The sequence below is a fragment of the Gordonia rubripertincta genome (assembly GCF_038024875.1).
In the GTDB taxonomy this organism is placed as follows: domain Bacteria; phylum Actinomycetota; class Actinomycetes; order Mycobacteriales; family Mycobacteriaceae; genus Gordonia; species Gordonia rubripertincta.
Genome location: NZ_CP136136.1, coordinates 1,208,793 through 1,265,953, shown reverse-complemented (window position 1 = coordinate 1,265,953; position 57,161 = coordinate 1,208,793). Strand labels below are relative to the sequence as shown.

Sequence of the window (57,161 nt, the reverse complement as noted above, 5' to 3'; positions counted from 1 at the left end):
CGCGTCGACCGGTGCCTTGCCGTCGGTGCCGCGGTCGCTGTTGTTGGTGAGAGCGCAGTACACCTTGCCGGTCGTGGGGCTGGGCTCGATGTCCTCCGGGCGGTCCATCTTGGTGGCGCCGACGGCGTCGGCCGCCTGGCGCGTGAACACCGCGACCTCTGCCGGCGACATCCCGGGCACATGCGAGCGCGCCGATCCGTCGGCGTTGCTGGTCAACAGCGGCTTCCACGACCCCTTCCCGGCGAACCGGCCCGACGCAGGCGGTTCACCGGAGCCGTCCGGGGTGTCCCCGGTGAAGGTCGCCACGTAGAGCGTGCCCTCGTCGAGGATGCGAATGTTGTGTTCGCGTGCGGTCTTCGAAAGTCCGCTCTTGATCTTGCGGGACGACACGAACTTATAGATGTATTCGAACTTCTCGTCGTCGCCGCTGTAGGCGACGACGGTGCCCCGATCCGGACCGTTCTCCACGACGTGGATGTTGGCCGACTCGTGCTTGCACCGCCCCAGCGAACTGTGTTTGACGGGAACGGCTTTCGGGTCGTGCGGATCGACCTCGACGACGTACCCGAATCGGTTGGCCTCGTTGGGTTCGACGGCGAGATCGAAACGCTTGTCGTACCGGCCCCACTGGTGCTCGTCGTCATCGTCGGCGAAGGAGTAGCGGTCGAGGCGTTCGGCCGCCCTGGGGTCGGTGACCTTGCTCGCGTTGGCGAAGTAGTTGTTGAAGTTCTCCTCTCCGGAGAGCATCGTGCCCCACGGCGTAAGGCCACCGGAGCAGTTGGCGAAAGTGCCCAGGATCGTGGTGCCGGCCGGATCCGCTGCGGTCCGGACGAACTCGCTGCCGGCGGCCGGGCCGGTCAGCCGGAACGGGCTCGACGCTGTTAGTCGTCGATTGCGCTCTCCGACCCTCGGTGTCAGTGCTCCGGTGCCGGGCCTCGCGACGACTTCGACGACGGCGATACCGACCGCGGCCATCGCGATCCGCGCCTGCTGCTCGGTCGGTGCGCCCTCCCGGTAACCGGCGAACATGAACGGTTCGGTGGGATACTCGAGGTTGGCGACGAGGTAGAAGTGCCCGGGGACGCCGTCGACGGGGATGAGTCCGGCGAAGTCGTTGTTGAAGCCGAACTGTTTGGCCTGCGCTTCGGGGGACTGGCCGGCGAAGTCGAAGTCCGGGGCGCCGGGCAGAACGGGGTCGCCCCAGCGGATCACGACCTCCTGCCGATAACCGTCGGGGATCACCACCGCGTCCTCGGTGTTCGCCGGGACGGCGGTGAATTTCATACCCGGCAACGCATCTGTCGCTGCGGTGCCCGTCCGAGACCCGGACCCGGAACCGCCGTCGCCGCAGGCCGCGAGCACGGATGCCGCACCGAACGCCACCGCGGTACCCGCGGAGGTCTTGAGGACGCTTCGGCGCGAGACCGCGGTACGCACGATGTCGCGGAAGTACGCGTTGTCGCTGGTGTTTCCGGGTTCGGATCGGCAGGCGTCACCGCACTTGTACCGACAGGTGACGTGGGCGCGGGACGACCGGCCGGCATCGCGGCCGTCGGAGGTGAACAGCGGCAACTGGATTCGCACCCGCAGGACGCTAGGAGAGCGAAGCAAACCGACGGGTGCTCAGATGTGAACGGAAACCCAACGCCCGGTGGCCTTCGGGGAGCAATGGGTGTCTCGGCCGGCGGAACGGCTCAGAACCGTCCGCCGGTACCGATCCGCCCCGACGATCCGGAGCCGCCGAACGAGCCGGGACTGCGTCCGCCGCTGCTGAATCCGCCGCCGAAGCCACCGGGGTAACCGCCCCGGTATCCGCCTCCGCGGCCGCCGCTGACGGTGCCGCGCAGGAAGCTGTCGACCAGGATGCCGCCGAGAACCGCACCCGCGGTCGATGATCCGCCCGAGCGCGGCCCCTGCGACTGCTGCCAGCTGACGACGTCGCCCTGGGCGGCCATCAGCGCCTGGTCGGCGAGGGCGCCGGACTGGCGTGCGGTGGTAGTCGCCGCTACCGGGTCGGTTCCGGCGGCGTCCTGAGCGGACCGAAGAAGTCGCTGGGCCTCGGCGAGGCGGGTCCGGGCGGTGGACTGGACGGCGCCGCGTCGGGTGCCGATGAAGTCCGCCGCCGCGGTAACCTTCGCGGTCGCCGACTCGAGGGCCGCGGTCAACACCTGTTCGCGGCGCGTCCGTTTGGTAAGAGCGTCCCGTGCGGCGTCGAGCGCGTCGTCGAGATCGGCATCTGCGTCGACCAGTGCGGTGAACGTGCCCAGGGGGTCGGCGTCGAAGCCGGTGCGGGCCGAGTCGAGAGCGGTTCGCGCGGCCGCCGCGGCAGTCGCCAGCGCGGGTCCGCCGTCGGCGGTCAGCGAGGCGGCTTCGGCGAGCTCGCCCTCCACCTCGTCGATCAGCGCCGGCATCCGGGACTGCGCGGCCGCGATGTTCGCGTCGGCGTGATCGATGGCGTCGAGGAGCACGGTGGCCTGCTCGATGGACCCCTCGGCCGAGCGGATCGCCGCGACCGCGGGACCCTGCTGTCCGACCGGTGCCGCACTCGCTGCGCGACCCTGATCGGCGGTCGCCTCGGCGAAATCGATCTGCTGCCGGGCCAGTTCGACGTTCGACAGGACCGAGGCGAGCGTCTGCTCACCGTGCTTCTCGGTCAGCTCGGTGAGCTGCTGCGAGGCCGGGTCGAGACGTGCGCGCAGGCCGATCAGCTGCTGGGTGATCGCGTCGAAGCGGGCGTCGGCGTTGATCAGCAGGTCGCGCATCGCGTCGAAAGCCTCGACCTGGTCGTCGAGCGTGGCGTCGGCCTCGGTGCAGGAGGTGATGATCTCGACGAGCATCCTGCGGCGTTCGTCATCGGTCTCCGGGATGTTGTCGTCGAGTCGCTGGCGGTTGGTGAAGGACTGCGCGAGATCGCGTTTCGCCCGTTCGAGAGCCTTCGTGAACGGTGCGGTCTCGGCGGGACCGAACTCGCCGACGGCCAGCCGCAGTTCTTCTTCGCTGGTGCGGATGGCGTTGTCGAGATCGGTGAGGACTTCGCGCGACCACGGGTCCAGCACGTCGAGCGGCTGTTCTTCGAGCTGGTCGACGGTCAGTTCCTGTTCGCGGAGCGCTTCGACGCTGCTGTCGATCCGACGCTGCTTGCGGCGCCGCGAATACAGGTACGCACCGCCACCGCCGACCACGACCGCTCCGCCGACGACGCCGGCGGTGATGACCCCGGTGTAGCTGGGGTCGAGGGCATTCGCGAGCCCGTTGATCGCGCCCAGGCCGGCCTGCGCCCAGTTGCCCTCGCGGAGCTGCGGGACGACGTCGTTGGTGGCGACGTCATCGAGGGTGGCCTGGTCGAGTCCGCCGATGCTGTCCGGGGCGAACATGCGGTAGGCCCGGTCGTCGGTCGCGACGGCCAGCAGGGCGTCGTGGTCGCCGAGTTCACTGGCGATGGCGGTCTGGTCGGCCCACTGCTCGCTGGTGAGGCCATCGAAGCTGCGGACGTACACGATCCACATCTGGATGTCGTGCTCGTTGTAGAGATCGTCGACGGCGTTCTCGAGCTCGGTCCGCTGCTCCGGCGTGATCACCCCGGCCGAGTCGACGACGTAGGTGGGCAGGCGGGTGGGTGGTTCGGCGGCGGCCGGGCCCGCTCCGACACCCGCCAGCAGCAGGGTCATGCCGAGCGCAAGACCGACGGCGCCGAGGGCTGCCGAGATGCGACGTGTCACGGCGTGCTCCCACCCACCACGAATCGCAGGTTCCCGATGCATGATCACAAATCTAACCAGCCGCCGCATTCGGGTGAGTGTATGTCCGTCCTTGACCTCGATGGGTACCGGCACGTGCTCAGCGTCGAGCGTCGCGCCACCGGCACAGGGCCTCGACGGCGGTGAGGTCGTAGTCGGGGCCCGTCACGCCGACGGTGAGCAGACTGATGCCCTCGTCGGCCAGTGCGTCGGCGCCGCGGAGCATCGTGTCGACGTCGCCGTCGAACTGCACCGCCGACGACCGTTCGATGGTCTCCGGGTCGCGTCCCACCGCAGCGCAGTGCTCGGCGAGCACCTTCGACTTGTGCCGGTACTGCTCGACGTCGTTGAAGCCGTGCCAGGCGTCGGCGTGCTCGGCGATGTAGCGCAGCGTCTTCTTCTCGCCGCTGCCGCCGACGAGGATCGGGATGTCGCGGGTGGGCGCCGGGTTCAGCTTGCCCAGACGCGACTTGATGCGCGGCAGTGCCGCCCCGAAGTCGTCGAGGCGCGAGCCGACGGTGCCGAATTCGTAGCCGTACTCGTCGTAGTCCTTCTGGAACCAGCCGGCGCCGACACCGAGGATGAGGCGTCCGCCGCTGATGTGGTCGACGGTGCGCGCCATGTCGGCCAGCAGCTCCGGATTGCGGTAGGAGTTGCAGGTCACCAGCGCGCCGATCTCCACCCGCGAGGTCTGTTCCGCCCACGCGCCGAGCATCGTCCAGCACTCGAAGTGCTCACCCTCCGGAGCGCCGTAGAGGGGATAGAAGTGATCCCAGTTGAAGGCGACGTCGACGCCCGCATCCTCGGCGCGGCGGACCGCGTCCCGGATCAGGCCGTACTCGGGAGCGTGCTGGGGCTGGATCTGGACACCGATACGAAGAGGGAAGGCCATGGCGACCAGTCTGCCCGCTCACGGCGTCGGCGTCGATGTCTCGGTGGTACCAATGACCCCGTGACACCCCAGGCCCGCCGCACCGTCGCTCTCCGAACTCCGACGCCGCACCTCCTCGAAGTGGTCCACCCATCCCGACGATGTGTTGCCGCTGTTCATCGCGGAGATGGACTACCAGCTCGCACCGGTGGTCGCGGAGGCGATGATCGACCGCATCCGGGCATCCGATGTCGGTTATGCCGGCGACTCGGGCGGCGTGGGAACGGCTTTCGCGGGTTTCGCGCAGCGGCGGTGGAACTGGCAGCTGAGCGCCGACGACGTCACGCTGACCACCGATGTGAGTGTGGTGATCGTCGAAGAGTTGCGGTCGGCGATTCGTCCGGGCGACGGCGTCATCCTGATGCCGCCGGTGTATCCGCCGTTCTTCGAGCTCATCCCGGAGGCGGGCGGAACCGTCGTCGAGGTGCCGCTGCTCGACGATCCCGGGTGGCGGATGGATCTCGACGGCATCGACGCGGCGCTCGCGGCGGGTGCGCGGGCAGTTCTGTTGTGCCACCCGCACAATCCGGTGGGCCTGGTCCACGATGCATCCGACCTGGCGCGGCTGGCCGAGCTCGCGGCGTCGTATGGCGCGACGGTCGTCAGCGACGAGATTCACGCGCCACTGGTGCATCCTGGAGTCGGCTTTGTCCCGTTCCTCGCGGTGAGCGACATCGCGCGTGAGGTGGGCCTCGCTGCGCATTCGGCCAGCAAGGCGTTCAACCTCGCGGGGGCGAAGTGCGCGTTGACGGTGGCCACCTCGGACAGAGGCCGGGGGATCGTCGCACGTCAGCCCGACGAGGTGCAGTACCGGACGTCCATCCTCGGCCGTGCCGCGACGGAAGCCGCCTTCGATCGGGGCGACGACTGGCTCGACGCCACCCTGGACGTCATCGGGGAGAGTCTCGACCTGCTGGAACGGCTTCTGGCCGAACATCTGCCGGGCGTCGGTTATCGACGGCCTCGTGCGTCGTACCTGGCCTGGCTCGACTTCCGCGAGGCCGGACTCGGGGACAACCCGGGGCTGCCGATCCTCGAGCACGGCCGGGTCGCGTTGCATTACGGACCCGCTTTCGGCGCGCAGGGCGCGGGCTTCGCACGGCTGAATGTGGCGTGTTCGCCGGAGGTGCTGACCGAGGCGGTCGAACGGATCGCTCGCATCGTCACCGACCCGCCTGTTCCATAGCCCGAACCCGCGTCTGCCGCGGTGTGCTGATCCGGGTTCGACTGCTATGAATCGGGGATGGACAACGACCGGGCAGCCGAGTGGGACGAGCGATATGGCAATGCCGAGCGGCTGTGGACCGCAGACGTCAATCCCGCACTGATCACCGAGGCCGAAGGCCTGACGCCGACCACCGCGCTCGACGTCGGCTCGGGGGAGGGCGCCGACGCCCGCTGGCTGGCGAAACGCGGCTGGCAGGTGACCGCGGTCGACATCTCACAGGTGGCACTGGATCGGGCACGCGACATCAGCGGCGAACTGCCGATCACGTGGACGCGCGCCGACCTGGTCGTCGACCCGGTCCCCGGGGGCGATTTCGGTCTCGTTGTGTTGCACTACTTTCCGATCCCCGTCGAGGAGATCGACGTGGCGCGAAAGCTCGTCGACGCCGTCGGTCCGGGCGGTGCGCTGCTCGTCGTCGCCCATGCGCCGGAGGGCGTGCGAGCGCACGGGTTCGAGCCGGATGACTACGTCCAGCCGGGCGGTTTCGCCAAACTCCTCGGCGACGGTTGGGAGATCGTCACCGACGAGACGCGTGAGCGGGGAAAGGCCGCAGGCCGCGGTCACCACACTCACGACGTGGTGTTCCGGGCGCGGCGAGCCGGCCGGTAACAGCGCGCAGGTCAGTCGAGGGCGGCGCGTACCGCCTTCGCGGCCTGCTGATGCCCCTTGGCGTTCGGATGTAGCCGCAGCGCACCAACGGGATTCGTGTACGGTTCGACCCACCTCGTCGCCTGGGACTTGCACGAGTCGTGACCGACGCTCGGGCCGTACGTATCGACGAACGCGACGTCGGCCAGCTGGGCCTGGGTCTTCAGCATGGTGTTCAGCTCGACCTCGAGACGGTCGAGAAAGGCGGTGTCCTCTGCCGAGAACGGGTTTCGTCCGGGGCAGTTGCCCTGTTGCGGGTAGACCGCGGGATAGCCGACGACGAGGATCTGCGCGGATGGGGCTCGGTCTTTGATCCCGGCGATGGCGGTGGCGATGTTGCCGGCCGTCAGTTGGATCTCGGCGGAGTACCGACCGAGGGTGCGGGTCTCACAGGGCGCGAGTTGTGAGCTGCCCGAAGCAGTCTGCGAGCAGTCGGCGATGCTGCCTGAGTAGACGTTGCCGTCGTTGTAACCGATCTGCATGGTGACGACATCGGTCGTCGGGCTCAGGCCGTCGAACTGTGGCGGTTGGCCGGCGGTTTGGCTCGTCGTGAGGTGTCGGGTCTGGGCGCCACCGCAACTCATGTCCTTGAGTTGGTAACCCTCCGCCTCGGCGACCAGACGCGGAAAGTTGTTCGTTGACCGTCCACACCCGCTCGGCGATCCCGGAACCGAAGAGGGAATCCCGACGCCCGCCGAGAACGACGCGCCGAGCGCCACGTACTCGGTCGGATCGTCGGCGACCGCAACCGCAGTTGCTCCGGCCACCAGTCCGGCGACGGATGCCAGCGCGAGGACGAGTGTGGCAGATCGACGATGTAGACGCATGGGTCGAGAGTGACCGCCTGTGCACAGAAGTGAACTCAGAGTGACTGGTTCGTGAGGGAACCGAGATCTGCTCGATATCAACGAAATTCGGACATTCGTTGTGTAACAGACGTTGACGCCGAACATGCCACACGACCCACCCTCTTCGGTTTACGGTGGCGTCGGCGCAGGGGGATCAAACCGACAAGCGTGCCTGCGCCTTTCGGGAGGGCCTATGAGGACATCATCGATGCGCGCCCTGTGCGCGATTATGCTGGCGACTGGCGTGGCAGCCGGGGGAATGGCCGGTGCCGGAACAGCATTCGCCGCTCCGGGCGGACTGACACTGCAAGGGGTCTCCAACGGAGACTGCACGGCTACTATCAAAATCACCAACTACACGAATTCCACTTTTTTCCAGCCGGACTGGTGGTTCGAGCAGGAGAACGACCCGGCCATGGTGAACGCGACGAGCATTCCCCCCGAGATGCCGGCCCCGTGGCGCGAGGTGTCGGGTATCCCGTGGCCGATCGCGCGGTGGGTCGGTGACTCGCCGGCGTTGACCTCGGGCCTCGGTCCGGGAGTCCCGAGTTGGGGTAACGGCAATCCGTACAACCGGAACGCGCAACCCGACGGTTTCGTCACCGAGCGAACCATCGACCTCAAGACGGTGACCGGCGCGCCCGAACCGTCGGAGGAGGGAACGAAGACGATCTACTTCCGGATCAAGACCGGACCACAGACCGCTGATCGGTTACCGAACCCGCAGAAACTGGTCGTCGAAGGCTGCCGCAGCTCGAACGGGTCGCTGGACTTCGGATCCCTCGACTTCGGTTCTCTCGGAATCTAGCTGGTAGACCACCGGATCGTCCGCTCATCGAGAACAGATTGCGTTCTGTAACGCCTACCGCGACGCAACGCAATCTGATTATTGAGCGGTCGGACGGATCTACCCGCCGAACAGCAGGTACAGCCCGAGGAAGGTGTAGCAGACCATCGTCACCATCATCGTGAGCTGGCCGGTCAACTGGTGTCGGCGGGGCAGGAGCCGCAGTGAGGCGTCGTGGGCCGCGGCGACGCCCATCATGTGCCCGCCGACCACGAAGAGCACCTTGAGTGTCACGGTGACGGTGGGGTGATCCGACATGATGTACACCGGGTGGGCATCGCTCAGCCACAACAGGTTCCAGCCGCGGCCCAGCGGATCACCGAGCGCCAGGAGTGCCTCCTGACCCTGTTCGACGAGTGATTGCAGGTAGTGGGCGAGGATGTAACCGATCACGATCGGGATGAGTGAGTGCGCCATCAGGCCGGGTAGCCGGCGGCGGAGATCGGGTGACACCCCGCCGACGGCGCGGGCGGCCGACCAGAAGGTCACCGCGACCACGCCGATGAACACCAGCAGGCCGGCGGTCGAGAGCAGGGTCGCGACCGCCTGGCTTCCGTCGGCGCGTCCGTCGACGAACTCCTGCCACAGCGGGATCGCCGAGAAGCTGTCGAAAGCGGTGGAGCCGAGCAAGATTGCCAGGACGGTGACGGTTCCGGGCACGACCGGCAGCGTGGTCAGCGAGTTCATCGGACTGCGCAAGATGACCGCACCGTCGGCGTTCTTCGCGAACGGGGCGAGTCGGGAGGCCACCGTGCTGTACACCGCGAACGGGTCGGCGTTGTCGGTCCACCGCAGTCCACAGACGATGCCGCCGACGAGGGTGATCACGAGGTAGGACAACAGCCAGATCCGCACTGCTGCTACCGAACCCGGTTCTGGCGAGGCGAGTTCCAGCCAGACGAAGGCGAACAGGCCGAAAGCGGCCGGCCACCAGCCCAGACGTCGGGGATAAGCCTTCCGGCCGACAACTCGGGGGCCGAGGACGCGGAGCACGGTTCGGATCGGCGACAGGAGTCGCCAGACCGGACCGATGAGCGCCGACAGGACCGTCAGCCCGACCCACAGCAGCACGTAGAAAGCGCCGGGAAGCGGGTTCTCGTCGGTGTCGGGACCGAACGCGGCGAGCACCAACCAGACGGTCAGCACCAGGGCGGCACCGGCGATCACGCCGCGGACCCAGGAGTTGTCCACCGTGGCCCTCACCCACGACGGCAGTTCGCGCCCGGCGTCGGCCCGCCCGTACCGCGGTGTGCGCCAGGCGAATGCGATCACCGCGAAGGAGATGGTCAGCGCCCAGGCGCCGCCGATCAGCACCGCGGTCAGCGGGACCGGCAGGTACTCTGAACCGCCCAGACCGTGGGCGAGCAGGGTCTCAGTCGGCCTCACGGTCGGGGTCATCGGCCTCGTTCCGGGTGGGTGGGACGGTGTGGTCGGGATCGGTGGGGCCGGCGGAATCCGGACTGTCTTCGTCATCGCCTCGACGACGGTCGTGGATCGCGATCGCGATGATGACGCCCACCAGGATGAACGCGGGGATCACCGCGGGCAGCGCCAGGATCAGGGGATGCGTGGCGAGGTGGAGGACCACCGGCGCCGAAGCGGCGGTGATCATCGCTGCGGTTGCAACTCGGGTTCTCGTGCACCCGAGGTCGTCTCGTGGGAGTTGACCCGACCCGCTCCCCACGACAAGGCCGTGATGAGGAGCAGCGTGCACACCAGCACCACCAGTGAGGCAGCGCCGAAGAGCCAGGACGGGTAGTCGAACGTGCGCTCCCGCTGCAGGATCGAGATCTCCGCGACGAACGGTTTCGTCGATGTCGGTTGCGCGGGTTCGCCTTCCGCGCCGATCGCCGGGTCGGCAGGCAGATACACCGGCACACCGGCCATGGTGGTGCCGTCCTGTACCCGCAGGATCGTCTTCCACGATCCCGACACCGGCATCGGTTCGGTGGAACGGAAGTGGTTGGGGCTGACGCGCTCGAGTCGGTCGATGACGATGCCGCGGTCGTTGTCGGTGCCGCCCTGCCAGGACATCAGCGTCACCCACTCCGGGTCGCCGCTGATCGCATCGGGCGGGTCGAGGTAGACGTCGGCGGTGACGTTCTGGTCGGCCGCGGCGTTGGGCCCGGCCGGGGTCAGGACGACGCGGGCGGTCATGTCCGCCGGTACCGAGACCCGCAGACCGTTCGCGACGGCGCAGCCGACCACCAGCACCGCGAGCACGACGGCGGTGATGCTGATCCACCGTCGCGGCAGGCGTTCACCGACGGAGACGGTGCCGAGCAACCCACCGCACAGACCCATGACCACGCCCACCGGAACGGCCATGGCCAGGGCCTCGCCCCACATACCGGTCACCCACGGGAACGGGTAGGCCGCCGCGATCCACCAGGATTCGATCCAGAGTCCGACGGTGGCGACGCCCAGGCCCGAGACCGCACCGAACAGGGCACGACGCTTGATGAGCGGGGTGAGGGCGAGGAGCTCGATGACCACGGCCGCGCCCAGGTACAGCGGGAACACGTTGATCGGTGCACCGAGCGCCGGCCCGACGACGACAGCGACCACGCCGCGCAGCAGGATCGCGAACACGGCCGCGACCAGCGCACTACCAGGTCCTAGGCTGATCCGGGCGGCGACCAGCGCGAATGCACCCGCGCCGGCGATCATCATCGGTTGCAACACCAGCCGGAACTGCTCGACGCCGAAGTCGTATTCGATCTGGAAGACCGACATGCCGATGACGAGACCGCCGAAGGCGAGGCAGCGCACGACCCATTGCCCGCGTCCGTCCGGCGGGAGGTCCGGGCCCATCGCGGCTCTGCCCTCGCGGTCGAGGATGACGACCGCGATGAGCGACAGTCCCGCGCCGCCGATCAGCATCAGGTGCGTCGGACCCCAGAGGGTGACGTCCTGTCCGAAGATGCGGTGCCAGACGTCGTCCAGCGGGAAGCCGACCAGGGCGTAGAAGCCGCAGCCCGCCAGCAGGATTCCGCCGACCGGCGCATACCAGTGCCGGGTTATCCGGATGGCGGAGGCGCCGGGCTTGTCGAACGGCAGGAAGACCGACAGCATGCCGGAGATGAACAACAGGAACAGGCCCACCAGGATGAAGTAGTGCGCCGGGTTGGCGAGCGGCCCCTCGTCGCGGCCGTCACCGATGTGCAGGCTGACGTCCCAGAGGAAGCCGAACAGGGCGCAGATGATCGTGCTGGTGAACAGGAAGATCGGCAAAGCCGCCCACGGCGGTCGGTTGACACGCCGGGCGGCCCACTCCGAGAGGGTGGTCAGCCAGGTGATCTTCCGCGCCCGGTGCAGATACCCGATCCAGAGGAGTCCGATCGACACCACCGCGGCCACTGCGGACATCAGGAACACCTGGTCGAGCGCCGCGCCTCCGCCCTCGGCGGCGAGATGGAGGTTCGTGACATCGCTTGTTGTCATGAACGAAGTATGCACACTTCATCCATGTCCCGGCAGGGGCTTCGTCAAACCTGCGAGCGCGGAGTACGTCCACGCGTGTCAGCGGCAGACGGCACCCTGCGACGCGGACGTGACCAGCTTCGAGTACTTCGCCAGGACCCCGCGGGTGTACCGCGGCGGCAGGGGAGTGAAGTCCTTGGCGCGGGACTCGAGTTCGGCGTCGTCGACCAGTAGGTCCAGGAGACCGCGTCCGACGTCGAGCCGGATCCGGTCACCGTCGCGGACCAGGGCGATCGGCCCGCCGTCGACTGCCTCGGGCGCGATGTGGCCGACACACAGTCCGGTGGTGCCGCCGGAGAACCGGCCGTCGGTCATCAGCAGCACGTCCTTGCCCAGGCCCGCGCCCTTGATGGCACCGGTGATGGCCAGCATCTCGCGCATGCCCGGCCCGCCCTTGGGGCCCTCGTAGCGGATGACGACGACGTCGCCGGCGGTGATCGTGCCGTCCTCGAGTGCGTCCATTGCCGCCCGCTCCCGGTCGAAAACTCTTGCGGTGCCTTCGAACACGTCGGAGTCGAAGCCGGCTGACTTCACCACGGCACCTTCCGGGGCCAGCGACCCCTTCAGGATGGTGATGCCGCCCGTCGGATGGATGGGCGACTTGGTGGCCCGTAGGACCTGCCCGTCGGGATCCGGCGGCGCGATGTGCGCGAGGTTCTCCGCGACCGTCTTGCCGGTGACCGTCAGGCAGTCGCCGTGCAGCAGACCGGCGTCGAGCAGGGCCTTCATCACCACCGGTACCCCGCCGATGCGGTCCACGTCGGTCATCACGTGCCGTCCGAACGGTTTGACGTCGGCGAGGTGCGGGACGCGCGAGCCGACGCGGATGAAGTCGTCGAGCGACAGTTCGACCTCGGCTTCGTTGGCGATGGCGAGCAGGTGCAGGACCGCATTCGTGGACCCGCCGAACGCCATCACCACGGCGATCGCGTTCTCGAAGGCCTCACGCGTCATGATGTCGCGGGCGGTGATTCCGCGTCGGAGCATCTCGACGACGGCGACGCCGCTCTGCCGCGCGAACTGGTCGCGTCGCTTGTCGGGGGCGGGGGGAGCCGCGCTACCGGGCAGCGACATTCCGAGTGCCTCGGCAGCGCTGGCCATCGTGTTCGCCGTGTACATACCGCCGCAGGCACCCTCGCCGGGGCAGATGGCGCGTTCGATGGTGTCGACGTCCTCGCGGCTCATCAGCCCGCGGGAGCATGCACCCACCGCCTCGAAGGCGTCGATGATGGTGACCTGACGTTCCTTGCCGTCGGACAGCGTGGCGTATCCCGGCAGCGTCGACCCGGCGTAGAGGAACACCGACGCGAGATCGAGCCGGGCGGCGGCCATGAGCATGCCGGGCAGGGACTTGTCGCAGCCGGCGAGCAGGACCGAGCCGTCGAGCCGCTCCGCACTCATCACGGTTTCGACGCTGTCGGCGATCACCTCGCGGGAGACCAGCGAGAAGTGCATGCCCTCGTGGCCCATCGAGATGCCGTCGGACACCGAGATGGTGCCGAACTCGAGCGGGTATCCGCCTCCCTCGTGCACGCCGTCCTTGACGGCCTTGGCCAGACGGTCGAGGGAGAGGTTGCACGGGGTGATCTCGTTCCACGACGACCCGACACCGATCTGGGGCTTCGCCCAGTCGTCGTCGCCCATGCCCACCGCGCGGAGCATGCCGCGCGCGGCGGTCTTCTCGAGACCGTCCGTGACGTCGCGACTGCGAGGTTTGATGTCCACGTCGTTGCCTGTGCTCGTGCGCTCGGTCATGTGGTCCACGGTAGTGGTCGCCGGACGAGATCAGGTTGCGTTTGACCCCGGCGAGAGAGCCGAAACGCAACCTGATCTCGGTGAACAGCGGATGATTCTAGGCGCGCAATTCGCGCTTGAGCAGCTTCCCGCTCTGGTTGCGCGGCAGTTCCTCCACGAACTTCACCAACTTCGGGACCTTGAACGGCGCGAGCCGCTGCTTGACGTGGTCGATCAGCTCGGCCTCGGTGACGACGGCCTCGGCGCGCCGGACGACGACCGCGGTGATCGCCTCGATCCACTTGTCGTCCGGGGTGCCGATGACGGCGACCTCGGCCACCGCGTCGTGGGTGTAGATCGCATCCTCGACCTCACGCGAGGCGACGAGGATGCCGCCGGTGTTGATGACGTCCTTGATGCGGTCGACGACGGTGACGTAACCCTCCTCGTCGCGGGTGACGAGGTCGCCGGAGTGGAACCAGCCGTCGCGGAAGGCCTCTTCGGTGGCGGTCGGGTTGTCCCAGTAGCCCTGGCACAGCTGCGGCGAGCGATACAGGATCTCGCCGGGTTCACCGACCGGCACGTCGTTGCCGTCGGCGTCGACGACGCGGGTCTCGACGAAGAACACCGGACGGCCGCACGAGGCGGGTCGGGCGTCGTGCTCCTCGGGGCGGAGAACCGTTGCCAGCGGGCCGATCTCGGACTGGCCGAAGCAGTTGTAGAAGCCGAGGTCGGGGTAACGCTCGCGGAGGCGCTGCAGGACGGTGACCGGCATGATCGACGCGCCGTACTGCGCCTTCCGCAGCGACGACAGGTCGCGGGTCTCGAGGTCGGGGTGCGCGGCCAGCGGCACCCAGACCGTCGGTGCCAGGAACAGCGAACCGATCTTGTACTCCTCGACGAGACGCAGGATCTCCGGGATGTCGGGTGCCGGCATCAGCCGGACCGTGGCGCCGACGGCGAGGTACGGAACCATGAAGACGTGCATGCCCGCCGAGTGGTACAGCGGCATGCAGATGAGCGGATTGTCATCGGCGTCGAGATCCAGCGCGATGATCGACGAGGTGTACTCGTGGATCAGCGCGCGGTGGGTCATCATGGCGCCCTTGGGTTTCGACGTGGTGCCCGAGGTGTAGAGGAACTGCACCAGGTCGGTGTCCTCCACCGATACATCCAGCGCGGGAACGTCACCCGAGGTCGCGACGGCGAACAACGAGTCATCGGCGTCGCGCAGGGGGAGCACGAACTCGGCCGGCACGACGTCGATGACGGCGTCGAGGTTCTCGGCGAGAGCAGGGTCGACGAGAACGGCCCGGGCGCAGGACTGCTCGAGCAGGTAGCTCAGTTCACCGGCGCGCAGAGCGTAGTTGATCGGCACGTGGACGAGCCCGGCACGCGCTGCGGCGAGGTAGCCGATCACGTAGGCGTGTGAGTTGGTGCCGTAACCGGCCACGCGATCTCCCTTGGCCAGGCCGAGGGAGAGGAGGTGCGCGGCGGCGCGCGTCACGGCGTCGTCGAGCTCGCGGTAGGTGAGGGTGTCGTCGCCGAAGTGTAGGGCGACGCGGTCGGGGAATCTCGCGGCAGCGCGGCGCAGCACTCCGTCGACGGTGTTCGAGGTGGGGGTCATCACCTCATCAGGATGACGGTCGAGGGGGGTCGTGATGTAAGCACCCCCTGCCGCGTCCGGCACCTGCCCAGGGCGTCTGTCAGAGTCGAAGGACAGCACGAATCGGAGATCGACGCGATGGAGATGTGGCCATGGGAAAAGACCGAGATCGGGATACCGGCGGTCGCGCCCGACAGGCTCGGCCGCGTGACGAACTCGGTCGCCCGCTGCCGTACGGTGCGACGGGCGTCGAGCCGGTGCCCGAGGAGCCGTTGCCACCGCACGAGACGATCGCATTCGCGCGGCGGCTGCTCGAGGACGGCCGGCCGTTCTCCGCGCACGAGGTGTTCGAGACGCGATGGAAGTCCTGCCCGGTCGAGGAACGTCCCCTGTGGCAGGGGCTTGCCCAGCTCTGCGTGGCGCTGACGCATCATCGACGCGGAAATGCTGTCGGTGCCCGACGCCTCCACGATCGGGCCGCCGCGCGACTCGTCGAGTACGAGAACTCGGGCGGAGTGAGGTACGAGATGGATCTGAAGGCCATCCGCGACTGCGTGCTCGACGAGATCGAGGAGTCCGAACCGACCTGAGGTGGCCCGTCCGAGTGTCGTCGCAGCGAGGGCCGGGTTGTCGGACACGTATGCGAACATATGTTCTATGCGGATCGAGCGGCGGGAACGGCAGGAGGCGACGATCCTGCACGCCGATCTCGACTCCTTCTACGCATCGGTGGAGCAGCGCGACGACCCATCCCTGTGTGGACGCCCGGTGCTGGTCGGCGGCGGGGTCGTGCTCGCCGCCAGCTACGAGGCCAAGGCCAGGGGAGTGCGGTCACCCATGCCCGGACACGAGGCGCGGGCCCTCTGTCCGGACGCCGTGGTGGTCCGTCCCCGGTTCGACGCCTACATGGAGGCCAGCCGCGACGTCTTCGACATCTTCCACGACACCACTCCCATCGTCGAAGGGATCTCGGTCGACGAGGCGTTCCTCGACGTCGGTGGTCTGGGGCGGATCAGCGGAACCCCGCACGACATCGCCTCGACGATCCGGACGCGCGTGCGCGACGAGGTCGGGCTGCCCATCACCGTGGGCGGCGCGCGCAGCAAGTTCCTGGCGAAGGTGGCCAGTGCCGTCGGCAAGCCCGACGGTCTGCTGATCGTCTCACCCGGCACCGAACTCGCCTTTCTCCATCCGCTGCCGGTGCGTCGGTTGTGGGGCGTCGGGCCGGTGACGGAGGCCAAGCTGCACGACGCGGGGGTCGAGACGGTGGGTCAGCTCGCTGAGATGGGTGAGCGGTCGCTGAGCGCGGTCGTCGGATCGGGGGCGGGACGCCACCTCTTCGCGCTCTCGCTCGCTCAGGATCCGCGCCGCGTCGAAACCGGCAAGCGACGGTCGTCGATCGGTTCCCAACGTGCGCTCGGGCGTCGACCCAAGTCCGAGGCCGACCTCGAGGCGACCATCGTGGCGATCGTCGAACGTCTGGGAAAGCGACTACGCACCGCCGAACGGGTCTGTCGCACAGTCATTCTCCGACTCCGCTTCGACGACTTCACCCGTGCGACCCGCTCGCGCACCCTTCTCGAGGCGACCGATCGCACCGACCTCATCATGGCGTCCGCGCGAGGGCTCCTCGCCGATGCCATGCCGATCATCCGCGAGCGCGGCTGCACCCTGGTCGGGTTGTCGCTGACCAACCTCGACGACCACGACAACATCCAGCTGACGCTCCCGTTCGACACGGACCATGCCGAGCAGCTCGACGCCACGATGGACCTGTTGCGCGACCGGTTCGGCCGGGACTCCGTCACACGTGCCGTGCTGATCGGCCATCATCACGGCGACGACGCACCGATGCTCCCCGACTAGGGATTGCGTAGCGACAATGCGCGCTATGTCCCCGGGTTCTCGACGAATCGAAGGGGAGCGAAAAGCGCAAAACGATACTTATGCGCTCAAGCGTGACTGTGTCGACTTCTGCCCCAACACTTCTGATGTGGCCACCGAAATGTGGTCGTCCTCACATCCACATCAGAATCGAGCTAGACAATGTTGGTAGCACTCGGCCTCGGAATGGTGGCCACCTTCATGGTCCTGATCATCACCAAACGGGCCACGCCCGTGGTGGCGCTGATCCTCGTCCCGGTCGCGTTCGGCCTGTTCGCGGGTGCCGGCCTCGACATCAGCGACATGATCACCGACGGCATCAAGGATCTCGCACCCACTGCGGCGATGCTGTTCTTCGCGATCATCTTCTTCGGGATCATGATCGACGTCGGCCTCTTCGACCCGGTGGTCCGGTTGGTCATCCGCGCCGTGCGCGACGACCCGGCCCGGCTCGTCGTCGGGACCGCCGTCCTCGCGATGGTCGTCTCGCTCGACGGTGACGGTTCGACGACCTTCATCATCACCACCGCCGCGCTGCTGCCGTTGTACGTGAAACTCGGTGTGAGCCCGGTTGTTCTGACCGTTGTCGCCGGTCTCGCCAACGGCACCATGAACATCCTCCCGTGGGGTGGCCCCACCGCCCGCGCCGCGAGTGCGCTCAACATCGACACCAACGACGTCTTCGTCCCGATGATCCCTGCACTCGCCGCCGCGCTGGTCGTCGTACTTCTCTTCGCCTACCACCTCGGAGTCCTCGAACGCCGACGCATCGGCACCCTCGAGATGAAGGAATCGCTGCTGGCTCCGCGTGAAGAGGTGCTGGGCGCCGCAGGCACCGGCTCCACGATTCCGCCGACGCCGCCGCGGCGCACTACCGGCGGTTCGTCGGAGATCGATTCGACGACAACGGGTTCCGACGACGACGAGACCCGCGATCGCGACCAGTCGTTCTCCAGCATCCTCGACCCCAATCGGGATACCCTGCGCCCCAAGCTGTTATGGGTCAACGCCGGACTCACCGTCGCGTTGCTGGCGATCCTCGGCGCCGACATCCTCGCCATCCCCGTGCTGTTCATGGTCTTCGCCGGCATCGCCCTCGCCGTCAACTTCCCGCACGTCAGGCAGCAGCAGGCGGCCATCACCCGGCACAGCTCGAGCATCGTGTCGGTGGTCGCCATGGTGCTCGCCGCCGCGGTGCTGACCGGCGTCTTCAACGGCACCGGCATGGTCGATGCCATCGCCCACTGGCTCTCCGACGGCATCCCCGCCTGGATGGGGCCGCACATGGCCATCGTCATCGGCGTCCTGTCGATCCCGTTCACCTTCCTGATGAGCAACGACGCCTTCTACTACGGCGTGCTGCCGGTCCTGTCCGAGACCGCGACCCGCTACGGCATCGACCCCACCGAGATGGCCCGCGCGTCCATCACCGGTCAGACGGTCCACATGCAGAGTCCGCTGGTCCCGGCGATCCTGCTTCTCGTCGCGCTGGCGGGAGTCACCCTCGCCGACCATCACAAGAAGGTTCTGTGGCGGGCCACGGTGGTCTCCCTGGTCATGCTCGGTGCGGGCGTGCTCGTCGGAGCCATCCCGTTCTGAGCGGATCGATGTCGGTGGCGGCGCTGGAATCAGCGCCGCCACTAGGCTGACGTCATGCGTTTACGGACGCAGGTGCTGCTGTTGCAGCTCGCTGTCCTCGCGGTCAGCCTCGCGGTCGGGTTCGGTCTCGTCATCGCCGGGGCCGACGACCGTGTCCGCGACGAGTACGCCCAGCGAGCCCTCGCCATCGCCCGGTCGGTGGCTGCCGACACCGACGTCCGCGTGGCGGTGGCCGCCCAACAGGGTCGAGGCGTCGACGCGGGCGAGCTCGTCGACGGCCCGCTGCAACGCCAGGCGGCCGCGGTCCGGGCTCGGACCGGCGCATTGTTCGTCGTCATCGGCAACGATCAGGGAATTCGCCTCGCCCACCCCGAGGTCGCGGAACTGGCCAAACCGGTGTCGACCGACCCGTCGAAGGCGCTGGCCGGTTCCGACGACGTCGCGACCGATCGTGGCACGCTCGGCGAGTCGGTCCGGGCGAAGGTCCCGATCTTCGACCCCGGCGGTCGCATCGTGGGCTTCGTCAGCGTCGGCGTCTCGACGGAACGGCTGGCCAGAGAGACCCGGAGTGACATCGTCGCCACGACGCTCCTCGCGCTGACCGCACTGGGCATAGGCGCGCTCGGTTCGGTCATGCTGGCCCGGCGCTGGCGCAAGCTCACCCTCGGCCTGGAATCCGACGAACTCGCCGAGCTCGTCCGCGAACAGGGTGCTGTCCTGCACGCGATGGCCGACGGCGTGCTGGCCGTCGACGCCGACGGGATCGTCCGGGTCGTCAACGACAAGGCCCGCGCGCTCCTCGACATCGACCCCCCTGCGGGTACCGCGGCCGCCGACCTCGGCCTCACCCCGCGTGTCGCCGCAGTCCTGGACTCACCCACCGACGAACCCCTCGCCGCCACGGTCGGCGACCGCGTCGTCCTCGTCAGCTCCCACCGGGTGCACGCCGACGGTCGCGACCTCGGCATGGTCCTCTCGGTCATCGACCGCACCGACGTCGAGGCCCTCAGCCGCGAGGTCGACTCGATCCGATCGATGGGCGCCGCCCTCCGCGCGCAGCGGCACGAAACCGCGAACCGCATGCATGTCCTCGCCGGACTACTTCGACACGGTCACGCGGACGAAGCGCTCGCCTACCTCGAAGAACTGTCCGGGACCGGCCCCGACGGGGCCATGCTCGACGGACTCGACAACGTCCGCGAACCACACCTCCATGCCTTCCTCGACGCGAAAGCCGCCCACGCGCGCGAACGCCGCGTGACGCTCCGCCTCGGTGACCAGACCTGGCTGCAAGGCACACTCACCGAACCCGTCGTCGCGACCACCGTCGTCGGCAACCTCATCGACAATGCACTCGAGGCAGCAAGCGGGCAGGCCGATGGGATCGTCGAGGTCGAGGTGATCGCCGACGGCGACACCCTGTTCGTATCGGTCGGCGATTCCGGTCCGGGCATCTCCTTCGACGACCCCGACGAGGTCTTCGCCGAAGGAACCACCACCAAACCGGGCGACCACGTGCCCGGCGGCCGGGGAATGGGGCTGGCCCTCGCCCGACAGGTCGCGCGCCGGATCGGGGGAGACCTGTGGGTTGCCGACCCCGGTGGCGAACGGTCGCCGACACCGGAGCATGATCCGCCTGGCGCACTCTTCGTCGCCCGGCTTCCGGGCGTCATCGCGCCCGTGGAGTCCGCCGAGGGAGTGAGCAGCAATGAGTGAGGATCTGGGGGTCCTCATCGTCGACGACGATTTCCGGGTTGCCGCACTGCATTCGACGATCGTCGACGCCGTGCGCGGCTTCAGCGTCCGGGCACGAGTCGGCAGTGTCGCCGAGGCGCGCCGGGCATTCATCGATCATCCCGACATCGACCTCGCACTCCTCGACGTCTACCTCCCGGACGGATCCGGCATCGACCTGGTCGCCGAACTCGACTGCGACTGTTTCATCGTCGGCGCCGAGACCGACGCGGCCGCCGTCCGGACCGCGATGCGCGCCGGTGCGCTGGCCTACCTGATCAAGCCCTTCGACGACGCCGACCTCGCTCGTCGTCTCGCCGGCTACGCGCAGTACCGGCGCGTCCTCAGCGGCGAGAACGTCGACCAGCATGCGGTCGACGCCGCGCTGTCCGCCCTGCGCTTCGGCACCCGCGCGGTGGAGCGGTCGGAATCCGGGTCGCCGACGGAGCAACGCATCCTCGACCTCTTCGTCGATCCCGACACCGCGCTGTTCGCCGACGACGTGTCGCGGGCGGTCGGGATCGCCGTACCGACGGCTCGTCGGCATCTGGCCAATCTCGTCGCCGCCGGTCGACTGCGGATGTCGCTGCAGTATGGAACCACCGGCCGACCCCGCCAGGAATATCGGCGCCCCAAATCGTGACCAGATAATGCCGCGGGCGGGGTACGCCGCCGACCTCGCGCACTAGAGTGTCAACCCATGACGACGCAAGTAGACGCCACCAATCCCGATCTGGTGACGGTCGGTGTGCCGACGCACTGGTACAACCTCGCCGCCGAGCTCGAGACACCGATTCCCCCGCACCTGCACCCGGGCACCAAGGAGCCGGTGGGCCCCGAGGACCTGGCCGCACTGTTCCCCAGCGGGCTCATCGCGCAGGAGGTCTCCAGCGCGACCTACATCGAGATCCCCGAGCCGGTCCGCGAGATCTACAAGATGTGGCGTCCGTCGCCGCTGATCCGTGCCCGCCGGTTCGAGGAGGCGCTCAACACCAAGGCGCGCATCTACGTCAAGTACGAGGGTGTCAGCCCGGTCGGCAGCCACAAGACCAATTCCGCTGTCGCACAGGCCTACTACAACAGCATCGACGGCGTCACCAAGCTGACGACCGAGACCGGCGCCGGCCAGTGGGGCAGCGCACTCGCCTTCGCCGGCGCGCAGTTCGGGATCGACGTAGAGGTGTGGCAGGTCCGCGCCTCGTACAGCTCGAAGCCGTACCGCGGCTTCCTGATCCGCACCTACGGCGGCACCATCCACCCGAGCCCGTCGGACCTCACCGAATCGGGTCGCGCGATGCTCGCCAAGGATCCGAACACCACCGGCAGCCTCGGCATGGCCGTCAGCGAGGCGGTCGAGGTGGCCGCCTCCGACCCCGACACCCGCTACGCCCTGGGCAGCGTGCTCAACCACGTCGTGCTGCATCAGAGCGTCATCGGCCAGGAGGCCGTCGAGCAGCTCAACGCCGTCGAGGCCGGCGGCGCGGACGTCGTCTTCGGTTGCGCCGGAGGCGGTTCGAATCTCGCCGGTCTCTCGTTCCCGTTCCTCCGGGAGAAGCTGCACGGACGGTCGAACCCGCGCGTGGTCGCCGCCGAGCCCGCTGCCTGCCCGTCGATCACGCAGGGCGAGTACCGCTACGACCACGGGGACGTCGCAGGCCTCACCCCGCTGCTCAAGATGCACACGCTCGGAATGGATTTCGTTCCGGACCCGATCCATGCCGGTGGTCTGCGCTACCACGGCATGGCGCCGGCGCTGAGCCACACCGTGGAGCTCGGACTGGTCGAGGGCGTCGCCATCACGCAGCACGACGCCTTCGCCGCGGGCGTGCAGTTCGCCCGGGCGCAGGGCATCGTCCCGGCCCCGGAGTCCACTCACGCGATCGCGGCCTGTGCTGCCCACGTCGCCGACAGTGACAAGGAAGAGGTCGTGGTCATCGGCCTGTCCGGCCACGGCCAGCTCGATCTGCCCGCCTATGCGGAATTCCTCGACGGCAACTTCTGATCGTGACCCCGGCGATGCGGACGGTCGGTGTCGACCTGTCCGCATCGCCGGCCAAGACCGCGGTCGCGGTCCTCGACTGGTTCGACGACCGGGCCGAGCTGGTGGAACTGGTCGTCGGAGCCGACGACGCCGAGATCCGACGCCTCGTCGACGGAGCGACGCGCATCGGCATCGACTCACCCTTCGGCTGGCCCGATGGCTTCGTGGAATTCCTTGTCGCACATCACCGTGAACATCTGAGTGCCGGCCGCAAGCTCGACGACATAGCGAATCGACGCCCCCTCGCGCTGCGTCGAACCGACCTCTGGATCATCGAAGCCGGACTCGGTCGACCGCTCAGCGTGTCCGCCGATCAGATCGCCCACGTCGCCTTCCGCTGCGCGGGTCTCCTCGCCGACCTGAGCGTCGGGAATCGTGTCGAGGGCTGGGCCGTCGAGGCATATCCCGCCGGGGCGCTGCGGCGTTGGGGGCTCACCTCGCGCGGTTACAAGCGCGCTGCCAACCGCACTGTGCTGACCGAACTCGTCGATGCGCTACGTACGGCCGCGCCGTGGCTGGAGCTCGGTGATCAACACAGCCAGATGCGCAGCGATGACGACGCATTCGACGCCGTCGTCACCGCGCTGATCGCCCGCGCTGCGGAGCTGGGCTTCACGACGCCACCGTCCGCGGACGACCGGCCGGTCGCGTTGCGCGAGGGCTGGATCCACGTCCCGAACTGCGAGCTGCCCGAGCTCATCTCTGCCGGTTGAGTAGGCGGGGAGCCTGCGACGAGCCGTGTCGAAACCACCCTCACCCCAACGGCTTGCGCATCAAGACCCGCGGGAATCCGTTCAGCACCGAATCGGTGTCGGCAACCTTTGTGAAGCCGCCCTTCTCGAACAACCCGCGGGTACCGACATACGCCATGGTGAGATCGACCTTCTCGCCTCGGTTGTCGACCGGGTACCCCTCGATGGCCGGCGCCCCGTTCGACCGGGCGAACTCGACCGCGCCATGGAGGAGAGCATGTGAGATCCCCTTCTTGCGATGACCGGGGCGGACGCGGATGCACCAGACCGACTGGCAGGTCCCCGATAACCGGTCCAGTCGGTCCTAGAGCCAGTTCTTACTTGCGGTCGGTCAGTCGATCTCGCAGCCCACGGGGTGGTGCTGGTGGGTGCATCGGGCAGCGTACTCGGCCGGGGTCTTGTAGCCCAGCGCTGAGTGGCGGTGTCGGTGGTTGTGGTCGTCTTTGAAGTCTTCGATGACCACGCGGGCCTCCAACAGGGTGGGCCAGCAGTTGCGGTTCAAACACTCGTCGCGCAACCGGTTGTTGAACGACTCGATGAACCCGTTGTTCCACGGTGTGCCGGGCGGAATGTAGGAAATCCCCACCGACCCTGCACAGAACGTCTGGAGGGCCTCAGAGATGAACTCAGGGCCGTTGTCCATGCGCAGCACCTTCGGTGGGCCACCCCAGATCGCGAAGGTCTTCTTCAACTCCTCGATCAACCGGTCGGCGGCGATCGAGCGATCCACAATGTTGAGCAGCGACATCCGGGTGTGTTCATCGACCATCGATGCGATCTTGACCTTCTTGCCATCCACGGTCGAGTCGAACTGAAAGTCCAATGCCCACACCACTTTCGGTGCGTCCGCGGTGGCAATCGGCACCGACGACTGGCCGGCCCGTTTACGCCGCGGCGCCCGGCGCACCTGCAATCCTTCTTCCTTCCACAGCCGGTGGACCTTCTTCTTGTTCACGGTGTCGCCTTCGTCGAAACGCAGCCAGGCCCACGCCCGACGGAACCCGTGGCGAGAATTCTGACGGGCGTAGGTTCGTAGCTGCTGGCGCAGGCCAGCATCCGGGTCAGCCGGGGTGTGCGCTTGCGGCAGTTGACGATACGCTGAACGAGCAAGCCCAACTACCCTGCACGCCTTGCGTTCTGACATGTTCATCACGTCTTTGAGCATGTCGATGGCGGCGCGTTTGGCGGTTGGGCTCAGAATTTTCCCTTGGCGATCTCCCGTAGCGCGTCCTTCTCCAACTCGGCATCGGCGAGCAGGCGCTTGAGCCGGCCGTTCTGCTCACGCAGCTCCTTGAGCTCCTTGGCCGCGTCACCGTCCATGCCGCCGTACTGGCGGCGCCAGTTGTACAAGGTGGCTGCCGACACCTCGAGGTCGGCGGCGATCTCCTCGCCGGTCTTGCCCTGCGCCGCCAACTCGTCAGCCCGGCGCAACTTGCGCACAATGTCCTCTGCCGAGTGGCGCTTGCGTCCTGCCATGATCCTCATCGTCCCTTCTCTGCCCTCAACAGGGCAATCAGGACTCTAAAACCAACCGGACCGGTTTACGGGGGACACGCCAGTTGCAGTGGAGCCGTGGCGGAACAGCGAGAGCACCCGGGCCAGCGTGTCGTCGTTTACGACTCACCTACCCCTGCATCGATGGGCAGCGGGGAGATCCCGGTAGCGGAGACGGGGCACACGAAGATGTTCTAGTTTCCGTACTAAAAAGGGTTCTGGTAGCCGCAACCTGGGCAAGTGAGGTATGCATCGGCGTTATCACCGTCTTCCCACGCAGCGGTGAACTCGCTTCCGGGCTTCATGGGGCTATCACAGCCCGTGCACCGACGCTCCACTCGGGGCCCTTGCGCCGACAGCAGACGCTCAATAAGGCTGTCGTCCTCGAGGACGAACTCCACATCACAGGAGACACACCACCAGCCCTGCAACGAGTCGAGGCAGTACGGGCAGTTGTCGAGAGTTGAGAAGTCCACACCTTCAGGGCTGTTGCCGTTCGGCATATCGCGCTGACCGCCCGAACGACCCTGCTTACCCGTGAAGCCTATGAGCTTGTTCACAAAGGACATGGTCCCGATGCTACGGGGGCTAGCCGTACGCAACGCCGACAGGCCTGGGCCAGCTACACCGCCAGCGAGTGGTGGGAAACGCATACTGTGGTGATGCGGCGCTCGGAACTCCAACGCCTTTTGGCGCTGACCAGTCCAGTTGTGGTCATCACCGGTGACACCGGCACTGGCAAGACAGCTCTTCTCCATGCGTATCAGAGCGCACAATCTCGAGACTCGACCGTCGCCCCACCGCCAGTCACGTGTACTTGGGACGGTGGTGCACTCCAGGTTGCAGTGCTCAAGGCCCTTGCCTCCGCACTCAGTGCCTCAACGGTCGACGCGACCATGTGGCGGCATATCCAGATACGACTCGAAAACGCCAGTAGGGAAATGGCTATTGAGACCGGAAAGAGCCTGGCCAAAGCCGTCGCCCAAGAACTGTCGGCGCAGGTCAAAGCGCGGCTGGGTGAACACGCCGGCGAAGGCCTCACCGCATTCGTGAAGGGCCTCCGGCAGGACCCCACCGCTGATATGCGCCGCGACCTGAAGACTCGCAGTGACCAGAACATGGTCAAGTTCTTAGCTAGAGCGTGCGATGAAGTCGCAACCGCGCTCGGTTGTGAGCTGACCGTAGCCATCGACGAATGCCAACGACTACCCGATAACGATCAACGGGCCCTCGCGACCCTCTCTCTCGAACCACCGACCCGGGCGAGATTTGTTCTCGCATGGTCCTCCGCTGCGCACCACCCCCGCGACGGCCTCTCTCGGCTACGTGAAGCTGGCTGCCGCGAAGTGGTTGTCGGTGGCCTCGACAGAGACGGGGTCAACGACATGCTTGCTCGCGGGGGTGTCGACACTACAAATACAGACCGAGTCCTATTCCTTAGCAACGGCTTCCCGCTCATCGTTGAGGGCCTGATCGGTCAACTCCGTAGCGGGGGCACACTCGACGATTACACACCCCCGACCGCATTTGTACTGTCGCTCGATCACGCCCTCGCCCGCCTTACTCCAGACGCCCAGGTTGCCGCACGCCAATTGTCGGTCTTCGAACTGCCGCCTGCGGAAGAGGCCATCCTCGGCTACCTCGCCATCCCTGCAACGCAATGGGGTGTTATGCGCAGCTCGCTCGAACGCGAGAGCATCCTGAGTATCAATCGCGACGGGCGGCTCTGGTTTCATCAAGCACGTAGAGCGCACCTATGGAACACCATCCTCAGCGACGCTGAACGCGCCGAGATCGGCGAACCCGCCTATCAGACACTGCTCTCGCAATACCGCACGCCAGGCGCAGACTGGACGGGATTGATGGTCCCTATCGCGCGGACAGCCCGATACGCCCTCACCAGCCAAACCAACCAACCACTCCTTGCCGAGATTCTTGAACTGGACCAATCGCAACTCGCCGTGATGGCAGCCCTCATAGAACTCGAGACCACCCAGGGCCCAGCTGATATGCAAACGAAATGGACGCTGCCCGATCCAGCACTCATCTACGCCCACAATGTTTTTGGCGCCGACCGCGGTGAGGCCCTAGACGCGTTACCAGCCCTCCTCGAACGCGACTTGATCGAGACAGTCGAAACCACCGGGGTAGAGAACACAGACCCCCCCGTCGCCGTCACACTTGACGCCGACCCCAATGCCGAGTCTCGAATCGTTCTCTACGGCCGTATTCAGGACGTCCTCGGTAAAACCGTGATTCCGCATATCACCGATCGCGTCGTGCGAGAGCAGTACGAAGCGCTTCGGCTCGAATCGACACTCGTAATAACCGAACCCGGGCGAGCCGACGCTGTCAGGCTCGTTGAGCTGGCGAACAGTCATCCCCTCTATCGCGTCAACCTATTGACCGGAGCCGTCTGCCCGATGATGGGTGTGCAGATCGACTACGGAGGTCATCCCATCAGCCTGTCCGCGATCTTCAACACCGATGCCGATCGACAGCTCGCGAAAACTGGGGCTTTGAATATCGATACCGAATCCTACGGGCGTCGAGTGAGAACCACCCGTGTCTTCGAGGACCAATCGACGACGGTCCCCTCGTGGCGGCTCTTGCGAGCTGTGTACTACGCCACGGGGCGCCAAGTGGAGGCCACGCATAACGGAAAGAGGTGGATGCGGAACCCCGGCCCTGCGCTGCCCATACGCGAGTACGCACGACGGAAAGCCGACTTTGTCGACATCCTTCGTAATAGGGTTAGCGACCTCGAACAGGAGATCTACGCGCTCGACGAACCCCGTGGTTACGCAGTGGCGCACGCCGCCGCCGACGGTCACTCCTGGTTCGTTGAACTGCGTGGCACCTCCCGCGTGAGCGTTCTGACCGCAGAGCAGCTCGCTCTACTTCAAGGTGACCACCCCTTCCGTTTCGCCCAGCTAGAGCATCGCCTCGCTCTACGCCCCGGCGAACGCATTCACCACATAACTCGGCGTGTACAACCCGAGGGTTTGGTGGACGATCCGGTGGTCGATCTGCTTGAAGACTTCTCGGCTTATGCACGGACATACAACCGAAATCAACCCCGCTACCGCATCGCGCTTGAGCCCGACCAACTCGCCCAAGCCGTACGCGCAGCCCATCTCCGCGACACATCGCTCGGCAGGACACTCTCCGAACAGCTGACGATCGGCAACATGCGAGGGCACAGACCACAACACGCCCTCCGTGTCGCCGTGCATCCCGGAAACCGGGCCCTACCCGCCGTCGTCGCCTACACAGAGCCAGTTGGAGAACCAACCGACATCCAGGTCAGATTCGCTCGCCGTTCAAGCACCCCCGCCGATGAAAACCAGCTATACACGGAATTGTTCGGGGAGCCTCTTAGCGTGCTTTACGCGGATACCGCTCGATCCGCGATCGCGGGACTGCTTGGATACGAACGCGGTGAAATCGAACTCACTCGCTGAACAGTTGGATGAGGGCACCAGGCGAGTCCCGATGCACCTACTTGATCCAAGATCAGTTTCGTCACTGGTGACGTAATACAATGGCGCACAACACAAGCCGGTAGCGAGACGTGTTGAAGTATGACGAGTAACAGGGGGCGGGCCTAGACAGGCTCAGTCCGTACGTTACGGACTAGAACCCGCCCAGTGTGAGTTCCAGCTGACAACGGACTCGGGAGCCAGGCGGCAACCACTGACGTGGCGCCACTCCAACCCAGGGTAGTGATCTTTGCTTAGCATCGGGGGAACGGTCAGAACCCAAAGGTGCTGACTCGCATCTGTTTTCACTCGTCCTTGTTCATCGCCGATAATTTACGTTATGTCATCACAAGCACTGCACATTGCATCTGATGCATCACGCTGTCCACCATCCGTCGGCATGGACGCAATCACGACAATCACTCCGTGGCAACGACTCTCGGCGATGCCCCACTTGGTGTCCGCGAGCCGTCGGAGGCTCCAGGCTGCGTCGATCGCCGGGTGGCTGCGGTTCGCTGACCTGCTGTCCTTTGCGTCGTGATGCATCGAATGAATCAATGATGCATCTGATGCAACAGTCGATGACCGTCTGCACCCCGACGTAGACACCAGCGTGAGTCAGTTAGGGACAAGCCTGCGGTCGTGTGAAGTATCGAGTGGGTGCGGCGTATTGGTCGGGGGCGCCACGGTCGGCGTCGGCAGTGACGATGTCGAGGTCTGTTTGGGTTAGTAGGCCGGTGATCGTCTGAGTATTCGCACCGACGATCGCCCAGTGGTCGTCAACGTCGGAGGCGATGCACCACGCGTGGTCGGCCGGCCATACGAACGCTGCCGGGTTGTGCCCCGTCTCTCGCACACCCCATTGGCCGAAGTCTGACAGTGGGCCATGTAGGAGGTAGTAGGACCGGTTGGGGATGCGCATTCGGGCGCTCTGCCGCATAACCGCAGAGGTATCCGGCCAGCCTTCCCAGATCGCAAAGTAGCAATCGTCCGGTGTCGTGGTGGCAGTACGCAAGAGCTCGCACAGATGGCCGACTTTAGCCTGGTCAGTGGGTTCGTTCGGATCATCGACGTAATCCTGGCCGTCTGGATCAGGCATGAATCGCAATCGTGCGTAGGTCTCGAAACCCGGAGCGCCGAACCCGGCTAGATCCTGCCACGGCTCATGGGAGTTCACGATCCAGCCAGCAGCTCGAGGAGTCTCGCACGGTCTCAGTACCACGGGTCAATGACACCACAGTCGAGATCGGGAATGTTCGAGCTTCTACACCCGGCCGCTCGCCTTCGCGGAGCTCGAAGCGGTCGGCGGTCCGGTCAGGATCGGCACAGTCCCGCGTCGGCTACCTACGGCGTCTCGCAGTGGTACTCCAGCACATCCAAGACTCGCAACGCTGCCTCAACCGGACCGCAGCCCGTACCCGGGCCGGCCGACTCGTCGACCTCGCGGACAAGATCGCGCCGCATTTCGATGCCGACGGCCCCAAAATCGGACCACCGTCTTGAATGTCGTTGGTTGCGGGCATCATTACTGAATGTCCAGCAGAAGCCGTTCCCGGAAGAAGAAGGCCAGCAGCGACGCCACGGAGTCCCTGCCGCTGGCCCCTGAGCTGTTCTCGGAACTGAACGCTACCTTCTACAGCGGTGATCCGGCCGAGTTTCTAAGGATGCGGATCGAGTCGCTCTCGCTGATGACGCTCCCGACCGAGGAGGTCGGGGCGATGCTGGCCACGCCACGCAAGATCGGATCGCTCGGTTTCGACCCGGTAGGGCCGCCCACCGACGACGTGCGCGAACGCTACATCGCCACTGAAGCGGTGATGATCTTCCACCACGCCGCCGAGATGTTCTTGCGCATGTTCTACGCCCACGTCGAGAAGCCGGACTGCCCGTGGCTGGGCATGTCCTCCTCGACAAACTTCGCTGAGTTCAAAGCCAAGGTCGCCAAGAGCCTGGAGAGCGGGTTCGACGAGGCCGACATCGCTCGGGTCTTCCTCGGGGGCACCGATCCGCGCGACGCATCCATCCGGGCCACCGACGAGGAGTTCACAGCGTGCGTCGACGGGATCAAGCTGCTGCTCGGATACAGCGCGACGCAGTTCCTGGATGAGTCGTTCCTATACAACGCGGCGAAGCACGGGCTGACGACCGTTCGGGTCGACACCGGCGCGATGACCCTGACGAGTGCCGACGGCGACGAGGTGCGCCTGCACGACGGCAGCCTGCTCATCTACATGCACGGCCCGTCCGCTCCCGGCGTCAAAGACGGCCCGAAGCACCACATCAGCATGACCGGCTCTCTCCCGGACCAGGACCTCGCCGTGGCAACCATGATCTACCATGCGATCGCCGATCTGTGGGCGGTGGCCAGGCGTCGCTACACCGCGCAGCCGGGGAAGTTGATCCTCTTCGATCGCGCTACGGTGCAGAGCTGCATCTCCGGCCCCGTCCGCGCCTCGGGGAACATCGCCCGCACAACGGTTATCGAGCTGACGAAGAAGCGCCCCGACGGCACTCTCACCGACATCAGCGTGAACCTGCGCGTCATCCGTACTGCTGCCGTCGAGGAGGGCGAGCGGTCCCCGATGCGCACCGTGGAGCTGCCGGTACGACAGCGCGATCGGCACGTCATCAATCCTTCCCGCAGGTGGCTGCTGCCGTTCTCACCTAAGGCCTCCTCGCGCGTCTAGGGCTGAACGGCTGGCTCCGGCACTACTTTCACCCGCACAGGATGTCGTGCGGGTCGGGGTTACGCACCGATCGCGATCCAACATCTCGGCTGCTGATCTGAATCCTGCCGATGGAAGGCGACCGCAGAGAACTGTCCGGCCGCACAGCTCGCCCGAGGGGAGCGGCCGCTCTCATCGACCTCGATCTCGACGACGCTTCCTAGGACACGCAGTGAACGAATATGCAGTGTTACCAGTATGCAGCTACCAGGACAGCCGATTGGCGGGGCCTTCGATGGCCGTCCCCGCCCAAGGCGATCTGACAGAGGGGGTGCCCGGGCGACCTAGGCGGTTCTCGCGAGGAGTGGGCGAGATCTAAACGCTCTTCCGGATCTCAGTCGCCTCCTTCCTTCGTTGCTCCCCACGAGTCCGTTAGCTGAGCGTGTATAGCGATTGCCCGTTTGCGGCGTATGCAGTTTCGGCGTCTCTGGCGACCAGCGCGGTGACACTGCTGATGGTGCTGCGTTGTTCCCAGTGTGTGCCGTCTGGGCTGCGCCAGACGGTGTTGGCGGTGTCAATGCCCCAGAGCGTGCCATCGGGTGCGGCCGCCAGGAGGGCTAGGGCCGGCGCATCGGGGACGATTGTGAAGGTCTGGGCGTCGTCGGTGCTGTGTTGCAGCCCTGCGGGGGTGGTCGCCCAGACGCCGTGGTCGGTGATCGCAAGTGCTGCTGCGGCCAGGGACGCGCCGGTGGTCCAGCTTGTCCCGTCGTCGGTCGATACGAGCAGGCGGTTGATTCCGTCGAAGCCTACGAGTAGTTGTCCGTTGGTGGCGAGCGCGTGAAAGTCGATTTCGCCGGCCACCGATCTCGGTGTCCATGTCTGCCCGCCATCTTCGCTGGCGACGAGTCCCAGCGGGTTGGGTGCCGAGCTCCGCGGGCTGGGATGGCCGGAGGCGAAGAGCCGATCAGAGCCGGGTACCCCGGTCAGTCCCATGAAGTCGTCGTCGGAGACGCCGACCCGGCTGGTGGTTCCGTCTGCGGTGAGGGCGACTACGCCGGTGTGAGTTCCGGCGAGGATCGTGCCGTCGGCGCGGATGTGCAGGGCGTGAAGGTGGTCGAGTTCTGGGGTCAGTGTTGCGACTATCTCTGGTGAGGTTGCCGACGTCGGTGGGGATGTGGGTTGTTCCTGGGTGGCACAACCGCTCAGCACAGTCAGCGTGGCGATGACTACGACCGCAACAGTGCGGATGGACAGGCTCGAGACAGGCAAGCGGCTAGGACTTTCGTGTGGATAGGGCCGAGTTCGGGCGTGGCGTCTCTGGGGTGGTGTGGGTGATCGGCGATAGCGGCGAGACTGGGTAGAGGGTCACCGTGACCCCCTGGGGGTGTCGTGGTCACGACATCTGGATGGGAGTGGAAGCCTGCGAAGGTTGTTGGCCGCAATGTCTTTGGAGGACGAGGGAGGCAAGGACGGTACCGAGGTGGTGACGCGCCCCGGCGAGGTCGCCGATCGCAGCGAGGTGGCGGACGAGACCGATGTGTGCGGCGAGGTGGCGGCGTCGGTTCGAGGTGACGCTGAAGTGATGGGCGCGGTGGAAGAACTGGTGGGCCGAGTATGGCGTGGGTGCCCGGTAGACGTCGCGCATGGCATGCAGATACTGACGACGGTGGTCGTCCGGGGGCGAGTGCGTCCCCCTCGGGTTCTCGGTCACAGCGCATCCCTCGAACTAGTACGCGCAGGCTGGGTCAACCCGCGTCATCTAACTACTATAGGGCCTAGTAATTGGCGGCGCGGTGGGTGCTGGAGTTGCGGCGTCACGGACGAGCCCCTGGGGCATACTGGCTGGTGGTGCAGGTGGCGGACCGCCGGGAAGGTGTATTGAGCGTGGGTCTCAGCGAGCACGACGGCGGGCGTCGAGGATCGAGGCGAACGATGGGTGAGCATCCATGAGTGCAGCGGTGGTGCTAGTTGTTGCCGCAGGTGTGCTGGGCTGGCTGTGGCCTCGATGGATGGTTCGGGTGCAGGGCCGTATCGATGCTCGTTGGGTGTTGGTGGCCTGGCCGGCCGCGCAGGTCGTGTTTGCGTTGTTGTGGGTGGGAGCTGTTGTGACGCTGGCGGTTCCCGGTCATTTCGGCATCCATTCGTTGTCTGAGGTGGTGTCGTGTCTGCGGGTGTTGTCACACGGCGCATCCCCGCGGGTGGAAGCGATCTCTGGTGGCGTGCTGGCGGTGGTGACCGTGGCAGCGATTGTCCGAGCGGTGACGATCGCGGTGCGATCGGCGGTGCGGATGCGTGGTGCTCGTGAGGAGTATCTTCAGTCGTTGCGGTTGGTGGGCGCCCGCAGTGAGCGCTATCCCGATGTGTGGTGGCTCGCCGACGGGCGGCCGATGGCGTTTTGTCTGCCGGGCAAGGATGCCGGCATTGCCGCCACGACCGGGTTGCAGGCGGCGTTGTCCGGTGAGGAACTCGATGCCGTCGTTGCTCATGAGCGCGCACACCGGCGGCAACGTCATCACACCGTGGTGTTGGCGGCCCGCGCTCTCGGGCGTGCGTTCCCGCTGATTCCGTTGTTCAGCCGCGCGGGCCGTGAGGTCGCCGGCTTGGTCGAGCAAGCCGCCGATGCCCGCGCGGCCCAGCTGGTGGGTGCGCGGGCGGTCTGCTCGGCGTTGGGAACGTTGGCCCGTTCGGGACCTGTAGCGGGCCCGGTGGGTGTGTTGTCGATCAGCGATTCGTCGTCGGTGGGGCCTCGGTTGAGCCGCTTGGACTCCGGTCACCGGTGCCGGTCGCGACGTCATCATGTGGGTGCTGCCGCGGCGGTGGCTGGTGTGGTGGCGGTGCCGACCACGCTAGCGGTGTCCGGTGTCGTCTCGGCGATGGTGATCGCGATGTGTGTGTAGCCGAGACCGACCCGGGCAGGTCCGACCGCTAGGGGTTGTTGAGAAGCTGCTGCATCCTCGCAATTTCGCTCTCCTGATCAGTGACGATCTGACGTGCCAGAGCGATCGCCTCGGGCGATTGGCCGTCTTGAATCTCGGTCTTGGCCATGGCGATGGCGCCGCGATGGTGTTCGATCATCTGCGTCAGGAACAGGCGCGACGCCTCGGCTCCTTGCGCGTCGCGTAGCTGCTGCATCTGTTCTGGCGACATCATGCCCATCATCGACGGCATCGGGGAGGAACCCGGCGCCATCGACGTACCCATGTCCATGTTGTGTCCCTGGCCCTCGAGTGGGGCTCCCCATTGCTTCAGCCACGACTGCATCTGCTCGATCTCAGGCTGCTGAGCGTCTTTGATCTGCTGGGCCAGACTGACGACCTGGGGGTTGATGTTGTCCTTCTCCAACAGGATGTCGCTCATCATGATCGCCTGGGTGTGGTGCGGGATCATCTGCTGGGCGAACGAGATGTCCGCGCTGTTGTGTTCGGCAGAGGCCGCCGCTGACGATTCGGTACTGACCGTGCTGGTACCCATCCCCGACATCGAGGAATGATCCTCAGTCGAGGTGTCCGAACACGCGGCCACCACTGTCAGAACAGCCGCCGCGGCAGCAACGACGACACCGGTTCGTGTGACTCTCATCGATCTCCTCCTCAAGAGTGATACTTCGCCACCGCCCGGCGGCGCTTCGATAACAATTCTACTAACACCGATAGTAGTTAGTCGCCTGCCCGCACCCACAAAACGGGCGGTGAACTGCGCAAACAAAGCCACCAATGCCCGATTAGTTCGCTTCGTAGTGGAGCCGCGTGTGACTGGTGGTGCACAAGTGACTTGTGGTGTGATCTCGCGGGTACACGCATGGCACTCGTGCGTGGGTCTACGACGTCCGCGGGAAAGGTCCGACCGCATGCAGATGGTGTTGACATCGCTACGGGTCAAGGCGGGGCAGCAGTGGGGCCCCAAAGCGCTGGGGGTGGCAGCGGCGGTGTGTGTGGGTGTTGCGCCTGTGATTGCCACCGCACCGGCGGCGGCCTCGACCGATGGACATGTGGCCGGGGAGCTGATCGCGATCGTGCAGGACTCGGTGAAGGCCGCTTTGGGTGGTGCCGCGGCTGCGAATTTGGGGAAGCCGATCACGCAGACGGCGTCCTGCCTGGGCGCTCAGGCCCAGTCGGGCAGCGTCGGCGATGCGGGCAGTGCAGCCGCACTGCAGTGCTTCGGCACGTTTTCGCTCATTGATCCGATAGACGGGTTCCGGATCATCGACGCGTTACCGCTGGCTCGGCTGGTAGCCACCCTGATCGCCGCAATCGTGCCGCACGATCCGAACGAGCCGCATGGCCCCCAGCCGCAGGAACCCGGAACGCCGACACCGCTGCTGCCCGGTAGTGGCGGTGCGGTGGCGCCGACTGCGGGCGAGATCACGTCCACCTTCGGTGACGGACGGGGCCATCAGGGCATTGATATCGGCAATGATCTGGGCGCGCCCATTGTCGCGGTAGCTGACGGGGAGGTCATCACCTCCGGACCTGCCGAGGGGTTCGGGTTGTGGATGCGGATCCGGCACGATGACGGCACGATCACCACCTACGGCCACAACGACGAGAATCTGCTCGAGCAGGGCGCGCGAGTACGGATGGGCCAATCGATCGCCACAGTGGGCAACCGTGGGGTCTCGACCGGCCCGCATCTGCATTTCGAGGTTCTCGACCCGACGGGAGTCAACGTCGATCCGGCACAGTGGCTGGCCGATCGCGGGGTGGTTCTGGCGATGGCCGCTGATGCAGACGCCCGCGCGCCGGGGCCGGTGGTGCCGCAGTGGGTCGGCGAACCACGCCTGTGACGAACCCGGCGTGGTGGGTGGCTCAGGAACGAACGAGGCGAGCGATGGCCGCCGAGGCTTCAGCGATCTTCTCCTGCGCCTCGTCCCCGCCGGCGTGGGCGGCATCGAGCACACAGTGGGTGAGATGGTCGTCGAGCAAACCCAGCGCGACCCCCTCCAGCGCCTTGGTCAGCGCCGAAATCTGGGTCAGGATGTCGATGCAGTACTGCTCCTCGTCGACCATCCGATAGATACCTCGGGATTGCCCCTCGATGCGCTTGAGGCGGGCCAGGTATTTGCCCTTATCGCTGATGTAACCGTGGGAAGAGTGTTCCGAGGCAGAGGATTCTTCCGGGGTGGAGGATTGTCCCGGTGCGGACGCAGCGGTCATGGACTCACCTTCTCAATGGATCTCGGTCGGTTGTGCTGCAGTCCACGCACTGTACTCGCGCCTGGCTGCAGGTCGAGTCGGCGTAACAGTTGCGCGTTGAGTGCGACCACGACCGTCGAGGCTGACATCAGAATCGCTCCGACCGACATCGGCAGGACGAACCCGATGGGCGCGAGAATTCCGGCGGCCAGCGGTACAGAGATCAGGTTGTATCCCGCTGCCCACCACAGGTTCTGCTTCATTTTTCGGTAGCTGGCGTCCGACAGCTCGATGACCGACAGCACCGAGCGGGGGTCGTCGCTGGCGAGGATGACCCCGGCCGAGGCGATCGCGACGTCGGTGCCGGCCCCGATCGCGATGCCCACATCGGCCTGGGCCAGGGCGGGGGCGTCGTTGACGCCGTCGCCCACCATCGCCACCTTGCGGCCTTCGTGCTGCAGTTCGGCCACCTTGCTGGCTTTGTCTTCCGGCCGTACACCGGCGAACACCCGATCGATACCGAGGTCGTGAGCGACGGTGTGCGCCACTGCTTCGGCGTCGCCGGTAATCATCACAACCTCGACCCCGCGGGCGTGCAGCACCTCGACGGCTTGGCGGGATTCCCCGCGCACCTCATCAGCAAGTTTGAGAGCTCCAATCAGCTCAGTGTCGCGGGTGACATGCAGGATGATTGCGCCGTCGGCGCGCCAGCGATCAGCGATGGCCAGTTCCTGATGGCCCTGTTCCTCGAGCATGCGGGGCCCGCCCACCCGCACTGTGGCGCCCTCGACGCGAGCGGTCACACCGACCGCCGGTGACGAGGTGAAGTCGGTGGCCGCCGGCACCGGCCGCGCGCGGTCTCCGGCAGCTGCGACAATCGCTCGCGCCAACGGGTGCTCACTGTCGGCTTCGGCGCTGGCGGCCAGGGCGAGCACGGTGTCCTCATCGACGCCGTCGGCGGCCGCGATCTCGATGACCGTGGGCTCACCCTTGGTCAGGGTTCCGGTCTTGTCGAACAGCACCGCATCCACAGTGCGCATGGCCTCAAGTGCCAACCGGTCTTTAACCAGCACGCCGCCGCGGGCGGCGCGTTCGGTGGCAATGGCCACCACCAGGGGGATAGCCAAGCCGAGTGCGTGCGGGCAGGCGATGACCAGCACGGTGATGGTTCGAATCACCGCCTGGTCGGGTTGGCCGATGACCGTCCACACGATGGCGGTGATGATCGCTGAGCCGAGCGCGAACCAGAACAGCAGCGCTGCAGCGGAATCGGCCAGCCGCTGGGCGCGGGAGGTGGAGTTCTGCGCGTCTGCCACCAGGCGCTGAATCCCGGCCAGCGCCGTGTCATCGCCGGTGGCGGTGATCTGGACCCGCAGCCCCGAGTCGGTGGCCACCGTGCCGGCCACCACCTGATCGCCGATGCCGCGGCGCACCGTGCGCGATTCTCCGGTGACCATGGATTCATCGAGCTCGGCCGAGCCGTCTACGACGCGACCGTCGGCCGGCACGCTGGCCCCCGGGCGCACGATCACCACATCTCCGACCTGCAGCTCACTGGGAGCAACCGTGGTGATCTGGTCGCCATCGACGCGTTCGGCCTCATCGGGCAGCAGCGCGGCCAGCGAGTCCAGGGCCGAGGTCGTCTGGGCCAGCGACCGCATCTCGATCCAATGCCCCAACAGCATGATCACGATGAGCAGCGCCAGTTCCCACCAGAAGTCCAGTTCGTGGTGCAACACACCGATGCTCGCACCCCAGGACGCCACGAAGGCCACCGTGATCGCCAAGGCGATCAACAGCATCATTCCCGGTGCACGCGACCGCAGTTCTGAATAGGCGCCTACCAGGAACGGCCGCCCACCCCAGCAGTACATCACCGTACCCAGCACCGGTGAGACCCACTTCAACACTTCACCATCGGGTAGGTCATAGCCGATGAGCATCGCGAACATGGGCGAAAAGGCCACGACCGGCACAGCCAGGGCCAGCATGATCCAGAACAGCCGCCGGAACTGCCCGGCGTGATCACCATGCCCCCCATGCCCAGCGTGATCATGGTCTGCGCGGGCGCGCTCAGCATGGTGATCGTGGTGGTTGTGTGACGCTGCGGCGAGTTGGCCGTGGTGGCGTTCATCGGCGGCGTCGTGACCGACGTGCTCAGGGGAAGAGTGCTCGTTCATGCCGCTACCTTATACCCCTTGGGGGTATACGTCGAGGGGTTGGTGGGTGGAACTGTGGACGATGAGTGGGGCGGGCTGGTGAAGGCGCGCAGCCGCAGGCTGTTGCTGACGACGAACACGCTGGACAACGCCATGGCGGCCCCGGCCAGCATGGGGTTGAGCAGTCCCAGCGCGGCCAGCGGTATCGCGGCGACGTTGTAGGCGAATGCCCAGAACAGGTTCATTTTGATCGTTTTCAGAGTGGTGCGTGCCAAGGCGATCGCGTCGGCGGCAGCGTTGAGGTCGCCGCGGACCAGGGTGATGTCAGCGGCATGCATGGCGGCGTCGGTGCCGGTGCCCATCGCCAGCCCGAGATCGGCGTGGGCCAGGGCAGCGGCGTCGTTGACGCCGTCGCCGATCATGGCCACAACCTTGCCGTCGGATTGCAGGTCGGTGATGACGGCGGCTTTGTCGGCCGGCAAGACGTTAGCGATGACGGTGTCGATACCGACCTCAGCGGCCACGGCATCGGCGACGGTCTGGTTGTCGCCGGTCAACAGGATGGGCGTCATACCCAGTGCGGCGAGCCGGGCGATGGCGTGTGCGCTGGTGGGTTTGATCGCATCGGCGACCGCCAGGACCGCATGGGCGCGGCCGTCCCAGGCGACGAGTACGGCGGTCTGTCCGGCTTCTTCGGCGGCGGTCTGCGCCTCGTTGAGGTGGGGGTCATCAACGGCGATGTGGTGTTCGGCCAGCAGCGTCGGACGCCCGACGGTGACCACACGTCCCTGGACCAGACCGCGCACGCCTCGACCTTCGAAGTTGCGGAAGTCGTCGACCTGGTCGAGCGGCCCGACTTCGGCGGCTGCACCAGCAGCGATGGCGGCCGCGACGGGGTGCTCGGAGGCATTCTCCACCGCCCCCGCGAGGGCGAGCACGTCTTCGCGAGTGGTGGAGGGAGCAGTGGTGACCTGGACGAGTGTCATCTGTCCCGTGGTGACCGTGCCGGTTTTGTCGAGGACAACGGTGTCGACGGTTCGGGTGGATTCGAGGACTTCGGGGCCTTTGATCACGATGCCGAGTTGGGCTCCGCGGCCGGTACCGACCAGAAGTGCGGTCGGGGTGGCCAGTCCCAGAGCGCAGGGGCAGGCGATGATCAGCACAGCGACCGCGGCGGTGAACGCCGCTTGCAGGGGATAGCCGGCGCCGATCCACGCGCCGAGGACAGCGATGGCGACGGCGATGACCACCGGCACGAAGACACTTGAGATCCGGTCGGCCAGTCGCTGGGCGTGGGCTTTGCCGGTCTGGGCGCGTTCGACCATCGCGGCCATTTGCGCGAGTTGGGTGTCCGCTCCCACGCGGGTCGCCCGCACCCGCAGGTGCCCGCCGGCGTTGACCGTTCCGCCGGTCACGGTGTCGGCGGGGGCGACCTGGACTGGCATCGACTCGCCGGTGACCATGCTGGCATCGACTGCCGAGGTGCCGGACACCACCACACCGTCGCTGGCGATCTTCTCGCCGGGGCGCACATTGAACTCGTCGTCAATGGCGAGCTCGCCGATCGGGATCCGATGCTGGTGGCCGTCCCTGATCACTGTGACGTCTTTGGCGCCCAGCTCCAACAAGGCCCGCAACGCCGCACCGGCGCGCCGTTTGGACCGCTTCTCGAAGTATCGGCCGGCCAGGACGAACATCGTGACCCCCGCGGCTACCTCAAGGTAGATGTTGCCTGCACCGTCAGAAGCGCTGACCGTCAGGGTGAATCCTTTACCGGACTAGGATGGCAGGAGCTCGCCAGCAATGCGTTTGCCGCAATCATCTGCTGACGACCGTCTCCCGAACCGACGCGCCAACGAAGGCGTGACTGCTCTTGTCAGAGCTTGATCTTGACATTGTCACCGCGGCTGATTGCTTCGGCGATGCTGGTCAAAGTCGGCTCGACGAGGGCGGTGCCAAGCTTGCGTTGCAGCGCTCGCTTGACCGTGGCTACGGGCTGGCCTTTGCACTGGCGGTAGACGGCGTCGACCTCCCGCTGCATGTTTCCCGCAACCTGCTTCGCGAGCTTCTTCTCGAAGTTCGGATCCATCGTGAATCCAGCCATGTCGTCCCCCTTGTGGTCACCACTTGAGTGATCACGATCGTATCTGCGGGCACCGACACCAACCCCGCCATCAGCGTCTACCTGACCATCCGCCTGACGAGGTAGCGAGCGTCACGGCCGACTCCCCGTAAAGATGCGGAGGAGAGGCTGCGCTGCCATTCGAGGCCGATGTAGCCGAGTCCGGTGTGGGTGGTGGACAGGCCTTTCCGTTGCCGGGGGCGCCCGTCCTGGTCGAGAGCACCGATACCGGCGAGGTAGGGCAGGTGGGGTGTGTATCCGGTGGCAAGGACGATCGCGTCGACGTCGCTGGAGGTGCCGTCGGGCCATACGGCGGTGTCGCCGTCGAGTCGGGTGAACATCTCGCGGGCAACGGGTTGGGATGCGGCGAGGGCGGCGCGGTAGCGGCCGGTGTCGAAGACCGGCACGGTGGGCGGGTTGGTGATCCGGTGCCCGATGGGGAGGGCGTCGATGCCGGTGATGGTGAACCAGAAGTGCATGTCGCGGCCGAGGGGGCGTTGCGGGGCGAACTTCACCGGTGTGCGGCTGGCGAGGGTGACTGTGGTGGTGTCGGCGAGTTCCGCGGCGATCTGGACCGCGGAGTTGCCGGCGCCGACGACGATGACGTTCTCCCCGGTGTGGTCGGCGGGGGTGCGGTAGGTGCTGGCATGCAGCAGTTTTCCGGTGAACGTGTCTTGTCCTGGCAGTGCCGGGAGGTGGGGTGAGCCGAATCCGCCTGTGGCGGCGACGAGCCGGGGTGCGGTGAAGGCGGTTCCGATGTCGGTGTGGGCGGTGAAGGTGTGGCCGTCGTGGTCGACGGCGTCGACCCGGTGGTTGAGGTGGATGTCGACGTCGAGGCCCTTGGCGTAGCGGCGCAGGTAGTCGACGACTTCGTCGCGGTGCGGGTAGTGGTCGGGGTCGCCGGGGAAGGAAAGCCCGGGTAGGGAGCTGTATTTCGCGGGCGAGAACAGGGTGAGGCTGTCGTAGTAGTGCGGCCAGGATCCGGCGGTGTCGTCGGAGGCTTCGAGGATCGCGGCGGTCAGGCCACGCTGGCGGAGGGAGTGGGCAGTGGCCAGGCCGGACTGGCCGGCGCCCACGATGAGGGCGTCGTAGTGGGACATGTGGGGGTCCTTCGAATCAGGGAGTGGCGTCGACGGTGCGGCGGGGGACGCTGGCGGCCGCGACGAGGGCTGCGAGGAGTGCGATGGCACCGAGGACGAGGTAGGCGTGGGCGTAGCTGCCGGTCCAATTCGACAGGGCGGTGCCGGCCCACGGGGCGAGTGCCATCACGATGACGATGGGGGCGGACATCAGGCCGTTGAGGCGGCCGTAGTGGACGGCGCCCCACCGGTCGGTGATGGCGGTGGCTTGGACGAGGGTGAACAGTCCACGGATCAGTCCGGCGCCGATCGCGACGGTGATCAGGGTCACGACCGTGGTCACGACACCCAGTAGTGCGGTGCTGACGGCGGTCGCGACGAGAACACCTATGGCACGGCTGCGAGCCGAGGTACGGGCCGCGAGGGGCAGGTAGCCGATGCGGCCGAGGAGCTGTCCCGCCCCACTCAGGCCGAGGGTCAAAGCCGCCAGAGACGGGGAGAAGCCTTGTTCGATGAGCAGCGGCACGAGGTTGAACACGCCAGCGAAGGCGGCGAACGCGCCGAGGCTCAAGGCGGCGACGAGGGCGAGGAACGCGGGGCTGCGGGAGGCGTCGCGGTGATCGGCCGCGTCTCCGTGCGCCGGTGCCGGTGGGTGCGGCCAGCGCCCGCGCAGCCCCCACAGGTGGGCGGGGATGGTGATGACGGCGAGGATCGCCGCGAGGATGAGATAGGTGGCGCGCCAGTCGGTTCGCTCGACCAGCGTCGCGGCGAGCGGGGCGAAGACGGTGCTCGCCAGGCCCGCGGCGAGGGTGAGGATCATCAGCGCCTTGACGTAGCTGTCGCCGTACCAGCGGGTCAGCGCCGCGAACGCGGGCGGGTAGAGAACGCCGCCCATCGCGATGCCGGCGAGGATCCAGCCGGCGTAGAACGTCGGCAGGTTGTGTGCGGTCGCGATGAGGAGCAGTGCGGGCACGGCGAGTACGGAGCCGGCGGTCATGATGGCGCGCGGGCCGATGCGGTCGATGATGCGGCCGACGGGGATGCCGGTGAATGCGGCGGCGAGCTGGCCGATCGAGAACGCGGCCATGATCGTCTGTAGGGACCAGCCGGTGTCGTCCGCGATGGACACCGACAGCACGGGGAAGGCGTAGTAGAGGATGCCCCAGCTGGTGATCTCCGTCAGGCACAGGATCGCCAAGACCCGCCGCAGACCAGCCGCGGGAAGGGTGTCGGTCTGCGGCGGGGCCTTGGTGTCCGTCATCGGGCTATCGTGACCCGCCGGGTGCGGTCAGGGTCACCAACTCTGGCTGCGGCGCGCCGCAGCAGCCGCCTTCCGAGGCGTCGGCGTCGGGCTCGTCGAATACCCCTGCGCCGCCGCAGACCCCGGTTTCGGGGAGGATCAGCTCGACGCGGGCGGCGGCCTCGTGGTCACCGGCGATCGCGGCGGCGATGCTGCGGACCTGCTCGTACCCGGTCATGGCCAGGAACGTCGGTGCGCGGCCGTAGCTCTTCATTCCGGCCAGGTAGAAGCCGGGTTCGGGGTGGCTGAGTTCCTCGGCGCCGTGCGGGTAGACGGTGCCGCAGGAGTGCACGTTCGGGTCGATCAGCGGGGCCAGCTCGATCGGGGCCTGCAGGACCGGATCGAGGCCGAGGCGGATCTCCGACAGCCAGGACAGCTCGGGCCGGAAACCGGTGAGCACCACGACACGGTCGACACCGTCGACCCGCTGACCGTTGTCGGAGGTCAGGGCAACCCGGTCCTGATCGGCGGGTTCGACTGCGGCGGTGCGGAACCCGGTGACGACGTTCAGCAGGCCGTCGTCGACGGCCTTCTTCGCCTTCAGGCCCAGGGCGCCGCGGGCGGGCAGCTGGTCGGATTCGCCGCCACCGAATGTGGAGGCGACGTCGCCGCGGCGCAGGATCCAGGTGATCCGGGTGCCGGGTGCTTCCTTCTCGAGCGCGGCGAGGGCAACGATGGCGTTCAGTGCCGAGTGGCCGCCGCCGGCGATCGCGGTGTGCTTGCCCGCGTACTGCGCGCGCACTTCCCGGTCGTCGAGGTCCGGGACGCGGTAGGAGATGACGTCGGCCGCGGCCTTCTCGCCGAGCGCGGGTAGTCCTTCGCCGCCGAGCGGGTTCGGGGTGCCCCAGGTGCCGGAGGCGTCGATGACCGCCTGCGCAAGCACACGTTCCTCGGTGCCGTCGGCGCGGCGGATGTGCACGGACAGCGGTTCGGTGTCGCGGCCGGAGTCGACGACGAGGTCGCGGCCGCGGCGGGCGACGCCGATGACCTCGGTGCCGAACTGCACGGCGTCACCGAGTGCGGCGGCGAGCGGGACGAGGTAGTCGCGGACCCACTCCTGCCCGGTCAGATACGCCTCATCGTCGGGGGCATTCCAGCCGGTCTGGTCGAGCAGGCGGCGGGCGGCGGGGTCGATGACCTCGGCCCAGCGGGAGAACAGTCGCACGTGGTTCCACTCGGCCACGGCAGCTCCTGCGCGGGGGCCCCGCTCGAAGACCAGCGGGGTGAGCTGGCGTTCGCGCAGTTCGGCGGAGGCGGCCAGACCGATGGGTCCGGCACCGATCACGACGACGGGCAAGTCGTTCATCATTCGACCTTTCATCGATGTTCTTCGATCAATGCCCACAGTATCGATGGCCATCGATGAATGTAACCATCGATGCCGATCGATATACTGAGTTCATGGTTACGTCCACTGAGTCCGCCGAGTGCCGTGTCCCGCCGAGTGCAGGTGCCGGGCATCCGTCGGCCGGTTTGGCGGCCGAGGACGCGGCCACCTACGCCGGTTGGTTCGCCTGCCTGGCCGAACCGACCCGTGTCCGGCTTCTCCACGAGGTCGCCAGCACCCCGGCCGGCGTCAGCATCGGGGAGCTGGCCACACGGCTGGGCATCGGCCAGCCGACCATCTCGCACCACGTCCGCAAGCTCGCCGACGTCGGCTTCGTGACCGTCCACAAGGACGGCACCAGCTCCGTCGTGGTGGTCAACCCGGCGTGCTGCACCGGCCTGCCGAGCGCGGCCGACGCAGTCATGGGCCTGCTCACCCAGCGCCCGTGCTGCCCGGACGATCTCCCCGGCGACGTGACCGTTCGACCGATGACCGACGAGGACTGGCCCGCCGTGCGCCGCATCTACAGCGACGCCATCGCCACCGGTCTCACCACCTTCGCCACCGAGGTGCCGCCTCGGAAGACGCTGGACACCCAGTGGCTCCCGGATCACCGGTGGGTCGCCGAGATCGACGGCACCGTCGTCGGCTGGGCCGCCCTAACCCCCGCGTCGCCCCACGAGCACTTCCGCGGGGTCGCAGAAAGCGCGGTCTGTGTCGCCGAAGGCTGGCGCGGCCGCGGCGTCGGCAAGGCCCTGCTCCGAACGCAGGTGATCGCCGCCGACCAGGCCGGCCTGTGGACGCTACAGACCTCGGTCTTCCCGGAGAACCGGGCCGCGATCGCGCTGCACCACTCCGCCGGGTTCCGCACCGTCGGGGTCCGCGAACGCATCGCCCAACTCGGCGGCGAGTGGCGCGACACCGTCCTGCTCGAACGACGATCCGAGACCGAGGCCGCCACCAGCTGCGCGGCGTTCTGACCGTCGTGGACATCGAGCTGCTCTACTTCGACGGCTGCCCCAACTGGCAGATCGCCCGGGACCAGATCGCCGAGGCCCTCGCCGCGACCGGGAACGCCGGAACGCCGATCGTGCTCCGGGCGATCGACACCCAGGACGAGGCAGAACGCGAAGCGTTTCCGGGATCGCCCACCATCCGCATCGACCGGGTCGACGCGTTCGGGCCGACCACCGGGGTGGGACTGACCTGCAGGGTCTACCACACCGCCAACGGCCCCGCCGGAGCACCGACAGTTCCCGACCTCGTCGAGGCGCTCCGCCAGGCGGAGCTGCGGCGACACTGACGTCAGACACTCAGTCCGCGTATGCGGACCGTGCGTTCGAGCATCGTCGAAATGTCGAATTGGCGGAAACCGACCCGATCAGTGACCTCGCGAGTGAGGGCAAAGATGCCCGCTCGTTCCGCCCACAGCGCAGCACTGCACCGAAGGCGACACGAGCGGGTTCACGGCCGAAGCAACATGCGACCTAGCAGCAGCCCGTCATCGGCGTGCACGCGCACATCTCACATGTTCCGTTCGCCATCATTACCTGACAGGTCCACCAGGCCTGCAGATTCGTCAGCCAGTTCTCCATGTCCTCACCTGATCTCCAACCCCCATCTAACATCGTAGTTCATCGGTTATCATCGCCGTATGACGATTGATCGTGCGGATGGTTGCCTGACAGCCGGGAGTACCGGCTCGACCCTCGATGCGGCGGTGGCGTTGTTCCACAGCCTGTCGGACGGGACCCGGTTGGCGATCGTGCGCCGCCTCGCTGCGGGTGAGGCTCGGGTGGCGGATCTGGTCGGCGAGTTGGGGTTGGCGCAGTCGACGGTGTCGGCGCATGTGGCGTGTCTGCGAGACTGCGGGCTGGTGACCGGCCGCCCGCAGGGGCGGCAGGTGTTCTATGCGCTGGCCCGGCCGGAGTTGATGGATCTTCTCGCCTCGGCGGAGACGCTGCTGGCGGCGACCGGGAACGCGGTCGCGTTGTGCCCGAACTACGGCACCGATGCCGAGGAGAAGTCATGAGCGACGCGTGCGGCTGCGGCCACGACGAACCCCGCCCCGAAGGCGAGGAAGAACACGAGCCCGAAAAGCTCTGGCACATCACCGAGATCCGCGCCGCCGCCGCGGCCGGCGTGCTGCTGGTCGCGGCGCTGATCGTTCGCGTGACCGGCGGAGCCGATGCGCTCGCTGTGGGGTTCGAGGCGGCCGCGCTGATCGTGGCGGGTTACACGTTCGTCCCGTCCACGCTCAAGAGGCTGGCCAAGGGCAAGATCGGCGTCGGCACGCTGATGACGATTGCCGCCGTCGGAGCGGTGCTGCTCGGCGAGGTCGGCGAGGCCGCCATGCTCGCGTTCCTGTTCGCGATCAGCGAGGGGCTCGAGGAGTACGCGGTCACCCGCACCCGCCGCGGCCTGCGGGCCCTGTTGTCCCTGGTCCCGGACACCGCCACGGTGCTCCGCGGCGGCCGCGAGGAGACCGTCCCGCCGGCCGAGCTCGCTCTCGGCGAGATCATGATCGTCAAGCCCGGGGAGCGGATCGCGACCGACGGCGTCATCCGCACCGGACGCACCGCCCTGGACACCTCCGCGATCACCGGCGAATCGGTGCCCGTCGAGGCCGGTCCCGGCGACGAGGTGTTCGCCGGGTCGATCAACGGCACCGGAGTCCTCGAGGTCGAGGTCACCGCTGGCGCGCAAGACAACTCGCTGGCCAAGATCGTGCGGATCGTCGAGGCCGAGCAGTCCCGCAAGGGCGAAGCGCAACGCCTGGCCGACAAGATAGCCAAGCCGCTTGTCCCGGCCGTGATGGTCGCGGCCGCGGTCATCGCCGCAGTCGGCAGCCTCGCCGGTGATCCGCGGGTGTGGATCGAACGCGCCCTCGTCGTGCTCGTCGCCGCCTCACCGTGCGCGCTGGCGATTGCCATCCCCGTGACGGTCGTCGCCGCGATCGGCGCCGCGTCCAAGCTCGGCGTCCTGGTCAAGGGCGGTGCCGCCCTCGAAGCACTCGGCCGCATCCGCACCGTCGCGCTGGACAAGACCGGCACTCTCACCCGCAACCAGCCCGTCGTGATCGACGTCGCCGCCGCTAACGGCGCCACCCGCGGCGACGTCCTCGCGGTGGCCGCGGCGTTGGAGGCCCGCAGCGAACACCCGCTGGCCCGAGCGATTCTCGCCGCCGTCGGCCACTACGTGCCCGCCGACGATGTCGATGCCGTGACCGGCGCGGGCCTGACCGGCCGCATCGACGGCGCACCGGTTCGGCTCGGTCGACCCGGCTGGATCGACCCCGGCCCCCTCACCGCCGACATCGAACGGATGCAGCGTGCCGGCGCCACCGCGGTCCTGATCGAGCGCGCCGGAACCGTGATTGGGGCGGTCGCCGTCCGCGATGAACTCCGCCCCGAGGCACACGAGGTGATCGCCGGCCTGCGCCGCGACGGCTACCAGGTCGCGATGCTCACCGGCGACAACGACCGCACCGCCCGCGCCCTGGCCGCCGACGTCGGCATCGACGAAGTGCACGCCGACCTGCGCCCCGAGGACAAGGCCCGCATCGTCGGAACCCTCCGCGCTGCGCGACCGACCGCGATGGTCGGCGACGGAGTAAATGACGCCCCCGCCCTCGCCACCGCAGACCTCGGTATCGCGATGGGCGCAATAGGAACCGACGTGGCGATCGAGACTGCCGACGTCGCTCTGATGGGCGAGGACCTGCGCCACCTACCTCAGGCGCTGCACCACGCGCGCCGGTCTCGGACGATCATGCTGCAGAACGTCGGCCTGTCCCTGGCGATCATCACCGTCTTGATGCCGCTGGCCCTGTTCGGTGTCCTCGGCCTGGCCGCGGTCGTCCTCGTCCACGAAGTCGCCGAGATCGTCGTCATCGCCAACGGCGTCCGCGCCGGACGCGCCCGAACCCTCACCGCAGCGACACCCTCGGCGATCACGCGCGAACCGATCGCCGGGACTCGGTCATGACCTACGCCGAGCCCACCACCTCGACCTCAGCCAGGTGGCGCCGCGGCCGCCGCACCCTCGTCGCGGTCGCCGTCGCCTTAGCTGCGATCGCGCTGGTCGTCGATCCGATTGCACGCGACACTCTTTCCTGGGGTCGGACCGTCGATCTCGGCCTGCTGCAACTGCGCCTGACCTACAACACCGGGGTCGCTTTCAGTCTCGGCGACCAACTCCCCACCGCCGTCGTTCTTGCCGCCACCGCGGCCATCACCGCCACGATCAGTGTGTTCGCGTGGCGTACCGCACCGGACAGTCACCCGATCCAGACCGTCGGGCTCGCCGCGATCGTCGCCGGCGCCGCCGCCAACGTCATCGACCGTCTTCTCGACGGCAAGGTCACCGACTACTTCCACACCGGATGGTTCGCCACCTTCAATATCGCCGACACCTACATCACCTGCGGCGTCGTCCTCGTCATCGGCGCATTGCTCCTCGAATCCAACGAGGACCACTCACCATGACCCGCATACCCGAGCACCTTGCGCAACGCCCACACCGCGGAAGCGTCCGGGTGAACGTGGGCGCGCTCGTCGCCGGTCCCTTATCGGACGAGTGTGGTCAGTCGTCGAGGTCGAGTTGGGCGACTGCAGCTTTGGCAGTGCGTCCGACGCCGAGGATGGTCGCCGAGCCGGGGCCGGTCCAGTCCCCGTAGCCGAGCAGGTGCAGGCGGGGCTCCTTGAGCGCCTTCGTGCCCGAGACGGCGATCGTGCCGTCGTGCTCGCGCAACCGCAGCGGACGCAGGTGGGCCAGCGCGGGCCGAAAGCCGGTGGCCCACACAATGACATCGGCGTGCTGAACCGTGTTTCCCCAGGCGACGCCGTCTCGGGTGAGACGGTCGAACATCGGTAGCGCCTGCAGGACACCACGATCGCGGGCCTCACGCACCTCGGGCACCATGACGATGTCGCCGAGGGAAGCCGGTCCGCCGGGATCGGGTTTCCCGGCGGCGATCGCCGCGGCGCGCTCGGATGCGACCTGGAACAGCACCCGCCCGTCGACGTCGTCGGCGAGGAAGCGGGGTGGCCGGGTCGTCACCCACGTGGTGGTGGCCACGGTGGAGATTTCGGCGACGAGCTGGGCGGCGGAGTTGCCGCCACCGACGATCACCACCCGGGCGCCAGCGAAGTCCGACGGTTGCCGGTAGTCGACCGTGTGGAGTTGGCGGCCGGTGAACTCCCGCGCACCCGGGTACAGCGGCCAGAACGGTTGCTGCCAGGTGCCGGTCGCGCTGATCACCCGCCGGGCCCGCCAGATCCGTTGGTTCGTGGTGACGGCGAGGTGCTGCCCGTCGCGGTCCACACCGGTGACCCGGACGGGCCGCTTGATCGGCAGGTCGTAGCGCTCCTCGTAGGCGGTGAAGTAGTCGACCACGTGCGAGGCGGGCGGGAAACCGTCCGGCCACGGCGGCATCGGCCATCCCGGCAGGGCCGCGAACTCCGCCGGGGAGAACAGCCGCAGCGACGGCCACGTGTGTGGCCATGCCCCGCCGGGTACCGGTTGGTCGTCGAGGATCACGAACCGGTGCCCGGCTCGCCGCAGGTAGTAGCCCGCGGCGAGCCCGGCCTGTCCGCCACCGATCACGACCACATCCATGTCGGTCACCGATCGCTGCTGCATCATGCTCAGACGGTGACGGGCTCGCCCGCGGCGGCGAGGGTGTTCTCGGTGATCTCCCCCTGGTCGGCCAGCCAGCGCTCGGCGTCGATCGCGGCGGCACAGCCGGTGCCGGCCGCGGTGATGGCCTGACGGTAGGTGTGGTCGACCAGGTCGCCGGCCGCGAAGACACCCTCGGTGGAGGTGGCGGTGGTCGGCGACTGCACCTGGACGTAGCCGGCGGCGTCGACGTCGACCTGGCCCTTGACGAGCTCGCTGCGCGGGTCGTGGCCGATGGCGACGAACATGCCGGTGACGTCGAGCGTGGACCGCTCGCCGGTGACCGTGTCGCGGACCACCAGGCCGGTGACGCTGTTCTCACCCAGCACCTCGACCGGCTCGGCGTTGGTGACGAAGCGGATCTTCTCGTTCGCCTTGGCGCGCTCGAGCATGATCCGGGACGCGCGGAACTCCTCGCGGCGGTGCACGAGGGTGACGCTGCGGGCGAACTTGGTCAGGAAGGTGGCCTCCTCCATCGCGGAGTCGCCGCCGCCGACCACGACGATGTCCTGGTCGCGGAAGAAGAAGCCGTCGCAGGTGGCGCAGGCGCTGACGCCGCGGCCGAGGAGCTTCTCCTCCCCCGGGATACCGAGGTAGCGGGCAGCGGCACCCATCGCGAGAATGACGGCGCGGGCGTAGTACGTCTCACCGTTCGCGACGACCTTCTTGACCGGGCCGTCCAGCTCGATCTCCTCGACGTCCTCGGTGCGGATGTCCGCGCCGAAACGCTTGGCCTGCTCGCGCATCTCGTCCATGAGATCCGGGCCCATGATGCCCTCGCGGAAGCCGGGGAAGTTCTCCACCTCGGTGGTGGTCATCAGCGAGCCGCCGAACTGGGTGCCCTCGAAGAGCAGGGGCTCGAGCTCCGCGCGGGCGGCGTAGACGCCGGCCGTGTATCCGGCGGGTCCGGAGCCGACGATGATCAGGTCGTGGATGGTCGCGTCAGTACTCAATGAGGAGCCTTCCGTGCGGCCCCCGCAGGGGCGAAGAGGTGGACGTTGTCGGTCAGGAACGGGCGGGCTCGGCGGTCAGTTCTGCGATCAGCGCCTCGACCTTCGCCTTGATCTCGTCACGAATCGGGCGGACCGCGTCGACACCCTGACCGGCCGGATCCTCGAGAACCCAGTCGCGGTAGGACTTTCCGGGGAAGACCGGGCACGTGTCGCCGCAGCCCATCGTGATCACCACGTCGGAGGCCTGTACCGCGTCCACGGTGAGGATCTTCGGGGACTGCGTCGAGATGTCGATGCCGACCTCGGCCATCGCCAGGGTCGCGGCGGGGTTGACCTGGTCGGCCGGGGCGCTGCCCGCGGAGCGGACCTCGATCCGGTCACCGGCCAGCGCGGTGAGGAATCCGGCGGCCATCTGGGAGCGGCCGGCGTTGTGCACGCAGACGAACAGGACCGACGGAGTGGCGTTCGGGGAATCGGTGGTCATCGAGAACCTTTCGGGAAGATGGAGGGGTCAGGCCTGGGTGGTGGTGGTGAGTTCGGTGAGCAGGCCGCGGACACGAATATCGATCTCGTCGCGGATCGCGCGCACCATGTGCGGCGATTGCCCTTCCGGGTCGGGTACCGACCAGTCGAGATACCGTGTGCCCGGATGGACCGGGCAGGCGTCGCCGCAGCCCAGGGTGACCACCACGTCGGCGACGGCGACGACCTCGTCGGTCAGCGGCTTGGGATACGCGGCGGCCAGGTCGATTCCGGTTTCGGCCATCACCGCGAGGACGGCGGGATCGATCCCGCCGGTCGGGGCCGAGCCCGCCGAATGGACGTGGACACGGCCGCCGCTGTGGTGGTCGAGCAGCGCCGCCGCCATCTGCGAGCGGCCGGTGTTGTGGGCGCAGACGAACAGCACCTCGGGCGCCGTCTTCACCACGGAACCGTCGGTGTGGGCGCGGGCGGTGAGGCGTTCGGCGGCCAGCCTGGGCGCGAGCGCCGTCAGATGGGTGTGCACCGTGGCGGTCTCGCGGAGCGCGGCGTACGACTCGAACACCGTCCGCTCCACCGTTTCCGGGGAGAAGACCCCGACGTATCTGCCGGCGAGATGCTCGGCGGCCCGCCGCAGGACCGCCTCGGGGACGAGTAGTTCGGACTGATGGCGGTCGACATGCTGGGACATGTTCGTCTCCTGGCCTTCTCGGGTCACGAAGCGATGGGTGCGGGAGAGTCCGTGCGGTTGAAGCGTTTGCGTAGCGCGAGGGAGACGTAGACCAGGCCGACGAGGACGGGGACCTCGATCAGCGGTCCGACGACCCCGGCGAGGGCCTGGCCGGAGGTGACGCCGTAGGTGGCGATGGCGACCGCGATGGCGAGCTCGAAGTTGTTGCCCGCGGCGGTGAACGCGAGGGTGGTGGTGCGCTCGTAGCCCAGTCCCATTGCGGCGCCGAGTGCGTAGCCGCCGCCCCACATGATCGCGAAGTACGCGAGCAGCGGGATCGCGATCCGGACGACATCGAGTGGCTGCGAGGTGATCTGGTCGCCCTGTAGCGCGAAGAGGATCACGATGGTGAACAGCAGGCCGTAGAGCGCCCAGGGGCCGATCTTCGGCAGGAACCGCTCCTCGTACCACTCGCGGCCCTTGGCCTTCTCCCCGAAGTGGCGGGTGAGGAACCCGGCGAGCAGCGGGATGCCGAGGAAGATCAGTACGGACTTGGCGATCTGCCACGGTGAGGTGTCGATGGTGGTCTGTTCGAGGCCCAGCCAGCCGGGCAGCACCGAGAGGTAGAACCAGCCGAGGACGGCGAACATGATTACCTGGAAGACGGAGTTGATCGCGACCAGGACGGCGGCCGCTTCGCGGTCGCCGCAGGCGAGGTCGTTCCAGATGATGACCATCGCGATGCAGCGCGCGAGGCCGACGATGATCAGACCGGTCCGGTATTCGGGCAGGTCGGGCAGGAAGATCCAGGCGAGCGCGAACATCAGCGCCGGGCCGAGGACCCAGTTCAGCAGCAGGGAGCCGAGGAGGAGTTTGCGGTCGCCGGTGACGGTGTCGAGGCGGTCGTAGCGCACCTTCGCGAGGACCGGGTACATCATGATCAGCAGACCGAGCGCGATCGGCAGGGAGATGCCGTCGAGTTCGACGGCCCCGAGTGCGTCACCGAGGCCGGGGATCATCCGGCCCAGGAGCAGGCCGGCGACCATCGCCACACCGATCCACACCGGCAGGAACCGGTCCAGGGTCGAGAGCTTGCCGACAACAGCGGGATGGGTGGTCGTCTCGGTCACCGGGCCACCTCCACGACCGCAGCTGCGGGCACGCAGGCCGAGCCTTCGACGACACCGACCTCGGACGCCAGCACCGCCGACAACTGCGCGAGCGCGGACGGGATCACCCGGTAGTAGACCCAGGTGCCGCGGCGCTCACAGTCGAGCAGACCGGCCTCGCGCAACACCTTGAGGTGATGCGAGATCGTCGGCTGCGACAGCTCGAACGCCGGGGAGATGTCGCACACACAGCTCTCGCCGTTCTCGTGGCTGGCGATCAGACTCAGCATCCGCAGACGCACCGGATCCCCGAGCGCCTTGAACATCCGGGCCAGGTCAGAGGCCCAATCTGAGGTCAACGGCTCCCGCGTGATGGGCGAGCAGCAGGCCTCGACCCCACTCGACGATTGATTCGACATACGTCTATATTGACTCTTATCGATTCAACTCGTCAACCGAACGGCCGGTGAACACGGCCACCCCGGAAGGATCCGAGCGTGAACAAACCTTCGGTGCTGTTCGTCTGCGTGAAGAACGGCGGCAAGTCCCAGATGGCGGCCGGGCTGATGCGCAAGGCCGCCGGCGACGCGGTCGAGGTGCACTCGGCCGGCACCAAGCCTGGCGCCGCGGTCAACGCCCTGTCCGCGCAGTCGCTTCTCGAGGTCGGCGTGGACATCACCGCCGAGACCCCGAAGGCGATCGACCCGCAGCTGCTGCGGGCAGTCGACGTGGTGGTCACCCTCGGCCGCGAGGCCCACGTCGATCCCGTCCCGGGGACCCGGTTCGAGAACTGGGACACCGACGAGCCGTCCGAACGCGGCATCGACGGCATCGACCGCATGCGCCTGGTCCGCGACGACATCGCCGCCCGCGTCGACCGGCTCGCCGCCCAGCTCACCGCCCCCACCCACCCCTGAGAACTGAGAGGCCCCCCTGATGACCCGTATCGAGGTTTTCGAGCCCGCACTGTGCTGCAACACCGGAGTGTGCGGCGACGACGTCGACCAGGCCCTGGTCACCTTCACCGCCGACATGGACTGGATCAACACCCCAGGGCGGCGACATCGCCCGCTTCAACCTCGCCAATGAGCCCCTCGCCTTCGCCGAGCGGGAACCGGTCAAGGCGTTCCTGCAGCTCTCCGGCTCAGAGGGCCTGCCCCTCGTCCTCGTCGACGGCGTCACCGCCGTCACCGGCCGCTACCCCGACCGCGCCCAGCTCGCCAAGTGGGCCGGCATCGCCCCCGAACCGGTGGCCGCGCCCGCCGCGATCCAGATGCTCGGCCTCACCGACACCACCGACGCCGGATCCACCCGTGGGCCTGGGTGGTCAACAACTCGATCGCTGCAGCTCACCCGACATCACCGCTGCTCCGACGGCGTGCCGGGACAGAAGTCGTCGAGATCAGCTCCATCACCAGCACACACAACCGGAGTGCGATCGTGCCGATGCTGGCCACTGAACCTGTAGGGATCAACGCACTGAATGCACTGACCCGCCCGTCCGAGACGACCCAGTCGAACCTCCCGCCGACCTAGAATCTCCCGCACCACTGGAACTTGGTCTGGTCATCCAATTCCCGACGTTCTTTTGAACTTCGGCGTGCCGCTGGTTCACTGAACGACCGTCTCGCCCTGAGCGGATCAGCGAGCCGACGGGATACCCAAGTCGGCCAGGCCTGTTCGGCCGTACGGGCCCGATCGGTCGAGGACCGTGAGCTTGCGGATCGCCGCGTCTCGGCTGGTCTCGAGCCCTTGGATTTCGCCGAGCCACCCGTTTGTTCGCGCTTCAGCGATCCTCTCGCGCAGGTTCGCGATGATCGCGACCAATCGTGGTCGCGCCCGGGGGTCGACACGGAGCATCGGGCAACGGATACAGGCGTGTTCATGGTTGCAGGGGGATCCGTAGGGGCGACCGCAGGTGCCGAGTTCAAGCTGTCGGGTCGCGAAGTGCTGCTCGAACTCAGCCCACTCTGTATCGGTGGGTTCCCGGTACTCGACGGCGGGGCGCATCGCTCGACGGTGGTCGAGGTAACGGCGGTAGGACCCGATCAGCTCATCCTGGAAAACCGCGACGTACCCCTGCGTGGTGGTGATGTTGGCGTGTCCGAGGAGCTTGGCGGCGATGTGGACCGGGAGTCCGCCCGTAACCGCGTCCGTGGCGAACAATCGCCGGAAGTCGTGCGGTGTGAAGTGCAACGGCTCGCCGGCCGCGTCACGAAGGCCGATGCGCTCGATCGCCTCTTCGAGAAGGCGTCGCAGGGTTCCGTACCCGATCACTGAACGTCGGTGCCCGTTGCGGCACTGGAAGAGGTGCGGAAGCGCTGGACCTGTCGTCCGCTCATGCTTGTCGTATCTGGCGACCAGCGGGATCACTCCATCGTTCTCACCGCGTAGTCGAGTGATAATCGAGGCGAGGACGCTGGCGAGTTCGGGGCTGACGAGCAGCAGGCGCTCCTCGTTGCTCTTCGAGGGAAGAATCTGCAGAAGTGGCACCGTCTCGCCCGTATCCGGCGGCCTGTAGGTGACGAGTGCGAGGTGAGTGAGTTCGCCGAGCTCTTCCACTCGTATTCCGGTGTGGCGCAGTGTCTCGATAACAGCCCAGGTCCAGAAGGCGTCGTCTTCCTCCTTGACGACGTCGATGCGCCGGCCCGCTGGATCGATGACGTGAACGAACGTCGTGTTGCCGTTGACGCGTCGCTTGTCGCTGGGGTCGACCCTGCGGTATTTCGTTGCGCGGTACTCGAACTCTTCGCCGGGTTGGGCCCTCCGCGCATGGTCGAGAAGCGCCGCCCGGTCTTCGCGATGGTCGTTTGCGCTGTCCACGAGACGGTCGAGATGTGGAAGCCGAGTGCGGACGCGTTGGTGCATCCGGGCTTGTCGGGTGCGCTTGGCCTTCTCGATTCCCTTTGTGTCCATACGGTGCACGGGAGACGGAGCCGCCCACGGAGCCCAATAGGGATCCGCGAGGGCCCACTCCTGGATGTCGAGGTAGAACGCGCGCACAACCATCAGCACGTCCAGGTAATTCAGCCGCGGTCTGGTGGACCCATCTCGATTCGTGACGGTACGCAAGCGCAGCTTCCAATCTCGCGCGGCATTGTCGCTGAGGTGCAGGGAGTCGACACCCGGATGGTGGGCTTCGATATCAGCCCAGAAGGAGCCGAGTAGGCGGGCTGTTGAGTCGAAGGAGGTGTAGTCCAGCGCTGGCTTCCTCTCGTTGAGATAGCGAACGAGGAGATCCCGGATAGCCGAGTTCTGGATGGCGAATCGGTCGATGATCTGTTCGGCGCTGCGCTGGCCGACTCTCAGACACGTCAGCAGGTCGTTGTCGGGAATGGGGGCAATCCCGCGGACGAGATCCCAGGCCGCGTGGACGCCGTTCGGGTTGGACCCGTTGGAGTGCCGGTTGTCTGCAAGATAGTCGGTGAAGTCATGTAGCTGCAGTTGGTTGAGGTCTCGGCCGGTTGCCAGGACCATCTTGCTCAACACCAACCGCGCTTCGCGGAACTGGTACGCCGTCAGTTTGGCGCGCGGTGCGTTGGCGGCGATGCGTTCCCAGAGATCGGGGCGGAGCCTCTCTCGAACCGTCTCGTACAGGCTTCGTGCCCTGTATGCGCGCAGGAACGCGTAGTCGACGATCACCACTCGATGGATGAGGAGCGCCGGCACTGTGTCGATCACGTTCCTGCGGGCGACTCCGCGCGCCGAGAGATGCTCGGTCATGGTGGTGATCCAGCTCGGGTAGTCGTTCCCCGATGCGGCTGACCACCGCTCTTGCCAGCCGGTTCCGGGGAATGTGGAGAGCCACTCGAGGATGCCGCGCAGCGCGATCGCGGCCCGCTCGCCGCGTACCGGGTGATTCCGCCAGCGAAGGTCTGCCTCCACGGCGGCAAGCACCTCATCGATCGAGTGGCCGTCGTGGTGTCCGTGAACGCGCTCGGGGCGGACGGTCACTGAGGGAGTTGCCACTGTCGTCAGCACAGATCCTCACCGCCAAACAGAACAGACATGTCATGGTCCCGGTATCCCAGCGACTTCCCCGCGAGGGGGTGTGGTGGTGAAGGCCTGCTCAGGTGCTCGAGTACACGCGACGCCACCTGGACATCTGATTCGTGCAGGTACACCTGGACGGTCGTGGCGATTTGTCGGTGGCCGAGGATTGTCTGAACGTCACGGAGCGAGAGCTTCGAGTCGTCGGCCATACGTCGTGCGGCAGTGTGCCGCAGATCGTGCATGCTCCAGTTGGTTCCGAGCGCGACGTTGGTGCGACGGAAGACGCCTCGGAGCGTTTCGTAGTTCATCGGTTGGCGGGACGCACCAGCCCGACGATTGCGGACGCGAAGGGTCCACCACAGTGGGGCGTTCGGTTGCACATCATCGATCTCGGACAGATACAGGCGGAGCCACAGCAGCGCCTCCGCGCTCACAGGTAGCCAT

At 67.0% G+C, this 57,161-nt stretch carries 50 protein-coding genes and 2 pseudogenes (2 of these 52 cut by a window edge); 21 read left to right on the top strand and 31 right to left on the bottom strand.

The window, feature by feature from the left end; translation table 11 throughout:
• The 3 genes from RVF83_RS05695 to RVF83_RS05685 form a co-directional block, all read right to left on the bottom strand.
• On the bottom strand, window positions 1-1,584 hold the 5' portion of the coding sequence (locus RVF83_RS05695) for a PhoX family protein (protein WP_039880303.1). The gene continues 495 nt to the left of window position 1, outside the view; the window shows 1,584 of its 2,079 coding nt (coding positions 1-1,584); the start codon lies at window positions 1,582-1,584; its stop codon lies off the left edge, out of view.
• 110 nt (window positions 1,585-1,694) lie between these two features.
• Entirely contained in the window at window positions 1,695-3,761 is a 2,067-nt protein-coding gene (locus RVF83_RS05690; RefSeq protein WP_051989280.1) for a TPM domain-containing protein, read from the bottom strand.
• A 76-nt stretch (window positions 3,762-3,837) separates the two neighbouring features.
• Window positions 3,838-4,629 (bottom strand): LLM class F420-dependent oxidoreductase, encoded by a 792-nt coding sequence (locus tag RVF83_RS05685; RefSeq protein WP_005197684.1) that lies wholly within the window; start codon window positions 4,627-4,629, stop codon window positions 3,838-3,840.
• Between the two features lie 142 nt (window positions 4,630-4,771).
• On the opposite strand from RVF83_RS05685, the gene RVF83_RS05680 reads away from it, so the two are divergent.
• Both RVF83_RS05680 and RVF83_RS05675 read left to right on the top strand, forming a co-directional pair.
• A complete protein-coding gene (locus tag RVF83_RS05680; protein ID WP_341262005.1) occupies window positions 4,772-5,854 on the top strand; it encodes a MalY/PatB family protein in 1,083 nt (360 codons plus the stop codon).
• A gap of 57 nt (window positions 5,855-5,911) precedes the next feature.
• Window positions 5,912-6,505, top strand: a complete 594-nt coding sequence (locus RVF83_RS05675; protein WP_005197687.1) for a class I SAM-dependent methyltransferase — start codon at window positions 5,912-5,914, stop codon at window positions 6,503-6,505.
• Window positions 6,506-6,516: 11 nt separating this feature from the next.
• On the opposite strand, the gene RVF83_RS05670 is transcribed toward RVF83_RS05675, so the two are convergent.
• The gene (locus RVF83_RS05670) at window positions 6,517-7,371 is read right to left on the bottom strand and encodes an SGNH/GDSL hydrolase family protein (protein WP_005197688.1); all 855 of its coding nucleotides are present in this window, start codon (window positions 7,369-7,371) and stop codon (window positions 6,517-6,519) included.
• A gap of 229 nt (window positions 7,372-7,600) precedes the next feature.
• Between RVF83_RS05670 and RVF83_RS05665 the strand changes: the two genes are divergently transcribed.
• Window positions 7,601-8,200, top strand: coding sequence for a hypothetical protein (locus tag RVF83_RS05665; RefSeq protein ID WP_005197691.1), 600 nt, complete (start codon window positions 7,601-7,603; stop codon window positions 8,198-8,200).
• A 99-nt stretch (window positions 8,201-8,299) separates the two neighbouring features.
• On the opposite strand, the gene RVF83_RS05660 is transcribed toward RVF83_RS05665, so the two are convergent.
• From RVF83_RS05660 to RVF83_RS05640, 5 genes are all read right to left on the bottom strand, one after another.
• Entirely contained in the window at window positions 8,300-9,637 is a 1,338-nt protein-coding gene (locus tag RVF83_RS05660) for a hypothetical protein (protein WP_005197692.1), read from the bottom strand.
• Window positions 9,612-9,851 carry a hypothetical protein gene (locus tag RVF83_RS05655; RefSeq protein ID WP_005197694.1) on the bottom strand — a complete coding sequence of 80 codons (240 nt, stop codon included), beginning with the start codon at window positions 9,849-9,851 and terminating at the stop codon, window positions 9,612-9,614. The genes RVF83_RS05660 and RVF83_RS05655 overlap by 26 nt, the downstream gene beginning before the upstream one ends.
• Window positions 9,848-11,683 carry a hypothetical protein gene (locus tag RVF83_RS05650; RefSeq protein WP_039880306.1) on the bottom strand — a complete coding sequence of 612 codons (1,836 nt, stop codon included), beginning with the start codon at window positions 11,681-11,683 and terminating at the stop codon, window positions 9,848-9,850. Before RVF83_RS05650 ends, RVF83_RS05655 begins: the two co-directional genes overlap by 4 nt.
• Before the next feature lie 78 nt (window positions 11,684-11,761).
• On the bottom strand, window positions 11,762-13,477 hold the full coding sequence (gene ilvD / locus RVF83_RS05645; protein WP_039880307.1) for a dihydroxy-acid dehydratase: 1,716 nt from the start codon (window positions 13,475-13,477) through the stop codon (window positions 11,762-11,764).
• 97 nt (window positions 13,478-13,574) lie between these two features.
• On the bottom strand, window positions 13,575-15,083 hold the full coding sequence (locus RVF83_RS05640) for an acyl-CoA synthetase (protein WP_005197700.1): 1,509 nt from the start codon (window positions 15,081-15,083) through the stop codon (window positions 13,575-13,577).
• A gap of 131 nt (window positions 15,084-15,214) precedes the next feature.
• Between RVF83_RS05640 and RVF83_RS05635 the strand changes: the two genes are divergently transcribed.
• The 7 genes from RVF83_RS05635 (at window position 15,215) to RVF83_RS05605 (ending at window position 23,033) form a co-directional block, all read left to right on the top strand.
• Window positions 15,215-15,652, top strand: a complete 438-nt coding sequence (locus RVF83_RS05635; protein ID WP_005197702.1) for a DUF309 domain-containing protein — start codon at window positions 15,215-15,217, stop codon at window positions 15,650-15,652.
• A gap of 67 nt (window positions 15,653-15,719) precedes the next feature.
• Complete coding sequence (gene dinB, locus RVF83_RS05630; protein WP_005197704.1) at window positions 15,720-16,928, top strand: DNA polymerase IV; 1,209 nt, start codon at window positions 15,720-15,722, stop codon at window positions 16,926-16,928.
• A gap of 180 nt (window positions 16,929-17,108) precedes the next feature.
• A complete protein-coding gene (locus tag RVF83_RS05625) occupies window positions 17,109-18,545 on the top strand; it encodes a CitMHS family transporter (RefSeq protein WP_005197706.1) in 1,437 nt (478 codons plus the stop codon).
• Between the two features lie 54 nt (window positions 18,546-18,599).
• The gene (locus RVF83_RS05620) at window positions 18,600-20,261 is read left to right on the top strand and encodes a sensor histidine kinase (protein WP_005197707.1); all 1,662 of its coding nucleotides are present in this window, start codon (window positions 18,600-18,602) and stop codon (window positions 20,259-20,261) included.
• Window positions 20,254-20,922: a response regulator gene (locus tag RVF83_RS05615; RefSeq protein WP_005197709.1), complete on the top strand. Its 669-nt coding sequence runs from the start codon at window positions 20,254-20,256 to the stop codon at window positions 20,920-20,922. The genes RVF83_RS05620 and RVF83_RS05615 overlap by 8 nt, the downstream gene beginning before the upstream one ends.
• 57 nt (window positions 20,923-20,979) lie before the next feature.
• Window positions 20,980-22,281 (top strand): TrpB-like pyridoxal phosphate-dependent enzyme, encoded by a 1,302-nt coding sequence (locus RVF83_RS05610; RefSeq protein ID WP_005197711.1) that lies wholly within the window; start codon window positions 20,980-20,982, stop codon window positions 22,279-22,281.
• A 14-nt stretch (window positions 22,282-22,295) separates the two neighbouring features.
• Window positions 22,296-23,033 carry a DUF429 domain-containing protein gene (locus tag RVF83_RS05605; RefSeq protein WP_039880308.1) on the top strand — a complete coding sequence of 246 codons (738 nt, stop codon included), beginning with the start codon at window positions 22,296-22,298 and terminating at the stop codon, window positions 23,031-23,033.
• Window positions 23,034-23,073: 40 nt separating this feature from the next.
• On the opposite strand, the pseudogene RVF83_RS05600 reads toward RVF83_RS05605, so the two are convergent.
• The 3 genes and pseudogenes from RVF83_RS05600 to RVF83_RS05590 all read right to left on the bottom strand — a co-directional run.
• Window positions 23,074-23,343 (bottom strand): annotated as a pseudogene (locus tag RVF83_RS05600) (GNAT family N-acetyltransferase); the annotation flags it as partial.
• Between the two features lie 60 nt (window positions 23,344-23,403).
• A protein-coding gene (locus RVF83_RS05595) for an IS3 family transposase (RefSeq protein WP_119033501.1) occupies window positions 23,404-24,548 on the bottom strand; the annotation gives its coding sequence in 2 pieces (ribosomal slippage) (window positions 23,404-24,281 and window positions 24,281-24,548; 1,146 coding nt in all).
• A 224-nt stretch (window positions 24,549-24,772) separates the two neighbouring features.
• Complete coding sequence (locus RVF83_RS05590; protein ID WP_005195373.1) at window positions 24,773-25,135, bottom strand: hypothetical protein; 363 nt, start codon at window positions 25,133-25,135, stop codon at window positions 24,773-24,775.
• Window positions 25,136-25,228: 93 nt separating this feature from the next.
• Between RVF83_RS05590 and RVF83_RS05585 the strand changes: the two genes are divergently transcribed.
• Window positions 25,229-28,030, top strand: a complete 2,802-nt coding sequence (locus RVF83_RS05585) for an ATP-binding protein (RefSeq protein WP_005195371.1) — start codon at window positions 25,229-25,231, stop codon at window positions 28,028-28,030.
• A 640-nt stretch (window positions 28,031-28,670) separates the two neighbouring features.
• Here RVF83_RS05585 and RVF83_RS05580 read toward each other — a convergent pair.
• Window positions 28,671-29,147 carry a hypothetical protein gene (locus RVF83_RS05580; protein WP_247602434.1) on the bottom strand — a complete coding sequence of 159 codons (477 nt, stop codon included), beginning with the start codon at window positions 29,145-29,147 and terminating at the stop codon, window positions 28,671-28,673.
• A 433-nt stretch (window positions 29,148-29,580) separates the two neighbouring features.
• Here RVF83_RS05580 and RVF83_RS05575 point away from each other — a divergent pair, with 433 nt between their 5' ends.
• Entirely contained in the window at window positions 29,581-30,735 is a 1,155-nt protein-coding gene (locus tag RVF83_RS05575; RefSeq protein ID WP_005195368.1) for a hypothetical protein, read from the top strand.
• Window positions 30,736-31,146: 411 nt separating this feature from the next.
• On the opposite strand, the gene RVF83_RS05570 is transcribed toward RVF83_RS05575, so the two are convergent.
• Window positions 31,147-31,983, bottom strand: a complete 837-nt coding sequence (locus tag RVF83_RS05570) for a F510_1955 family glycosylhydrolase (RefSeq protein WP_039880003.1) — start codon at window positions 31,981-31,983, stop codon at window positions 31,147-31,149.
• 124 nt (window positions 31,984-32,107) lie between these two features.
• On the bottom strand, window positions 32,108-32,425 hold the full coding sequence (locus RVF83_RS05565; RefSeq protein ID WP_039880002.1) for a hypothetical protein: 318 nt from the start codon (window positions 32,423-32,425) through the stop codon (window positions 32,108-32,110).
• Between the two features lie 235 nt (window positions 32,426-32,660).
• Here RVF83_RS05565 and RVF83_RS05560 point away from each other — a divergent pair, with 235 nt between their 5' ends.
• Entirely contained in the window at window positions 32,661-33,611 is a 951-nt protein-coding gene (locus RVF83_RS05560) for a M56 family metallopeptidase (protein ID WP_005179979.1), read from the top strand.
• 28 nt (window positions 33,612-33,639) lie between these two features.
• Here RVF83_RS05560 and RVF83_RS05555 read toward each other — a convergent pair whose 3' ends face one another.
• Window positions 33,640-34,293, bottom strand: coding sequence for a DUF305 domain-containing protein (locus tag RVF83_RS05555; RefSeq protein WP_024499309.1), 654 nt, complete (start codon window positions 34,291-34,293; stop codon window positions 33,640-33,642).
• A gap of 268 nt (window positions 34,294-34,561) precedes the next feature.
• On the opposite strand from RVF83_RS05555, the gene RVF83_RS05550 reads away from it, so the two are divergent.
• On the top strand, window positions 34,562-35,497 hold the full coding sequence (locus RVF83_RS05550) for a M23 family metallopeptidase (RefSeq protein WP_005179985.1): 936 nt from the start codon (window positions 34,562-34,564) through the stop codon (window positions 35,495-35,497).
• 22 nt (window positions 35,498-35,519) lie between these two features.
• Here RVF83_RS05550 and RVF83_RS05545 read toward each other — a convergent pair whose 3' ends face one another.
• From RVF83_RS05545 to RVF83_RS05515, 7 genes are all read right to left on the bottom strand, one after another.
• The gene (locus RVF83_RS05545) at window positions 35,520-35,867 is read right to left on the bottom strand and encodes a metal-sensitive transcriptional regulator (RefSeq protein ID WP_005195356.1); all 348 of its coding nucleotides are present in this window, start codon (window positions 35,865-35,867) and stop codon (window positions 35,520-35,522) included.
• Entirely contained in the window at window positions 35,864-38,026 is a 2,163-nt protein-coding gene (locus RVF83_RS05540; RefSeq protein ID WP_024499311.1) for a copper-translocating P-type ATPase, read from the bottom strand. Before RVF83_RS05540 ends, RVF83_RS05545 begins: the two co-directional genes overlap by 4 nt.
• Window positions 38,023-39,702: a heavy metal translocating P-type ATPase gene (locus RVF83_RS05535; RefSeq protein WP_005195355.1), complete on the bottom strand. Its 1,680-nt coding sequence runs from the start codon at window positions 39,700-39,702 to the stop codon at window positions 38,023-38,025. Before RVF83_RS05535 ends, RVF83_RS05540 begins: the two co-directional genes overlap by 4 nt.
• Before the next feature lie 179 nt (window positions 39,703-39,881).
• Window positions 39,882-40,109, bottom strand: a complete 228-nt coding sequence (locus RVF83_RS05530) for a hypothetical protein (protein WP_005195354.1) — start codon at window positions 40,107-40,109, stop codon at window positions 39,882-39,884.
• 77 nt (window positions 40,110-40,186) lie between these two features.
• Window positions 40,187-41,227 (bottom strand): flavin-containing monooxygenase, encoded by a 1,041-nt coding sequence (locus RVF83_RS05525; RefSeq protein WP_005195353.1) that lies wholly within the window; start codon window positions 41,225-41,227, stop codon window positions 40,187-40,189.
• Between the two features lie 16 nt (window positions 41,228-41,243).
• Window positions 41,244-42,467, bottom strand: coding sequence for an MFS transporter (locus tag RVF83_RS05520; protein ID WP_005195350.1), 1,224 nt, complete (start codon window positions 42,465-42,467; stop codon window positions 41,244-41,246).
• Window positions 42,468-42,471: 4 nt separating this feature from the next.
• On the bottom strand, window positions 42,472-43,812 hold the full coding sequence (locus tag RVF83_RS05515) for an NAD(P)-binding domain-containing protein (protein ID WP_005195348.1): 1,341 nt from the start codon (window positions 43,810-43,812) through the stop codon (window positions 42,472-42,474).
• Between the two features lie 95 nt (window positions 43,813-43,907).
• Between RVF83_RS05515 and RVF83_RS05510 the strand changes: the two genes are divergently transcribed.
• From RVF83_RS05510 to lspA, 5 genes are all read left to right on the top strand, one after another.
• The gene (locus RVF83_RS05510; protein ID WP_005195334.1) at window positions 43,908-44,813 is read left to right on the top strand and encodes a GNAT family N-acetyltransferase; all 906 of its coding nucleotides are present in this window, start codon (window positions 43,908-43,910) and stop codon (window positions 44,811-44,813) included.
• A 5-nt stretch (window positions 44,814-44,818) separates the two neighbouring features.
• Entirely contained in the window at window positions 44,819-45,136 is a 318-nt protein-coding gene (locus RVF83_RS05505) for a hypothetical protein (protein WP_005195331.1), read from the top strand.
• Between the two features lie 351 nt (window positions 45,137-45,487).
• A complete protein-coding gene (locus tag RVF83_RS05500; RefSeq protein WP_005195330.1) occupies window positions 45,488-45,865 on the top strand; it encodes an ArsR/SmtB family transcription factor in 378 nt (125 codons plus the stop codon).
• On the top strand, window positions 45,862-47,820 hold the full coding sequence (locus RVF83_RS05495; RefSeq protein ID WP_005195329.1) for a heavy metal translocating P-type ATPase: 1,959 nt from the start codon (window positions 45,862-45,864) through the stop codon (window positions 47,818-47,820). Before RVF83_RS05500 ends, RVF83_RS05495 begins: the two co-directional genes overlap by 4 nt.
• Window positions 47,817-48,320 (top strand): signal peptidase II, encoded by a 504-nt coding sequence (gene lspA / locus RVF83_RS05490; protein WP_005195328.1) that lies wholly within the window; start codon window positions 47,817-47,819, stop codon window positions 48,318-48,320. Before RVF83_RS05495 ends, lspA begins: the two co-directional genes overlap by 4 nt.
• Before the next feature lie 97 nt (window positions 48,321-48,417).
• Here the strand turns inward: lspA and RVF83_RS05485 are convergent, their stop codons facing one another.
• Genes RVF83_RS05485 through RVF83_RS05460 form a run of 6 tightly spaced genes read right to left on the bottom strand, consistent with a single transcriptional unit; the run spans window position 48,418 to window position 53,143 of the window.
• Entirely contained in the window at window positions 48,418-49,479 is a 1,062-nt protein-coding gene (locus RVF83_RS05485) for an ArsO family NAD(P)H-dependent flavin-containing monooxygenase (RefSeq protein WP_005195327.1), read from the bottom strand.
• Window positions 49,480-49,481: 2 nt separating this feature from the next.
• The gene (gene trxB / locus RVF83_RS05480; protein WP_005195324.1) at window positions 49,482-50,465 is read right to left on the bottom strand and encodes a thioredoxin-disulfide reductase; all 984 of its coding nucleotides are present in this window, start codon (window positions 50,463-50,465) and stop codon (window positions 49,482-49,484) included.
• A gap of 52 nt (window positions 50,466-50,517) precedes the next feature.
• A complete protein-coding gene (locus RVF83_RS05475; RefSeq protein WP_005195323.1) occupies window positions 50,518-50,949 on the bottom strand; it encodes an arsenate reductase ArsC in 432 nt (143 codons plus the stop codon).
• Window positions 50,950-50,976: 27 nt separating this feature from the next.
• Window positions 50,977-51,636: an arsenate reductase ArsC gene (locus tag RVF83_RS05470; RefSeq protein ID WP_005195321.1), complete on the bottom strand. Its 660-nt coding sequence runs from the start codon at window positions 51,634-51,636 to the stop codon at window positions 50,977-50,979.
• Between the two features lie 23 nt (window positions 51,637-51,659).
• A complete protein-coding gene (arsB, locus tag RVF83_RS05465) occupies window positions 51,660-52,745 on the bottom strand; it encodes an ACR3 family arsenite efflux transporter (RefSeq protein WP_005195320.1) in 1,086 nt (361 codons plus the stop codon).
• A complete protein-coding gene (locus tag RVF83_RS05460; RefSeq protein ID WP_005195318.1) occupies window positions 52,742-53,143 on the bottom strand; it encodes an ArsR/SmtB family transcription factor in 402 nt (133 codons plus the stop codon). The genes arsB and RVF83_RS05460 overlap by 4 nt, the downstream gene beginning before the upstream one ends.
• 78 nt (window positions 53,144-53,221) lie before the next feature.
• On the opposite strand from RVF83_RS05460, the gene RVF83_RS05455 reads away from it, so the two are divergent.
• A complete protein-coding gene (locus RVF83_RS05455) occupies window positions 53,222-53,641 on the top strand; it encodes a low molecular weight phosphatase family protein (RefSeq protein WP_005195317.1) in 420 nt (139 codons plus the stop codon).
• 19 nt (window positions 53,642-53,660) lie between these two features.
• A pseudogene (gene arsD / locus RVF83_RS05450) lies at window positions 53,661-54,042 on the top strand (arsenite efflux transporter metallochaperone ArsD); the annotation flags it as partial.
• 323 nt (window positions 54,043-54,365) lie between these two features.
• On the opposite strand, the gene RVF83_RS05440 reads toward arsD, so the two are convergent.
• Both RVF83_RS05440 and RVF83_RS05435 read right to left on the bottom strand, forming a co-directional pair.
• Window positions 54,366-56,693 carry a tyrosine-type recombinase/integrase gene (locus RVF83_RS05440; RefSeq protein WP_157226812.1) on the bottom strand — a complete coding sequence of 776 codons (2,328 nt, stop codon included), beginning with the start codon at window positions 56,691-56,693 and terminating at the stop codon, window positions 54,366-54,368.
• 5 nt (window positions 56,694-56,698) lie between these two features.
• Window positions 56,699-57,161: the 3' portion of a tyrosine-type recombinase/integrase gene (locus RVF83_RS05435; protein ID WP_255220627.1), read on the bottom strand. The gene runs 359 nt beyond the window's last position; the window shows 463 of its 822 coding nt (coding positions 360-822); its start codon lies beyond the right edge, outside the window; it ends in the stop codon at window positions 56,699-56,701.

What these genes read in the sequence shown, in the direction of transcription:
- RVF83_RS05690 (WP_051989280.1), bottom strand. Translation starts at nt 3,761, where the DNA reads ATGCATCGGGAACCTGCGATTCGTGGTGGGTGGGAGCACGCCGTGACA.
- RVF83_RS05685 (WP_005197684.1), bottom strand. Translation starts at nt 4,629, where the DNA reads ATGGCCTTCCCTCTTCGTATCGGTGTCCAGATCCAGCCCCAGCACGCT.
- RVF83_RS05675 (WP_005197687.1), top strand. Translation starts at nt 5,912, where the DNA reads ATGGACAACGACCGGGCAGCCGAGTGGGACGAGCGATATGGCAATGCC.
- RVF83_RS05670 (WP_005197688.1), bottom strand. Translation starts at nt 7,371, where the DNA reads ATGCGTCTACATCGTCGATCTGCCACACTCGTCCTCGCGCTGGCATCC.
- RVF83_RS05665 (WP_005197691.1), top strand. Translation starts at nt 7,601, where the DNA reads ATGCGCGCCCTGTGCGCGATTATGCTGGCGACTGGCGTGGCAGCCGGG.
- RVF83_RS05660 (WP_005197692.1), bottom strand. Translation starts at nt 9,637, where the DNA reads ATGACCCCGACCGTGAGGCCGACTGAGACCCTGCTCGCCCACGGTCTG.
- RVF83_RS05655 (WP_005197694.1), bottom strand. Translation starts at nt 9,851, where the DNA reads ATGATCACCGCCGCTTCGGCGCCGGTGGTCCTCCACCTCGCCACGCAT.
- RVF83_RS05650 (WP_039880306.1), bottom strand. Translation starts at nt 11,683, where the DNA reads ATGACAACAAGCGATGTCACGAACCTCCATCTCGCCGCCGAGGGCGGA.
- ilvD (WP_039880307.1), bottom strand. Translation starts at nt 13,477, where the DNA reads ATGACCGAGCGCACGAGCACAGGCAACGACGTGGACATCAAACCTCGC.
- RVF83_RS05640 (WP_005197700.1), bottom strand. Translation starts at nt 15,083, where the DNA reads ATGACCCCCACCTCGAACACCGTCGACGGAGTGCTGCGCCGCGCTGCC.
- RVF83_RS05635 (WP_005197702.1), top strand. Translation starts at nt 15,215, where the DNA reads ATGGGAAAAGACCGAGATCGGGATACCGGCGGTCGCGCCCGACAGGCT.
- dinB (WP_005197704.1), top strand. Translation starts at nt 15,720, where the DNA reads ATGCGGATCGAGCGGCGGGAACGGCAGGAGGCGACGATCCTGCACGCC.
- RVF83_RS05625 (WP_005197706.1), top strand. Translation starts at nt 17,109, where the DNA reads ATGTTGGTAGCACTCGGCCTCGGAATGGTGGCCACCTTCATGGTCCTG.
- RVF83_RS05620 (WP_005197707.1), top strand. Translation starts at nt 18,600, where the DNA reads ATGCGTTTACGGACGCAGGTGCTGCTGTTGCAGCTCGCTGTCCTCGCG.
- RVF83_RS05615 (WP_005197709.1), top strand. Translation starts at nt 20,254, where the DNA reads ATGAGTGAGGATCTGGGGGTCCTCATCGTCGACGACGATTTCCGGGTT.
- RVF83_RS05610 (WP_005197711.1), top strand. Translation starts at nt 20,980, where the DNA reads ATGACGACGCAAGTAGACGCCACCAATCCCGATCTGGTGACGGTCGGT.
- RVF83_RS05605 (WP_039880308.1), top strand. Translation starts at nt 22,296, where the DNA reads ATGCGGACGGTCGGTGTCGACCTGTCCGCATCGCCGGCCAAGACCGCG.
- RVF83_RS05590 (WP_005195373.1), bottom strand. Translation starts at nt 25,135, where the DNA reads ATGTCCTTTGTGAACAAGCTCATAGGCTTCACGGGTAAGCAGGGTCGT.
- RVF83_RS05585 (WP_005195371.1), top strand. Translation starts at nt 25,229, where the DNA reads ATGCGGCGCTCGGAACTCCAACGCCTTTTGGCGCTGACCAGTCCAGTT.
- RVF83_RS05580 (WP_247602434.1), bottom strand. Translation starts at nt 29,147, where the DNA reads ATGCCTGATCCAGACGGCCAGGATTACGTCGATGATCCGAACGAACCC.
- RVF83_RS05575 (WP_005195368.1), top strand. Translation starts at nt 29,581, where the DNA reads ATGTCCAGCAGAAGCCGTTCCCGGAAGAAGAAGGCCAGCAGCGACGCC.
- RVF83_RS05560 (WP_005179979.1), top strand. Translation starts at nt 32,661, where the DNA reads ATGAGTGCAGCGGTGGTGCTAGTTGTTGCCGCAGGTGTGCTGGGCTGG.
- RVF83_RS05555 (WP_024499309.1), bottom strand. Translation starts at nt 34,293, where the DNA reads ATGAGAGTCACACGAACCGGTGTCGTCGTTGCTGCCGCGGCGGCTGTT.
- RVF83_RS05550 (WP_005179985.1), top strand. Translation starts at nt 34,562, where the DNA reads ATGCAGATGGTGTTGACATCGCTACGGGTCAAGGCGGGGCAGCAGTGG.
- RVF83_RS05545 (WP_005195356.1), bottom strand. Translation starts at nt 35,867, where the DNA reads ATGACCGCTGCGTCCGCACCGGGACAATCCTCCACCCCGGAAGAATCC.
- RVF83_RS05540 (WP_024499311.1), bottom strand. Translation starts at nt 38,026, where the DNA reads ATGAACGAGCACTCTTCCCCTGAGCACGTCGGTCACGACGCCGCCGAT.
- RVF83_RS05535 (WP_005195355.1), bottom strand. Translation starts at nt 39,702, where the DNA reads ATGTTCGTCCTGGCCGGCCGATACTTCGAGAAGCGGTCCAAACGGCGC.
- RVF83_RS05530 (WP_005195354.1), bottom strand. Translation starts at nt 40,109, where the DNA reads ATGGCTGGATTCACGATGGATCCGAACTTCGAGAAGAAGCTCGCGAAG.
- RVF83_RS05525 (WP_005195353.1), bottom strand. Translation starts at nt 41,227, where the DNA reads ATGTCCCACTACGACGCCCTCATCGTGGGCGCCGGCCAGTCCGGCCTG.
- RVF83_RS05520 (WP_005195350.1), bottom strand. Translation starts at nt 42,467, where the DNA reads ATGACGGACACCAAGGCCCCGCCGCAGACCGACACCCTTCCCGCGGCT.
- RVF83_RS05515 (WP_005195348.1), bottom strand. Translation starts at nt 43,812, where the DNA reads ATGAACGACTTGCCCGTCGTCGTGATCGGTGCCGGACCCATCGGTCTG.
- RVF83_RS05510 (WP_005195334.1), top strand. Translation starts at nt 43,908, where the DNA reads ATGGTTACGTCCACTGAGTCCGCCGAGTGCCGTGTCCCGCCGAGTGCA.
- RVF83_RS05500 (WP_005195330.1), top strand. Translation starts at nt 45,488, where the DNA reads ATGACGATTGATCGTGCGGATGGTTGCCTGACAGCCGGGAGTACCGGC.
- RVF83_RS05495 (WP_005195329.1), top strand. Translation starts at nt 45,862, where the DNA reads ATGAGCGACGCGTGCGGCTGCGGCCACGACGAACCCCGCCCCGAAGGC.
- lspA (WP_005195328.1), top strand. Translation starts at nt 47,817, where the DNA reads ATGACCTACGCCGAGCCCACCACCTCGACCTCAGCCAGGTGGCGCCGC.
- RVF83_RS05485 (WP_005195327.1), bottom strand. Translation starts at nt 49,479, where the DNA reads ATGATGCAGCAGCGATCGGTGACCGACATGGATGTGGTCGTGATCGGT.
- RVF83_RS05475 (WP_005195323.1), bottom strand. Translation starts at nt 50,949, where the DNA reads ATGACCACCGATTCCCCGAACGCCACTCCGTCGGTCCTGTTCGTCTGC.
- RVF83_RS05470 (WP_005195321.1), bottom strand. Translation starts at nt 51,636, where the DNA reads ATGTCCCAGCATGTCGACCGCCATCAGTCCGAACTACTCGTCCCCGAG.
- RVF83_RS05460 (WP_005195318.1), bottom strand. Translation starts at nt 53,143, where the DNA reads ATGTCGAATCAATCGTCGAGTGGGGTCGAGGCCTGCTGCTCGCCCATC.